We start from the raw sequence: 54,594 nt of genomic DNA on the forward strand, positions 1-54,594 counted from the left end.
GGCGCTGGCGGGCAGCAGTTCGACCTCGTCGCCGGGGCCCACGCCCTCCCAGCTGCCATAGGGCAGAAGATGCGCGCCGCGCTGGTCGGCACCGACGACCTCGCCGGCCACCTCGCCATGGGCGCCGCGCACCGCGCAGATCGCGCCCACTCCCAGCGCCCGGTCAAGCCCGGCCACCGTCAGCCGCAGCCCGATGACCTCGCGGACCCGCCCCACGCGGCGCGCGGCGGGCATCTCCCGGACCTGACAGGCAAGATTAGAAAGCAGCATCTCACAAGAATAGATACAGTAGACGCAAGGTTAAGTCCATGTTAAAACTTGGCCAAGATGTGGGGACAGTCATGAGTTCAGATTCGCTTTCGTTCTTCGATCTCGCCTCCCAGCGGATGAACTGGCTGGCGGCGCGCCAGCATGTGATCTCGGAAAACATCGCCAATGCGGACACGCCCGATTACCGGGCGCGCGACCTGCGACCCTTCGAGGAGCTGCTGGAGGGCGGCTCCCTCGGCGGCTCGGTCTCGGGCGCGGTGGCCACCACCCAGGCGGGGCACCTGTCCAGCTCCTTCGGCTCCGGCCCCGAGGGCTTCGCCTCCGAGGTCGACGAGGTGGCCTGGGAACAGAGCATCGACGGCAACTCCGTGGTGCTCGAACAGCAGGTCATCCGCGCCACCGACACCGAGGACAGCTACCGCCTGGCGGCCGACCTCTACCGCAAGGCGCACGAGCTGATCTCGCTCGCCGCGACCGGCGGACGGTAAGGGGAGGACCGGCACATGGACCCGCTCAAATCCATCACCGCCATCGCCGCCAGCGGCATGCGCGCCCAGGGCACCCGGATCAAGGTGGTCGCCGAGAACGTCGCCAACGCCGACACCCGCGGCACCACCCCCGGCGCCGATCCCTACCGCCGCAAGACCGTCTCCTTCTCCGAGATGGTCGACCGGCCGAGCGGCAGCTCCATGGTCGAGGTCTCCAACGTCGGCCGCGCCGAGGGCGACTTCAACATGGTGCACGACCCCTCGCATCCGGCCGCCGACGGCGACGGTTTCGTCAAGGTGCCCAACGTCAACACCTTCATCGAGATGGCCGACCTGCGCGAGGCCTCGCGCAGCTACGAGGCCAACATGAACATGTTCGAGGCCGGGCGGCGGATGCGCAACCGCGTGCTCGACCTGCTGAAGTGAGCTGAGCCATGACCGACAGCATCTATTCCGCCAATGCCGCCCTCGGGGCCTACCGGTCGACCCAGACCATGCCCGCCGAGGCCGATGGCGGCGAGGCGGTCGCCGGCCACTCGGGGGATTTCGCGAGCCTGCTTTCCGAGGCCTCGACCTCGGCGATCGACCAGGTGCGCGAGGTCGAACAGGTCATGGCGGAGGGCCTCCTGGGCGAGCGCACCACCCAGGAGGTCGTGCAGGCCACGCTGGAGCTCGAACAGACGGTGAAGCTGACCGTCTCGATCCGCGACAAGCTGGTGGAAGCCTACCAGGACATCATGCGGATGCCGATCTGACCGGGGGGCAGGATGACCGAGGCCGAGGTCTATGAATTCACGTCCGGGATGTTCATGGCGGTGCTCATCGCCTCGACCCCGGTCCTGATCATCGCGCTGGTCACCGGCCTCGTGATCGCCTTCGTGCAGGCGCTGACACAGATCCAGGAAATGACCCTGACCTTCGTGCCGAAGATCCTGGTGATCTTCGTGGCGCTGCTGGCGACGACGCCCTTCATCTACGCCACGCTCGAACGGCTTTCGACGCGGGGCTTCGACGCCATCGCGAGCGGCGGGCTGTGAGGGCCTCCGCCCCCTTCCTCGCGGCCTGCCTCCTGGCGCTTGCCCCCGCCCCACCCTTGCCCGCGGCGGGCTGGGGCGATTTCTACCGCTCGACCCGCCCTGCCCCGGCGCCCGCCGCCCCGCGCCGCGGCGCGAGCGGCCCGGCGGAAAGCCTGTGCGTCGCCGAGATCCTCGCCGCGCAGGATCGCTACGGCATCCCCGACAACATCCTTCTGGGGCTGGGCCTGCAGGAGGCCGGCACCACCCGCAACGGCGCGCTGACGGTCTGGCCCTATGCGGTCAACTCCGAAGGCCAGGGCCGGATCTTCCAGACCAAGGAGGCGGCCCTGCGCTTCGTCACCGCCGAGCGCGCGCGCGGCGCCCGGTCGATCGACGTGGGCTGCATGCAGGTCAACCTGCGCTGGCACCCCGAGGCCTTCCCCTCGGTCGAGGCGGGCTTCGACCCGGCGCGCAACGTCGATTACGCGGCGCGCTTCCTGGTGCGGCTCTACCAGGAGACCGGCCACTGGCACCGGGCGCTCGGCAATTACCATTCACGCACGCCCGACAAGCACGACAGCTACACCCGCGCGGCACTGCGCAACATCGGCGTGGCCAACGAGCGCATCGCCGCCTTCCGGGCGCTGGCCCGGGGCCATGTGCCGGGCCGCACCCCGCCGCCCGAGGCCCGCCCCGCCCCCGAGGTGCCCCGCGGCGCGGCGCTCTGGTCGACCGGCGGCGAGGCCGGCGAGGCGCGCCACACGCCTTATGGCGTCTACCGGCTGGCGCCGATCCTGCCGACGCTGACGCGGGGGGATTGAGCCATGGCCGACACCACCAGCCAGAGCCGCGCCGCAAGCGCCCTCGAACGCGGGCTCGCCAACCGCGACGTGGCCTTCGCCATCGGCATCACGCTGGTCCTGGCGGTGCTTTTCGTGCCGCTGCCGCCGATGCTGCTCGACTTCGGGCTGGCGGTCTCGCTCTCGCTTTCGGTCCTGATCCTGATGGTCGCGCTCTGGATCCGCAAGCCGCTGGAATTCAACGCCTTCCCGACGCTTCTGCTGGTCGTGACCATGCTGCGGCTGTCGCTGAACGTGGCCTCGACCCGGCTGATCCTGTCCGAGGGGCACACCGGCGCGGGCGCCGCCGGCGGGGTGATCGAGGGCTTCTCGCGCTTCATCGTCGCGGGCTCCTACGCCATCGGGATCGTGATCTTCACCATCCTCGTGGTGATCAACTTCATCGTCATCACCAAGGGCTCGACCCGGATCGCCGAGGTCTCGGCGCGCTTCTCGCTCGACGCCATGCCGGGCAAGCAGATGGCCATCGACGCCGACCTCGGCGCCGGTCTGATCGACGAGAAGGAAGCGCAAGAACGCCGCCGCAAGCTCGAGGACGAAAGCAGCTTCTTCGGCGCCATGGACGGTGCCTCCAAGTTCGTGCGCGGCGACGCGGTGGCGGGCATCATCATCACGCTGATCAACGTGATCGGCGGCATCCTGATCGGCATCCTGCAGCACGGCATGTCGATCGGGGCGGCGGCCAATGCCTATACCACGCTGACCATCGGCGACGGGCTGGTGACCCAGATCCCGGCGCTGATCGTCTCCATGGCCGCGGGCCTGATCGTGACCAAGGGCGGCACCGTCGGCGCGGCCAACGAGGTGGTCCTGTCGCAGCTCGGCCGCTTCCCCAAGGCGCTGATGATGGCCGCCGCGCTGCTTCTCCTGATGGGCCTCCTGCCCGGCTTCCCGATCCCGATCTTCGCGCTTCTGGCCGCCGGCATGGCGACCCTCGGCGTGGTCATGCAGCGTAACGCCCAGGCCGCCGAGCGCCGCGCCGCCGAGGAGGCCCGCCGCGCCAAGGTGGCCCAGCCCGAGACCGAGGAGGACAGCCTCAAGGAGACCATGAAGCTCGACGCGCTCTGCCTCGAGCTCGGCCAGGCGCTGGTGCCGCTTTCCGACACCGGCGAGGCGGCGCTGCCCGGCAAGATCAAGAGCCTGCGCGCCTTCTTCGCCCGCGACTACGGCTTCGTCCTGCCGACGGTGCGGATCCGCGACGACGCGAGCCTGCCGCTCAACGACTACCGGATCCTGGTGCATGGCGTCTCGGCGGTGCGCGGCGAGGTGCGCCCCACGGGCCGCATGGTGCTGACCCCGGAGGGCCCGCCGACCCATATCCTGGGCACCCCCGCCAAGGACCCCGCCTTCGGGCTCGACGCGCTCTGGGTCGACATGGAGAACGCCCGCCGCGCCGAGGAGATGGGCCTGACCGTGGTCGACCCCGAAAGCGTGCTGACCACCCATCTGACCGAGGTCGTGAAGGAGCATATGCCCGACCTCCTGACCTTCGCCGACACCAAGGAGGCGGTGGAGCGGCTCGACCGCGACTACCAGAAGCTGATCACCGACCTCTCGGTGCCGAGCCCGGTGATCATGCTGCAGCGGGTGTTGCAGAGCCTCCTTTCCGAGCGGGTCTCGATCCGCAACCTGCCGCTGATCGCCGAGGCCATGGCCGAGGCCTGCCGCTCGAGCCAGAACGAGCGCAAGATCGTCGAGCACGTGCGCCAGCGGCTCTCCAAGCAGATCTGCGCCGGGCTGACCGACGCCGAGGGCTACGTGCCGGTCATCGCGCTTGGCCCGAGCTGGGAGCGCGAGCTGATCGAGGCGCTCTCGACCCGCGGCGACGAGACCAGCTTCACCATGTCGCCGAAGCGCGTGCAGGACTTCGTGCTCGACGCCCGCCGCGAGATCCAGACCCACGCCCAGTCGAACAAATGGCCGGCGATCCTGGTCGCCGCCGAAGTGCGCGGCTACGTCCGCTCGATGCTCGACCGGGTCAGCCCGGGCACGCCGATCCTGTCGCATGCCGAGATCCACCGGAAGGTCTCGCTGCGCACGGTCGGGCAGATCGGGGGCTAGGCCCCATGGAGCTCTCCACCTTCCTCACCTCGCAGATCCTCGGCAGTTTCGCGGTCTTCGCGCGGATCGGCGGGATCTTCCTCTTCATGCCGGGCTTCGGCGAAAGCGCGATCCCGGTGCGCCACCGGCTGGCGCTGGCGCTGGTCCTCTCGATCGCTCTGGCCCCCGCCCTGCCGGTGGGCCCGCTCGACATCGCCGCCCCCGGGGCGCTCCTGCCGGTCTTGGCGCTGGAGCTGACGCTGGGCCTCTGGTTCGGGCTGACCGGCCGCATCGTGATGAGCGCGCTCGATTTCGCGGGCTACCAGATCGGCATGATCTCGGGGCTCGCCAACGCGCTTTCGCCCAATGTCGGCGCCTTCGAGGGCGCGACGCTCCTGGCCTCGGCCCTGATGCTGGCGGGCACGGCACTGATCTTCGCCATCGACCTGCATCACGTCATCATCGGCGCCATGGTGATGTCCTACGAGGTCTTCCCCCTCGGCCGGCTGATGCCCGGCGACATGGCCGAACAGATGATCGGCGCGGCCAAGGCCAGCTTCTACGTGGGCCTCTCGGTCGTGGCCCCCTTCTACGTGCTCTCGGTGGTGCTGCAGGTGGGCCTGGGGCTCGCCAACCGGCTGATGCCGACGCTGCCGGTGTTCTTCGTGGGCATGCCGGTGCTCCTGGGCGCGGGCCTCCTGGTCACCGCGGTCGCGGTGCCCTCGCTGCTCTCGGGCGTGGTCGGCGCGCTGGCCGACTGGCTCGGCATGCTCAGGTTCTGAAGGGGCGGGGATGGCCGAGAACACCGAGGACCGCGACAGCCGCACCGAGGAGCCGACAGAGCGAAAACTCGCCAAGGCCCGCGAGAAAGGCGATGTGCCGAGCTCCAAGGAGCCCGGCAACATGATGGTGGCGCTCTCGCTCTTCGTGCTGGCGGTGCTGATCCTGCCGCTGACCGGCCCGCAGCTGACCGCGACGCTGACCAAGATCCTCTCGCTCGCGGGCACGGTGGAGGTCGGCGGCAGCGCCGCGGGTCTGCGCGACGTCGGCGCGCTCACCAGCCGGCTCTTCTGGGCGGCGGCGGTGACGCTGGTGCCGGTCTTCGGCACGATGATGGCGCTGGCGGTCTTCGCGGTGCTGATCCAGGGCGAGGTGGTGGTCTCGGCCGAGCGCATCCGCCCGAAGCTCTCGAAGATCTCGCCCGCCGAGGGGCTGAAGCGGCTCTTCTCCAAGGACACGCTCGTCGAGTTCGGCAAGAACCTCGCCAAGATCGGCGCGGTGGCGATGATCGGCCTCTTCGTGACCCAGGGCGCGGTAACGCGGATCTGGCAGGGCACCGGCTTCTCCCCCGAGGCGCTGCCGCCGCTCCTGTTGCGCGAGACCGCGAAGGTCTTTCTCTGGACCTCGGCGCTCCTGGTGCCGCTGGCGATCCTCGACATCATCTGGAAGCGCTTCCAGTGGCGCGAGAAGCAGCGCATGACCATCAAGGAACTGCGCGACGAGATGAAGGAAAGCGAGGGCGACCCGATGATCAGGCGCCGCCGCGAAGAGCTGCGCCGCAAGCGGCTACGCCAGCAGATCGCCACCACCGTGCCCGAGGCGACGGTGGTGCTGACCAACCCCACGCATTTCGCCGTGGCGCTGCGCTACGAACAGGGCCGCGACGCCGCCCCGGTCTGCGTGGCCAAGGGCGCCGACCTGATGGCCGCGCAGATCCGCAAGCTCGCGCATGAACACGGGGTGCCGGTCCTCGAGAACAAGCCCCTGACCCGCGCGCTCTACGAGGTGGTCGAGGTCGACGCCCAGATCCCCGGCGACCACTGGCGCGCCGTGGCCGAGATCATCCGCTACGTATTGGAGCTGAAGAAGAACGCCCGCCGCGCCCCGCCGCCCGGCACCACCCCGCGCGAGGATTGAGGGGCGCTGGGGGCTGCGGGCGCTGGCGCGCCGGGCTCCCGTTGCCGGGTACAACGCGGCGCGCCTCCTACCCTGGCAATCGAGTGCCCCGGGGCCGCGTGCTGAAAGACAGTTGCCCCGCACCGCCGCCAAACAGTCTGCCAGCCGGGCGACGCGCCAACTCCGCTCCCCCCAGCCAAGCCCAAACCACTCGCGGAAGAGCGCGCGCCACCTCAGCCCCAATCACGCCCGCACAGCCCCCCAACACCCCAACCCACAAGCAAAACCGCCCAACCAAGCGCCTCTTCCTTGCGCATGACCGGGCTGAAAATACCTCCGGGGGTGAATGCGGGCCGCAAGGCCCGCAGAGGGGGCAGAGCCCCCTGCCCGGGTCCGGGGCGCCGCAGGCGGCCCGGACCCCAACAAAAAACCTACAAAAAGATCACTTCAGCCGGATCCCGGTCAGATCCTGATCCCCCGGCAGCTGCGCGCGTTCGAGCAGGATCTTCGAGATCGCCCGCGCCCGGACCGGGCTCAGCCCGGCCATGACCGGGGCCGCGTCGCGTTCTCGCATGGCGCCCAGGACCATGACGGTCACCTCCAGGTCCATGTCGTCCATGATCCGCGCCGCGTCGTCGGGTTTCATCGCGGAATAAAGCGAGACCAGCCGGTCGACGTCCTCGGTGTGGCGCGCCTCGGCGCGTTCGAGCAGGCCCGAGAGCTCGCTGCGCAGGGTCTCGAGCCGCGCGCTGCGCAGCTCCATGTCCTCGACCGCGAGCGCGACCTCGGAGGCGCGGGCCTCGAGCCGGTCCTTCTCGGCGCGCAGCAGCGCCCGCTCCTCCTTGATGGTGTCGAGCAGCACCTCGGGCATCTCGCAGCCCTCCGCGAGGATGCGGTCGGCGGCGCTGCCGACCTCCATCTCCGCGGGCGCGGCGTCAGGGGCGGTCTCGGCGGCCTCGGCGGCGCTCACGAAGCCGCGCGGGCGCTCTTCGGAGGCGGGCGGCGGGGCGGCGGGAAAGGCCAAGACGCCGAGGCGCAGGACCGCCGCGGTGCCGAGCACCGCGAGCAGCCATTGGGTGCGGCTGAGGGTCATGCCTCGCGGCTCCTTGCGGTCTCGAAGAAGGAGCGCACCAGCGCGGACTTGCCGTCGATCTGGGCGACGCCATTGGCCCCGGCGGGGGCGGGCTCGGGCTCCGAGCGGCGCGAGCGGAAGGTGAAGGGCGAGGAACTCGCCGGCTTCTCCACCCGGGGCTCGGCGCGGTCACGCTCGCGCCCGAGGCTCGGATGCGGCCCGGCGGCGGAGCGCAGCTTGACCACCGTGTCCTCGGAGCGGTCGACGGCGATGGAATAGTCGTCGATGGCGGGTCTGAGCTCGGCCAGCACCCGGGTCAGCCGCCGCACGCGGCGGTCGAGCACCACGCCGAAGCCGATGGCGACGACCAGGAGCACGCCGATGGCGATATCGATGAATTGACCGATCATGGGATGAACCCCTCCTCTTCGAAAGTCGTGCGGCTGATGCGCACCGCGGCCGCGCCCGAGCGCCGCCGCCCCATCGAGCCATGGGCGACCACCTGGCCGCTGGTGGCCAGCGCCACCTCGTCCTCGGGCCCGACGCCGAGGTCGATCACCGTGCCCGGCTTCCAGCCGAGCGCCTCGATCAGCGGCACGCGCAGCTGCCGCAGGATCGCGTGCAGTTCCACACTGGTGCCGGAGACCGCGGTCTCCATGCCGTGTTCCCAGGCCACGTCGTGGCCGATGGATTCCCCCATGAAAAGCTCCGAGAGCTTGGCCCGGGTCTCGTCCAGCGCGATATGCGGGATCACCAGCACCAGGCCGCCGCCGCGGCCCTCGAGGTCGATGGTGCAGGCAAAACGCGTGGCGGGACTGGTGGAGGCCGCGACCATGGCCGACTGCGGGCTGGTCTCGAAATGGCTGAGCTTGAACTTCACCGCCTCGACCGGGGCGAAGGCCTGTTCGAACTCGCGCAGCACGGTGTCGGTGATCTGCTGGGCGAGCCGCTTCTCGATCGAGGTGAAGCTGCGCGGCGTCCAGTCCGAAGGCGCCGCCGTCCGCCCGCCGAGCAGGATTTCCAGGAGCGAGAACAGGAGCTTCGGCTCCAGCGCCAGGACAAAGCGGCTGTCCCAGGGATGGGCGTCGCAGATCGCGGTCAGCCAGCTCGGGTCGATGCCGTTCAGCGCCGGCCCCATGTTGAGGTAGCGCACATCCTCGAAGGTCGGCTCGGCCTGCACGCCCGAGAAGCTGCGCAGGGCCCCCGAGAGTCCCTGCAGGAGCCGCTCGAAGATCTTCTCGAGCATCGGCAGGCGCTCGACGTTCTCGACCGAGGCGCGGATGATCTCTTCCTCGAGGTATTCGCGGGTCTGGGTGGCGTCGGTCATTGGATCACCAGGTCGGAAAGCAGCACTTCGCGGGGCGCCTCGCTGTCGGTGACCTCGCGGGCGCGGCGCAGGATCTCGGTCTTCAGGAGCGCCAGCCCGGCGCTGCCTTGCAGGTCGTCCTCGGTCAGGTGGCGCAGGAAGTCCTGCACGCTGTCGCGCAGGTAGGGCTCACGGTCGGCGACCCGCTCGGCGCCTTCGGCCTCGGGGTCGACGGCCAGCGCGACGTTGAGCTTCAGGAAGCGCGAGGTGCGCCGCCCGGTGGCGGTGATCGCGGTGATGTTCACGATCATCTCGTCGAGCGGCATGACCTCGACCAGCGCCTGTTTGGCCTTGCGCGCGGCGATGTCCTCGGGCGAGCCGGGCTCGGGCGGGGTGGCCTCTTCCTCGGCGGCCTCGCCGCCGGTCAGCAGCGCCATGACCCGGTCGGGCCCCAGAGCCAGCACCGCGCCGCCCGCCCCGGCCAGCGCAAAGAGCAGCACGCCCAGCACCGCAAAGAGCGCGAGACGCTTCTTCCGCTTGGGTGGCTGATCTGAGGAGCTGTCGCTCTCCGCCATGGGTCGCCTCAATCTATTCTTGGCTATTCTTGAACAAAATTGGATTGACCTTCAAGATTAAAGATGCACAGATACGATTAATAGAAGATTAAAGAAACCATCCGGGCAACTACGGGCAATCTCCTCCGAGGGACGTGTGGAAGAGTTGAAGAATAACCTCCTGTCGCTGGGAACGACGCGCCTTGCAGCGCTCGCGGCGACCGGGCTGGGCCTGGTGCTGGTGGTCTTCCTGGGGCTCGGCACGGTCTTCGCCCCCTCCTTCCGTCCGCTCTACGGCGACCTGGAACCGGCGGCGGCCAGCCGCATCGTCTCTTCCCTGGAACAGGCCGGCTTCAAGGTCGAGCTCGACAGCACCGGCCGCGTCGTGCGGGTCCCCGAAGAGGATCTCGCGCGGGCGCGCATGGCGCTGGCCGACCAGGGGCTGCCGGCCCAGGGCTCGCCTGGCTGGGAGCTTTTCGACGAGGCCAGCGGGCTCGGCATGAACAGCTTCATGCAGCGGGTGAACCGGCTGCGCGCGCTCGAGGGCGAGCTGACCCGCTCGATCCGCACCATCGAGGGCGTCGAGGCGGCGCGGGTGCACCTGGTCCTGCCCGAGCGCGAGGCCTTCTCGAGCACCAGGCCCGAGGCCAGCGCCTCGGTCATCATCCAGAGCCGCGCGGGCTACGAGGTCTCGCGCCGCCAGGCGCTGGCGATCCGGGCGCTGGTGGCCTCGGCGGTGCCGGACATGGCGGCGGGCAAGGTCACGGTGCTGTCGTCGAGCGGCGAGACCATCCTTTCGGAGGACGGCGAGACCCCGGGTGACGTCTCGCTCGCCGGGCAGCAGGCGACGCTGGAGGACCGTTTCTCCAACCGCGTCAGCCAGATGCTCGCCGCGCGGCTCGGCGCCGAGAACGTCCGCGTCCAGACCAATGTCGCGCTGACCACCGAACGCCAGGTGATCCGCGAGCAGAGCTTCGATCCCGACCAGCAGGTCGTGCGCTCGACCGAAAGCCGCGAGGAGCAGCGCGAGGGCAGCGAGGCCGCCGACGGTGAGGTCGGCGTGGCCAACGACCTGCCGCCCGAGCTGGGCGGCAACCCCGCCAATGCGCCGCGCTCGACCAACCGCAGCGAGCAGACCAACGAGGTGGTCAACTACGAGATCGGCAGCACCACCTCGGAGACCGTGCGCGAGCCCGGCGACATCGAGCGGGTCTCGGTCGCGGTGCTGGTCAACGGGCTCTACGAGGCCGATGGCACCGGCGCCCCGGTCTACCGCGAGCGCACCGAGGACGAGCTCGAACAGATCCAGCGGCTGGTGCAATCGGCGATCGGCTTCGACGCCGCGCGCGGCGACACCGTCTCGGTCGAGAGCATGCAGTTCATGGCGCTCGAGAACGACCCACTGGTCTCGGGGGGCTCGCCGCTCGGCGACTTCCTGGCGCGGAACGGCATGACCATCCTGCGCGGCCTCATGGCGCTGGGGATCGTCGTCGCGGTCCTGGCCTTCGCGGTGCGCCCGGCCCTGCGCCAGGCCCTGAGCGCCCAGAAGTCCAAGGACAGCGAGACGCCCGCGCTCGACACCAGCGGCCCGGCGCCGCAGCTTCCCGCGGGCCAGCAGCCGCGCGCGCGGCTTGCGCCCGCCGGGGCCGAACGCGCCCAGGCCGGCCCGGGCGAAGTGGCGCGGATCGAGCCCGCGATCGACAACATCCTTTACGACGACGGGCAGGACGACCTGGTGACCCTGGCCTCGGTCCGCGGCGGCGTGCGCAAGCGGCGGGTGCAATCCGTCGGCGACCTGGTGGATGCGGAGCCCGACGAGTCGCTGCGCGTCCTGAGACACTGGCTGGCGGAGGGATGAGATGATGCGGTTCGTCTTCGACCGGGATTTCGACAGGGAACTGGACATGGAGCGCGGCGACGCGCCCCCGCCCGAACGCATCTACACCACCGCCGAGGTGCAGGAGGAACTGGCCGCCGCCCGCGCCCAGGCCTTCGCCGAGGGCGAGGAAGCGGGCTGGAAGAAGGCCCAGGACGAGGTCCTGAGCACCGCCGACCGCAACCGCCTGAGCGCGCTGATGACCATCGCCGAGCGGATGGACAGCCTGCTGGCGGGTGACGCCGAGCATCGCGCCAAGCTCGAACAAGAGATCCTGGGCTTCATCCAGGCGGTCTTCGAGAAGGTCACCCCGCATGCGCTGGCGGCCTTCGGCGAGGCGCGGCTGCGCGAAGAGATCATGGCGACGCTGAAGCTGGCGCTCGGCAGCGCGGTCCTGCGGGTGCGGCTCAGCGCCGAGGAGATCGAGCGGCTCGACCCCGAGATCCGCCGCCAGGCCGACAAGCTGGGGCTGACCGCCCGGCTCGACATCGCCGCCGACGCCGAGCTTGCCGCGGGCGATGGCCGCGTCGAATGGGACGACGGCTTCATGGAATACAGCTACGCCGCGGTCTGCGAGCGGGTCCTGCACCTGATCCGCACCGCGCCGCCCGCCTCCGAGGGCAGCGCCGCCTCCTCCTCCTCTGCTGCCGCAACCACCCGGAAAGAAAGCCATGTCTGACAGCGACACGCCCGAACCCGCCCCCGCCTCCGGCCCGGCCGGCCGCGCGGGCCAGACCGCCAAGCCCGCCGAGGGTGAGGCCGGCGCCAAGACCGGACAGGGCGCCTCCGCCGCGCTGACCGGCGACAGCCTGCCCGAGCTCGAGGACACCCCCACCGGCGAGGGCGAGGCCGCCCCCCGGCGCGGCAAGGGCCCGGCCAGCATCGAGGCCATGCTGAACGTCGACCTCGACGTGCGGGTGGTGCTGGGCGACTGCAAGATGCCGATCTCGACGCTGTTGAAGCTCAACCGGGGCTCGGTGGTCGAACTCGACCAGCGCATCGGCGACCCGGTGCGGATCGTGGTCAACGACAAGACCGTGGCGCGCGGCGAGCTGGTCAAGCTGGCCGGAGAACGCATCGGCGTCTCGCTGACGGAGATCGTCCGCGAGCACATCGGCGAGGGCTGAGGAGGATGCGCGCCCGCCGCCTCCTGGTCCCGGCGCTTCTGGCCGGGCTGGCGCTCTGGGCGCTGCCGGCCGCCGCGCAGGAAGGCGGCGGGCTTCTCGACTCCATCTCCGACGCGCTGAGCGACGCCGCCCCCGGCTCGGACGAACAGGCCCAGCTCTCGGGCCGGATCGTCCAGCTCATCGCGCTGATGACCGTCCTGAGCGTCGCGCCGGGCATCCTGGTGGTGATGACCAGCTTCACCCGCTTCGTGATCGTCTTCTCGATCCTGCGCTCGGCGCTCGGGCTGAACCAGACCCCGCCCAACATGGTGCTTTCGGCCATGGCGCTTTTCATGACCTTCTTCGTCATGCAGCCGGTGCTGGTCGACAGCTGGGAGGACGGGCTCGAGCCGCTCCTGAATAATTCCATCACCGAGGAACAGGCGGTGCCGCGCATCGCCGGGCCCTTCAAGAGCTTCATGTTCGCCAATACCCGGCCCAAGGACCTGGAGCTCTTCGAGGACATCGCCGCGCGCTCCGAGGGCAGCGAGGTCGGCCCCGCGCCGCAAAGCGCCGAGGAAGCGAGCTGGCGCTCTCTGGTGCCGGCCTTCATGATCTCGGAGCTGCGACGGGCCTTCACCATCGGCTTCCTGATCTACCTGCCCTTCGTGGCCATCGACCTGATCGTCGCCTCGATCCTGATGAGCGCGGGCATGATGATGCTGCCGCCGGTGCTGGTCTCCCTGCCCTTCAAGGTGATCTTCTTCGTCTTGATCGACGGCTGGTACATGGTCGCGGGCAGCATGATGGAAAGCTATTTGCCGCCGGTCGGCGGATGACGAGAGGAGCGCGCCGATGAACGCCGCCATCGAGCACACCAGCTACGACACCAGCGCCCGCGCCGCGCCGCCGCGCTCGGCCTCGGGGCAGATGCTGAAGGGCGCCGAGAAGGCGGCGGTCCTGTTCCTCTGCCTGGGCGAGGATCGGGGCACGGCCTTGATGAAGCGGCTCTCGGACACCGAGATCCGCAACCTGACGCATTCCATGGCGGGCCTCGGTGTGATCCCGGCGGCGGCGGTGGAAGCGGTCATGCGCGAGTTCGGCGAGTCGGTGGCCAACGGCGGCAGCGTGGTCGGCTCCTTCTCCATGGCCGAGGCGATGCTGCGCAAGGTCCTGCCCGAGGACCAGGTCGGCTCGATCCTGCGCGAGATCCGCGGCCCCCTGCAGGAGCGCGACCTCTGGGCGCGGTTCAGCGCGCTGAACGAGACCTCGATCGCCAATTACCTGCGCTCCGAGCATGATCAGACCGCCGCGGCGATCCTCAGCAACCTCGAGGCCAATGTCGCCGCCAACGTGCTGCCGCTTCTGGGCGAGGAGCGGATGATCTCGATCATCGAGCGCATGGTGCGCATGGACGCGGTGCCGAGCCACATGATGCGGCAGATCGAGGAGACGCTGCAGAAGGACATCGCCAGCGTCGCCGCCCAGCCCACCGTGGCCGAGCGCCACAAGCGGCTGGCGGATCTGTTCAACCGGCTCGACAACCAGCTTTTCGAGAAGCTCTCGCCGACGCTCGAGGACCGGATGCCCGAGGCCTTCCCCGAGATCCGCCAGCGGATGTTCACCTTCGACGACCTGATCCGGCTCGACGCCACGAGCCTGGTGCGGGTGATGCGCACGGTCGAGGGCAACACGCTGCCGATCGCGCTCAAGGGCGCGAAGGACCACGTGCGGGATCACTTCCTGTCCTGCCTGCCGACGCGCTCGCGCGACATGCTGGACGAGGAGCTGCAGACCATGGAGCAGCCGAAGCGGAAGGACACAAAGAACGCGCAACGGGCGCTGCTGGACTGCGCCCGGCAGCTCGCCGCCGAGGACGTGATCGAGCTGCCCTCGCCGGACGACGAGGCGGAGTGAGGCGGCTGAAGGTGGGGCGCGGGGTGGTGCGCGGGTGAGTGCCGCTGTTCGGTTGGCGATGTTTGGGGCTTCAGTGACCTATCGCCTTGCTTGAAGCCAGAGCCGCCTCCCGCCCCTTTTCAGCGTCTAGTCACCTCCCAAACACTCCTGTCGAAGCACCGCCCCCATCCCCCGCGCCCTTCTTGCGCCCGATTAGCACCGAAGGTGCCGGGCGCGCGCCGGACCGGCCCCTTGGGCCGGCGCTCTTGTGAGTGGCGCGCATAGCTCACAGCCAGTCCTGACCTTGCTGGGATAAAGCGCTCAGCTCACATTTCAGCAGCGCCGGCCCCCGGTCCGGCGCGCGCCCTCTGGTGGGATGTGTTGAGAGGGGGATGGGCTTCGGCGTTGTGCGAAGGGCCCAGCACGCTCGCAGCCCGCCAGCCGCCACAAAGCCCCCAACCTCACCGATAAGGGTTCTGCGGCACCGCCGAGAGCATCTCGAAATCGAAGGTCACCGGCGCGAAGCTGCCGCGGGGTTGCAGGAGCTGCACGGCGGTGTTCTGGGCCGCACCGGCGCCGCTCAGGGCATCGGCGATGGCCACGTAGCGCTGCATGATCTTGGTCACCTCGTCCGGGTCCGACAGCGTCTCGAGGTCGATCTTCTCCAGAAGCAGCTCGGCCTGCTTGTCGATATCGAGCCCCACCGTCGCCTCGGGGATGCCGAAGGCGGTGCGCAGGACCTTGGCGACGTCCTTGTCCTTGAGGATGTCGAAGGCGGTCTCGATCCCGCCGGCCTGTTCGCGGAAATAGAGCGCCCGGCCGACCGTCTCGTTCTCGCTCTCGCGGGCGTCGAGGAACTGCCGGGTCACGTAGCGGTCGACCATCCAGTCCTGCCAGGACTGGCTCAGCGTGTTGGTCGTGCCGACCCCGTCGGGGCCGAAGTCCAGCGCCTTGTAGATCTCGCGGAAGCGCGGATCGGTGAGGCGGTTCACCAGCGCGCTGGTATCGCTGATGTCGCTTTCGAACATCTTCTTCATCAGCGCCTTGCCGGGGATCTGCGCCTCGAGGTCGAAGGCCCGCATGACGAAGCCGTAAAGCTCGGGATCCCCCATCAGGTCGTCGACCGTCTCGACCGCGGCGATGTTCTCGCGGAAATGCTCGATGGCGCGGGCGTGCTGGGCGGAGGAGCGGATGATCTCGCGCGAATTGGCTTCGGTCGCCTGGGCGACCTGCAGCCCGGCGATCGAATTGAGCCCGGTGATCACGGCGTGTCGGCCGCGCTGCGCCGCTCCGGCGCGGCGGCCTCGGGAGAGGTCTCGGGCGCGGCATCCGGGGTCGCCCCGGCCTCGGGCGCCTGCCCCTCGGGCGCATCCACGTCCGGCGCGCTGACCATGGCCAGAAGCTTGGCCTCGTGCTCAAGCACCGGCCGCAGCGCCACCAGCGCGCGGTAATAGTCGCTCTGGCTGACGTGGTTGGCGGCCTCGAAGAAATGCGAGCGCACCTTCACGCCGAAAAGCGAGGCCAGGTTGGCCAGCCCCGCCTGGATCTTGGGCGCCACGCGGGTCCGCTGGTCGGCGTGCACCAGGGCGATCTGGATCAGCAGGCAGATGCGCTTCGTGGGCGTATCCGCCTGGCTCTCGGTCAGAAGATCGCTGCCGCGGATGATGTCCGCGCGGTTCTCGATATGGATGGTTTGCCGCTTGTTGGCGTTGCGAATGACGCAGCCATTCACGACAACCCGTTCGTTCGGTTTCAGCGTGATGGCCAGCGGCATTGCTCAGAGCTCCTGCGGTTGCGGCGCGACGCCGTTCAAACCCGCGACGATCTGGCGGTTCACGCCGACAAGATCGCCCAGCCCCGCCTCGCCCGAAAGGACCGCGGTGGTCTGACGGTCGACCCAGAGGCCAATCGAAATGAGCTGCGCGCGCAGGCCGGCGGGCAGCTGGTTGCCCTCGGAGGCCAGGTCGTAGCGCAGCTCCCGCCAGAGCGTCTGGTTGTCGATCAGCGCGCGGCGCAGCCCGCCCGCCAGAAGCCCCATTCGGTCGAAGCGCGAGCCGGCCTCGTAGTCCTGAAGATAGCCGTCGAGCTCGGCGGTGACGCGCGACATGACGCGCCGCTCGATGCTGCGGGGCGATTCACTCTCGCGGATGTTCTGCTTGTAGGCTGCGATGCTCATGGGTCCTGTCCTGCCCTAACGTCCCTGAAGGATCTCACGTCTTTTTCTGAGGGGAAGCGGCCCCCGGGAAGGGGCCGCTCCAAGCTCGTGACCTTACTCCGCGATCAGCGGAACAGGCTCAGGATGTTCTGCGGCGCCTGGTTGGCGATCGACAGCGACTGGGTGGCCAGCTGCTGCTGCACCTGCAGGGACTGCAGACGCGCGGCTTCGGATTCCATGTCGGCATCGATCATCGAGCCCACGCCGGAGTCGAGACGATCGCCCAGCTGGCTCAGGAATTCCTGCTGCGTCTCGATGGCCTTTTCGCCGATACCGAGGTCGGTGGCCGCGTTGGTCACGGTGGCCAGGTAGCCCTCGGCGTTGGTCAGAGCGGTCTCGAGGTCCGCCGCGGTCGTGGTGTTGTCGATCGCGATGGCATCGAAGAGCGCCTGCTGGGCCTCGAGGTCGACCGCCGTGAAGGAGATCGTCGAGGTCTGCAGCGCACCGGCGTTGTCACGGCTGACACCCGAGACAACGGTCTTGGCACCTGCACCGGCGGTGGAGATCAGGTTCTCGCCGTTGAAGGAGGACTGTTCGATGGCGGTGGTCATCTGGGCCGCCAGGGCATCCAGTTCCTTTTGCACATCGTCCTGGTCCACGCCTTCGGTCTGGGCAAAGGCCAGACGGTCGACGAACTGCTGCGCGAGATCCACCATGGTCTCGGCCCCAAGACGCGCGGTCGACACCGAGTTCTTGGACAGGGTCAGGCCTTCGTTGATGGCCTTGTTCATCCCGCTTTCCGAGCTCATCGTCGTCGAGATGGTGTAGTAGGATGCGTTGTCCTTGGCCGACTGCACCTTGAGACCGGTCGAGATCCGGCCCTGGGTTTCGTCGAGCGACCCCGAGATGGTGCGAAGGGTCGAGAGGGCGTTCATCGCCGCGCTGTTGGTAAGAATGGAAGACACGTTCTTCTCCTGCTCTTGCTATGTACAGACCGTCCTTCTGACGGTCCTGCGGATTGGTCCGCTATGTGGGAGATTACCGGCGGCGGTTACTGCCGAGTTAATCTCAGGCCTCCCGGTTGAGGCGTTGCGGGTTGGCCACACCAGCCTCGCGGGTGCTGCCGTCGGCCCCGTAGAGACCGCCCAATCCCTGCCGCTCCTGGAGCGACGCAAGATCGCGGGCGAGCCCGCCCATGGTGTCGCGCAGATGCGCGATGCGGGCCCCGTTCGCGGAGAGCATCTCCTTAAGCGCGGCAAGCCGCGCGCGCAGTTTCTCGTCGCGCTCGGCGCGTTCGGCCAGAGCCCCCTGCCCGGCCTCGAGTTCGGTGAGAAGCCGCGACTTCTCCTCGAGCTCGGCGCCGACCGCCGCGCCCTCGCCGCGGGCCAGCGCCCCGGCCTCGCGCTTCAGCAGTTTCTCGAGCGCCGTCAGCGGCGCCAGCGTGCTGTCGCTCATCCCGTCTCTCCTCGTCCCTGGTAGGCGCGGATCGCCGTTTCCACCTGGCTCGCCAGCCCGACCGAGCCGTCCTCGGCCAGGGCTTCGGCCATGGCCTTCGACAGGAAAGAGCGCCACATCTCCTCGGCATGGCCGCCGCCGAAGCTGCCGACATCGGCGGTCTTCAGCATCTGGTCGACGGTCTGCGACAGGAAGGCGGCCTCGAACTCCTTGGCGATCTCGGCGGCATCGCCCTGCGCCTCGGCCCCGCGCGGCGAAGCACCGGAGCCGGCGGCGGCGCGCAGCATGCCGAGGTTCAGCCCCAGCGGGCCTTCGGGGCCCATCTCAGATGATCTCCAGATCGGCGTGCAGCGCGCCGGCGGCCTTGATGGCCTGCAGGATCGAGATGGTCTGCGAGGCGGTGATGCCGATGGCATTGAGCCCGTCGACCAGCCGCCGCAGGCTCACGTCGCCCTCGAGGATGGTGAAGCGGCCAAGGGATTCCTCGACCCGCACCTCAGTCTGGGGCACGACCACCGTCTCGCCGATGGAGATCGGCTCGGGCTGGCTCACCTCGATGTTCTCCTTGACCATGACGGTCAGCCCGCCCTGGCTCACCGCGACCTCGGAGATCCGCACGTTGGCGCCCATGACGATGGTGCCGGAGCGGGCGTCGATCACCACCTTGGCGCGGCTGTCCGGGGTCACCAGCAGCCGTTCGATATGGGCCATGGTGCCCATGATGTCGCCCTTGCCGGCGCTGGCGCGGACCTCGACGGTCGAGGGATCGAGCGCCCGGGCCGCATTGCCGCCGATGGCGTCGTTAACCGCATCCGCCACCCGCATCGCGGTGGTGAAATCCGGGTCGCGCAGGGTGATCCTCAGGCTGTCGAGGCTCGCGAGCTCGAAGCCGATCTCGTTCTCGACCGTGGCGCCGTTCTCGATCCGCGCGACGGTGGGCACGCCTTCGACGATGGAGGCATTGGCGCCCTGCGCGGCATAGCCCGCCACGGCGATCGGCCCCTGGGCCACGGCGTAGACCTCGCCGTCGGCACCGGAGAGCGGCGTGACGATCAGCGTGCCGCCCCGCAGCGAGGTGGCATCCCCCAGCGAGGAGACCACAACGTCGATGGTCGAGCCGCGCCGCGCGAAGGGCGGCAGCATGGAGGTCACCATGACCGCGGCGGTGTTGTTGGTGTTGATGCTGTCCTCGGAGAGGTTGCCGACGCCGAGACGCTCCAGCATCCCCTCGATGCTCTTCTCGGTGAAGGGCGAGTTGCGCAGGCTGTCGCCGGTGCCGTTCAGGCCCACGACCAGGCCGTAGCCGACCAGCTGGTTCTCGCGGACGCCCTCGAAGGTGGCGATGTCCTTGATCCGCACGTCCGCCGCGGCCCCGCCCGCTGCGACCAGCGTGGCAAGAAGAAAGGTCCGGGCCGCAAGGCGGCACGCGCGAAAGACTGCCCACATGAGCCAACCCCCAAGGGTTTGATCCGGCTTTTACCTTACAGCTCCCGCCCAATTAGACAAGAATAAATATGTGAATATAACTTTTATTCTTGTTAATTCTTGGGCGCGATGTCATGGTTTTGAAAAGGAACGAAGTGGAGGCGTCCCCTCGGACCGCGCAGCCGATGCACATTTTTCTATTCGAGCCACGCACCGAGCGGGTCGCGGGCCTTGAGGCAGAGCTGACCAAGGGCGGGTTCACCGTGGTCCCCGTCGGCGCGCATTTCTTCGCCACCGATCAGACCACCCTGCGGGCGCGCAGCCATGACCGCACCGCCTTCCTGTTGGCCGATACGCCCGAGGTCCTGGCCCAGGTGCGCCAGCTGCGCGCGGCGGGCTGCGACGCGCCGATCCTGGTGATGCGCGACATGCGCAACGCCCGCGCGACAGCCGAGACGCTGGACGCAGGCGCCGACGACGACCTGGTGATCCCGGTGAAATCCATCGAGCTGAAAAGCCGGATCAACTCCATCGCGCGCCGCGCCGCGGGCCATGCGGCCGAAAGCGTGACGCTGGGCGAGGCGGTGATCTATTTCGACGGCCGCAACCCGGAAATCTCGGGCCAGCCGGTGCCGCTCTCGCGCCGCGAATATGCGATCTTCCACGAGCTGGCGCTCGGGGCGGGCCGCGTGGTCTCGAAAAGCGCGCTTTACGACGCGGTCTACGGGATGCTCGAGGACCGGCCCTTCGACAAGGTGATCGACGTCTACATCTGCAAGATCCGCAAGAAGTTCTCGCAGGCCTCGGACCTCGCCCATCCCTATATCGAGACGGTGCACGGGCGCGGCTACAAGCTGACCGAACCGGGCCTCACCGAGGCCGGCGCGGCGGAATGGAGCCTCAGAGGTAGTTCAGAAAACTCAGCTGTCCGAGCCGCGCGGTGACCGTATAGGTCGCCTGCAGCCGCGACTCGAGCTCGGTCAGCCGCATCGCCGCGTCATAGGCGTCGACGCCCTCCAGCTCGGAGCGCTCCGAGGTCAGCACGTTGCGCCGCTCCGACAGCCGTTCGGTCGCCAGCTCCAGCCGGTTCTGCGAAAAGCCCAGCCGGGCTTCCATGTCGAGCACGCCGCCCACCCCTTCGCTGACCTTGTCGACCGCGCGGCCCACCCATTCGCTGTAAGCGCCTTCGTCGCCGATCTGGCTGGCGTCGGTCCCGGCCAGCATGGCGAGCCCCTGCATCAGGTCGCGGAAGCCCTGGTCGTCGGCCTGCAGCCCGTAGCTCAGCCGCGTGTCGGCGTCGATCTGCGCCGCGACCCGCGGGCCGGTGCCGTCGGCGCCGTAATAAAAGACCTCCTCGAAGCGCAGCCCCGCCGGGGCGGTCGGGTCGCTCGCGAACATGGCGTCCACGGTGTCGGCCTTGGCCGCGGCATCGGCGGCAGTCGTCAGCCCGCCGCCCAGGACCGCCGCCATGGCGTCCTCGGGGCTGAGCCCCGCCCCGCCGTCGCGGCTCCATTCGGTCAGCGCCGGCTGGTCCGCCGCCACCCCCGAGAAGAGCTTCTTGCCGGCATAGGTGGTGTTCGAGAGGTTGGCGATCTGGGTGAAGGCCGCCTTGGCCGCGGCCTGCAGCTCGCTGGTGGTGGCGCCCTCGCTGTCGCGGCTGCCGACGCTGAAGGCCAGGAACTCCTCGGCGATGGTGCGCAGGTCCTGCAGCACCGTCGCGGTGGTGTCGAACTGGCTTTCCAGAAGCTTGTTCGAGGTCAGGAAGGACTCGGTGCGCTGCAGCTCGGCGCCGACGTTGAAGGCCCGCGCCGCCTTGGAGCCGAGGGCCCCGTAGGGATCGGCGTGCCGCCCGGTCGACAGCTCGGTCGAGGCGCGGTTCACCTCGGCGTTGAGCTGGCCGATGATGTCGCGCCGCGTGGTGAAGGCCTGGAAGGTGGATTTCGGAAGGATGCCGTAGGTCATGGGCGCGCCGGTCCTCAGAAGGCTTCGAGCAGGTCGTCCATCATCCGGTTCAACGCGGCGATGACCTGCGAATTGGCCGCGAAGGCCTGTTCGATTTGCAGAAGGGTCTGGATTTCGGTGTCGACGTTCACGCCCTCGGTGGCGGAGCGCTGGTTGGCGATGGCCCGGGCGGCGGTATCGGCCGCCGCGCCCTTGCGTTCGGCGGCGCTGACCTCGGCGTTCTGGCCCGACAGGAGGTTCGCGGCATATTCCGAGACCGTCATGCTGTCGCCCAGCCCGCGCGCCGGGTCGAAGCCCTGCCGCGCGCCAAGCGCCGCGACGAAGTCGAGCACCTGCGTGCCGTCGGCGCTGTCGCCCGGGACCGCCGCCCCGACGCCGTCGCGCAGCCGCCAGAGGTCGCCGCCCTGTTCGGGGTCGACCGCGGTATTGACCGCGATGCGCCCGGCGAGCCCTTCCTGCGCGGTCGGATCGAAGGCGGAGCCGGCATCGGTGAAGAGCCCCGCCTGCCCCGGTCCGAGGCTCGCGTCGGCATCCTCGAAGGTGGTGACCATGGCGCGGGCCAGCTCGTCGAGCTGGTCGCCCATCTGCGGCAGCCGGTCGGTCAGAAGGGTGATCTCGGCGGCCAGCGCGCCGCTGGTCAGCCCGCGCCCGCCGGGGCGGCCCGGGGTGATGTCGACGCCGCCCGCGGTCAGCGTGCCGCTGGCGCGGTCGTAGTCTAAGGGATGCGCGCGGCTGCCCTCGATCAGGCTCGCGCCATTGCCGGTCATCACGTCGACCGTGCCCTCGCCGCGGCTGATGACCCGCAGGTCGACATGCTGCGAGAGCTTGTCGATCGCCATGTCGCGCTGGTCCATGAGGTCGGCGCGCTCCACCGATCCCGCGCTCGCCGAGGCGATATAGGTGTTCAGCTCGGCGATCTCGGCGGTCAGCGCGTTGACCGAGGCGACCTCGGAGCCGATCGCGGCCTCGGCCCGCGCGGTGGCGTCGCCGAGCGCCCGATGCGCGCTGTTCAGCCCCGCGACCAGGTCCTGCGCGCGGCGCAGCACGCCCGCCTGGACGTTGCGCGCGCCGGGATCGACCGTCAGCAGGTCGAGCTCGGTCTGCAGCGCCGCCACCCGGTCGGGCAGCGTGCCCGGCTCGCCCGGCGCGCCAAGCTGCGCGGTGTAGATCGATAGCCCCGAGGCCATGCGCTCGTGGTAGCTGCCCGCCGAGGTCTCGGAGCGCTGGCGCCCCTGCAGCACGCTGTCGACCTGCCGGGTGACGCCGGTGGCCCGGACGCCGTTGCCATTGGTGCCGCTGGTCAGATCGACGCCGCGGCGCACATAGCCGGGGCGGTCGGCGTTGGAGATATTGTTCGAGGTCACCTCGGCGCGGACCCCGATCGAATCGAGGCCCATCCGGCTGGCGGTCAAAGCGGAGGTAATCGTCATGTCTCAGCGCCCCTTCAGCGCGCGGCCCGTGATTAGCGTTTGATCTGCAGCGTTTCCTCGAGCATCTGGTCGGTGGTGGTCACGATCTTGGCGTTGGAGGAATAGGCCCGCTGCACCTGGATCAGGTCGGTCAGCTCCTGGGCCACGTTCACGTTGGAGGATTCCAGCGCGAAGGCCGAGATCGGCCCGACCGCTCCGCCGCCCGAGAAGAGCAGGTTCAGAGGCCCGCTCGAGAGCGAGATCTTGTAGGTATTGCCGTCCCCGGGCGCGAGCCCGTCGGGATTGGCCACATCGGCCAGCGGGATCTGGTAGAGCGCCTTGCGCGCGCCGTTGTCGAAGACCCCGTAGACCATGCCGTCGGCATCTATGTCGGCCGAGACCAGCGTCCCGGCGCTGGCGCCGTCCGAGCTGATCGTCAGGCCGGAGTAGTCACCCGCGAACTGGGTCAGCCCGCCGTAGGCATCGGGCGCGCCGAGCGTGATCTCGACGTCCTGGGGTGTCGCCCCGGTGTCGAGCGTCACCGTCGCCGTCCCGGTGGCGGCATCGAAGGCGAAGGCGGCGGGCGCGGTCGCGAGGTTCTGCACGTTGGTGTAGCTCGCCGGCGAGCCGGCATTGGCGCCGCTGTCGTTGAAGGTCACATCCGCGCTGCCGAGGACTGCGCCCTCGTTGTCGCTGAAGGTCATGGTCCAGAGGTTCTCGGTGCCCGAGGGCGCGAAGGCGACGCTCATGCGCTCGGCCTCGCCCAAGGGCGTGAAATACTCCACCGAGGAGATGAAGGGATCGCCGGGCGTCGCGAGGCCGGTGGCCTGCGAGGGCAGGTTGGCGCGCACGTCGATGGCGCTGGTGGCCTGGCCCGCGATGGTCTGGTCGCCGATGTTCACCGTCTCGAGGTCGGAGTAGGAATTGGTGTCCACCGCGCCGATGGCGCCGCTCTCGTCGACCGGGAAGCCGGCGAGGTAGTAGCCCGCGGCGTTGACAAGGTTGCCCTCGTCGTCGGGCGAGAAGCTGCCCGCGCGGGTCAGCGCGTAGTTGGCCTGGTTGGCCTCGTCGGCGTTCTCGGAGACCACAAAGAAGCCCGAGCCCTCGATCGCGAGGTCGGTGGCGCTGGTGGTGCCGCGCACCGCGCCGGTGGTCGAGATGTCGTGCCGCTGCTCGGCCCGGACGCCCGCGCCCTCGGCGGTCTGGTCCGAGCCCACCGTCTCGGAGACCATGGAGGAGAAGCTGCGCTTGTAGCCGTCGGTGCTGGCGTTGGCGATGTTGTTCGAGATGTCGCCGACGCGCTCGGCATTGGCATTCAGCCCGCTCACGCCGATCTGCATGGATTGCGAAATGCTCATCTGTCTGTCCCTTCTGCTTGTGCGGCCTTGCCCGGCAAACAAGCTTTTGCGGCATATTCCATGATATTGTCCGGCACAGTTTCGGGCGGGTTAAAGAAAACGGGATTTATTCTTCTTATCCTTGGAAGGACTCACCCGCCGGTGTCGCCCTCGTCCCGGCCCTCGCCGATGGCGGCCTCGATCACGCCCCGGCGCAGCGGGAAGATGTCGGGCCGTTGGCGCCCGAGCCGCGCGGCGATGGCGGCCCAGCCCGGCGCCTCGTCGAGCCGCGGCAGCGCCTCGGCCAGCTCGCGCACCCGCTCGGCCTGGCCCGCGCGATGGGCGGCCAGCAGCATATGCGCGGCCAGCGCGGGCGGCATGGCAGCCCCCTCCCCGGCCCAGACGTCCTCATAGGCGGCGAGCGCGGCGGTCCAGTCACCTTGGGCAAAGAGCGCCTCGGCGCGCTGGCGCAGGTAGTCGCGGGCGGGATCCTCGGGCGCCTCGTCCAGAAGCTCCCGGTCGCGGCCGGTGGCGGCATAGACATCGGTGCGCAGGGCGGCGAGCCGTGTCGCGATCTCGGGATCGGGCACCAGCAGCGGGCCGCGCGTCACCTCGACCGCAAGCGCGTATTGCCCCCCGGCAAAAAGCGCCTCGGCGCGCTTCAGCCGCAGCCGGTCGCGCATGGCCTCGGTCTCGGAGAAAAGCCCCAGGTCCTGGCCCACCGCCAGGAACTCGGCGGTCTCGAGGTATTCCCGCGCCGCGAGCCCGGTGATGCCATTGGCGAGCATGTGGTCGGCGAAGGCTTCGGCGCGCTCGGCAAAGCCGGGCTCCATGCGGTAGTCGGCGGCGATGCGCGCGTGGCCCCGGACGAAATCGGCGATGGCCAGGTCGCCCGCCAGCCCGTGGGCGTAGAAGGCATCCATCTGCGCCTCCGCCAGCGTCGCGGCCTTCTGGGCATAAAGCGTCTCGGGATAGCTGTGGCCGATGGCGTTCAGCACCTCGAGTGCCGCGATCCGGTGGCTGAGGGCGATCTCGGCCTCGGCCAGCGCCATGAGCGTGCGCGCGCCAAGGGGCCCGCGGGTCCAGCGCCAGCGCGCCTGGCGCAGGAGCGTCAGCCGCTCGCGCGGGGCCAGCGCCTCGGTGCGGACCGCCAGCGAGATGATCGCCAGCCGGCCCTTGTGCGCCCAGGCATCCGAGCCGCGCGCGGCGCGCAGGTAGCTGTCGAAGGCGGCGACCTCCTCGCCCCCGCGCTCGGCCGCCCGGCCCAGCAGGTAGTGGAAGGCGGCGCTGTCGCCAAGCGCGGAATGCGCCAGCATGCGCGCGGCCAGCGCATGGCCGATCTCCCAGTAGTCGGATTCCACCGCCGCTTCGAGCAGCACCGGCAGGGTGACCTCGAGGATGCGGTCGGGCAGCGCCCCGGCGGCCTCCTCGGCCTCGAGCATGGCCAGCTCGCTGAGCCGCGCCCCGCCCGAGACGGCGACCATGGCGCGCAGATGCGGCGCGGCGGGCCAGTCGGGATGCGACAGGAGCGGATCGCTCTGGCCGAGGCTGTCGGCCCGGCCGGTGAGGATGCGCTGCAGAAGCGCCAGCGCGGCGACGCGGGGCGCCTCCTCGGCGGGCAGCCCCTCGGCCTGGGCGCGGGCCAGGAAGGAGCCCGCCTCGTAGCCCAGGCCGCGGGCGACGTGGAACTCGGCCAGGTCGAGAAGCGGCGGCCCCAGCGCGTCGGGCGCGGCGGTCCCTAGCGCGTCGAGCAGGGCCAGCCGGCGCGCGACGAAATCACCCCGCGCCTGGGCCTTCAGACGCAGCTCGGGCGCCGCCAGGGGCGCGGCCTCGCGGGGCGGCACGCCGCCGCCCTCGGGCACATCGGCCAGGGCCGCGCCGGGCGCCCCGAGGGCCAGCGCCGTCACAAGCACCGGGATGCAAGGTTTGAATGCCAAGCGCATAATCTCTTCTTGCTTTTGCAGCTAAAATCACCTTATTTCTTGACTTGAGCAAGAATAAAATCACCAAACCGGTGTTATTACATGGATAGTGCGTCCTATATCCCGATCTCCCTGGTCTCCGCCCTGCAGCGGGATCTGGACGTGACCGCCAACAATATCGCCAATGCCGATACCGTCGGGTTCAAGCGCGAGCGGGTGGCCTTCGAGAGCTACCTGCACGAGGACACCGGCGACATGGAAGACGTGCATTTCGTCGTCGACGGCGGCTCCTACCTCGACAACAGCCAGGGCCGGCTGCAGGCCACCGGCAACCCGCTCGACATCGCGCTCGAGGGCGAGGGCTGGTTCGCCTTCGAGACCCGCGAGGGCGGCGTAGCCTACGGCCGCGACGGGCGGCTCACGCTCGACAACCAGGGCACGCTGGTCACCATCGACGGGGCGCAGATCCTCGACGTGGGCGGCGCGGCGATCAACCTCGCGCCCGAGGCCGTGGCCGGGCTGCAGATCGCCGAGGACGGCACCATGTCCGGCCCCGACGGCGCGGCGCTCGGCCAGATCGGCGTCTTCCGCATCGACGACCTGCAGGCCTACGAGCGCGCCGGGTCGGGGCTGTTCCGTGCCCCGCCGGGCGGCGGCGTGGCGCCTGAGCTCGATGACAGCAGCGTCCTGATCCAGGGCGCGGTCGAGGGCAGCAACGTGCAGGCCATCACCGAGATCACCCGGCTGATGGAAATCCAGAAAGCCTATGAACGCGCGCAGACGGTCAGTCAAAGCGCCGACGATCTGCGGCAGGACGCGCTGAGCCGCCTGTCGCGGCCAGCCTGAAGGGGGACGGCATGAAGGCACTCGGTATCGCAGCGACGGGGATGCTGGCACAGCAGACCAATGTGGACGTGATCTCCAACAATATCGCCAACGCCAATACCACCGGCTACAAGACCCGCCGCGCGGCGTTCCAGGACCTGATCTACGAGAACCGCCAGCGCGAGGGCACCCAGACCTCGGAAGAGGGCACCGCCCGGCCGACCGGCGTCGACATCGGCCTGGGCGTGCGCACCGCGGGTGTGGCCCGGCTGACCACCCAGGGCGGGCTCGCCCAGACCGAGAACCAGACCGACCTGGCGATCGACGGGCGCGGCTATTTCACCGTGCAGATGCCCAACGGCGAGCAGGCCTATACCCGCGACGGCTCCTTCCAGATCTCGCCCGAGGGGCAGCTGGTGACCCTGCAAGGCTTCGAGGTCGACCCCGGCGTGGTCCTGCCCGAGAACACCGTGCAGCTCGACATCGCCGAGGACGGCACCGTGCGCGCCTTCGTCGAGAACGACCCGGTGCCGGTCGAGCTCGGCCAGCTCACCCTGACGACCTTCGTCAACGAAAGCGGCCTCAGGGCCTTGGGGAACAACCTCCTGCAGGCGACCGAGGCCTCGGGCGATCCGCTGCCCGCCAACCCCGGCGACCCGGGGCTCGGGGTGGTGCGCCAGGGCTACCTGGAGAACTCCAACGTCAACATCATCAAGGAGATCACCGACCTGATCTCGGCCCAGCGGGCCTATGAGATGAACTCCAAGTCGATCGAGACGGCCGACCAGATGATGTCGACCGCGAACCAGGTCAAATGATCCCCCGCGCGCTCCTGACCCTGGCCGCGGCGGCGCTGACCGCCCTGCCCGGCGCGCTGCGCGCCGAGGCCGTGGCCGCCCTGGTCGAGGAACAGGCGCGCATCCACCTGGGCGAGGCGCTGCCCGCAGAGGCCGAGCTGACCGTCACCATGACCACCGCCCCCATCGAGGAGGCGATGCTGCTTTCGGCCTTCTGGATCGACCGCAAGTCGGGCCAGTTCCTGGCCAATGCGCTGACCGAGGGCGGCGAGGAGGTGCGGCTGGGCGGCTATGCCATCGCCACCGTGCCCGTGGCCGTGCCGGTGCGGCAGATCCTGCCCGGCGAGATCCTGACCGAGGCCGACCTGCGGGTCATCTCCCTGCCCCGCGCGCGGGTCGGCAGCTTCGCCCTGACCGACCGCGACAAGCTCATCGGCATGGAGGTGCGCAGCCTTCTGACCACCGGCCGCGCAGTCATGGCCCAGGCGGTGCAGGAGCCCCTGGTGATCCGCCGCGGCCAAAGCGTGGCGATCCGGCTCAACGACGGGCGGCTGGTGCTTTCCGCCCCCGGCCGCGCCCTGCGCGACGCCCATGCGGGCGAAGAGATCAAGGTGGTGAACACCGTGAGCAACACGACCGTCACCGGTTACGCCACCAAGAACGGCGATGTGGAGATCCTGAGATGACGTTTTCCCCGCGGCTGACCGCGCCTCTCGCGGCGCTGAGCCTGCTCTCCGCCTGCAGCGGCGGACCGCTCGACATGGACCCGCAGCCCTCGCAGGTGGGCACCGGGGCCCAGGGCGCCGAGACCGTGGCCGTGCCGATGCCCCCGCCCGAGATCCAGGCCCCGGCGCTGCGCGCCGAGCGGGCCTCGCTCTGGGAGGCCGGCAGCGGCGGCTTCTTCGCCGATCAGCGCGCCGAGAAGGTCGGCGACCTGCTGACCATCGTGATCGAGATCGACGACAACGCCCGGCTGAAGAACGAGACCAGCCGCAGCCGCGACGGCAAGACCAACTTCGGCACGCCCTCGCTCTTCGGCTTCGGCAAGCAGCTCGGCAGCCTTTTGGGCGACGAGGAAGCCGCCGAGGACCTCGAACAGGCCGATATCGTCGCTGTGAGCGGCGGGCAGGAGGTCTCCGGCTCGGGCGAGATCGACCGCAACGAGCGCATCAACCTGCGGGTCGCGGCGCTGGTGGTGCAGCAGCTGCCGAACGGCAACCTGGTGGTCGCCGGGCGCCAGGAGGTGAAGGTGAACCAGGAGCTGCGCGACCTGCGCGTCTCGGGCATCATCCGCCCCGCCGACATCCAGCGCGACAACTCCATCTCCTACGACAAGATCGCCGAGGCGCGGGTCACCTACGGGGGCCAGGGGCAGCTCTCGAAGCAGCAGCGCATCGGCTACGGCGAAGGGCTGATGGACGTAATATTGCCTTATTAAGCCTCAGGTCTTTCCCCGTTTTCGACACGGTTCGCTGACATCTCTTGGCTCTGAGTTGACCACCCGAGCCAAGAGAGCCCCATGCCCAGCCTGTCGAAAATCCTTACCGGACTGTCCGTCGCCGCGGTTACGGCCGGTTTCGGGGGCGGATTCGCGCTGGCCTCGCTCTCGGGCACCGAAGGCGCCGTCGCCGGCATGACCGAGGCCGCGCCCGAGACCCGCGCCGCGAAGGCGGTGACCCAGGCCAAGGCCGAGCCGGTCTCGATGCAGCAGGTGAAGATGGAGCGCGCCGCCAAGGAGGCCATGGCCGCCGGCGAGCTTGAACGCGAGGGCGAGCGCACGGTCGCCATCGACCGCATCGTCTTCCTGGGCCGGATGACCATTCCCGTCGATCTTGTGGATGCCACCGCCTATATCGTCACCGACCTCGGGCTGGCCATGCCCGACGCCGCCGCCGCCTCGGAGCTGCGCACCGTCGCCTCGGGCATCCGGCTGCGCGACACCGTGCTGGCCGAGCTGCGCACCGCCGCCACCGGCAAGGCGCTGCGCGACATGCCGGTCGACACCGAGGCGCTTTCGGCCCGGCTCAAGTCCGCGCTCGAGATGCAGGTCGGCACCATCGACGAGATGCTGCTTCTGTCCTTCTTCGTGACCGAGGTCCCGCGGGTCTGAGCCCTATTCGACCGCGCGCACGCTGCTGGCCGCCACCGTTTCCCCGTTATCGAGGCTCAAGAGGCTCTGGCCCTGCTCGAAGACCACCGAGTCGACGGTGGCCTGGGTGAAGGTCTCGTAGCTGACCGCCTTGCCGTCGGCGCCGGTGGCGCGGATCTCGACCTCGTAGCGGCCCGGCGGCAGCGGCAGGCCGGCGTAGTCATTGCCGTCCCAGGTGAAGCCATGGGCCTCTCCGGCCGAGGTCGGCAGCCCTTCGATGCGGCGCAGCTCGGTGCCGTCGGCGGCGAGGATCGTGGCCGAGACCGAGCTCGCGTTGTCGGCCAGCCGGTAGGACAGCTCCGCCCCGCCGCTCTCGCCCAGCTCGAAGGACGAGGAGGAGAGCGACACCGTCTTCCCGATCAGCGCCACATCGGCAAAGGAAGAGGCCGAGGCGAGCTGCGACGCGATGGTCTCCAGGTTGGAATTGGTCTGGATCGCCTGTTCCACCTGGCTGAGCTGCGCGAGCTGCGAGACGAAGGTGGTGCTGTCCATCGGCTCCAGCGGGTCCTGGTTGGCGACCTGCGCGGTCAGGAGCTGCAGGAAGGCTTCGTAATCGGCGCTGAGAGAGGCCGAGGCCGCGCTCGAGACCGAGGTGCCGCTGCCCGCGGCCGCCGCGCTGGCGGCGCTGAGGGCGGTGGGATCGGTGGTCATCGCGTGTCTCCCTTCAGGTCAGGATGTCGAGCCGCCCGTCGGTGCGCGGACCCGGGGCGGGCCGCGTCTCCGGGGTCTCGGGCGGGGTCTCGGATGTCTCGGTCACGGTGCGGGCGGAAGCCCCGGGCGCCTCGGGGGAGGCCTCCTCGCGGTCCTCGAAGCCCTCGAAGTCCAGGCTCTCGCCGCTCAGCTCGACGCCGCTTTCGGCGAGCATCGCCTCGAGCCCCTGCCGGTCGCCGCGCAGGGCGGCCAGCGTCGCGGGGTTCTCGGCGCGGATCACCACGCGCAGCTGCCCGGCCTCGTCGGTGGCCAGTTCGACCTCCAGCGCGCCGAGGCTCGCGGGCGAGAGCTCGATGCGGGTGCGGCCCTCGGTGATGCCGGCGCGGCGGATCTGGTCGAGCACCCCGCGCGGCATCTCCACGGCGGGCGCCATGGCCATCTCGGGCGCGGCGGAGGGCATGGGCGGCAAGGCAGCGGCCTGCGGGGCGGAGGTGACAGGCAGGACCGGCACCGGGGTCTCGAACCGCAGCGGCGCGGGCGCCTCGGTCGTGAGGATCGGCCCGGGCGTGGCGGCGGGGATCGCCGAATTGCTCGGGACCTGCGGACCCTTGGGGCTGCCGAAGAGGGCCTCGGCGGGGGTCGCCTGACCGGCGCTTTGCGCTGGCGTTGCGGTGATGCGGGCGGTCTCCAGCCCGGCAAGCGGCGCGCGGGGCTCCGGGCTCGGCTGCGCGGGGCTCTGCGGGACGTTGGGCGGGGCGGAGAGATTGGCGGCGACGGGCGCGCCGGGGGTCTCTGCTAGCCCGGCGGGTTGCGCCTTGGGCGCGGTGTCCGGCGTCGCACCCGGCGCCCCGAGCCCCAGCGCCTCGGAGAGCGCGGTGAGCACCGCCCCCAGCCGCTCCGGCGCTTTGGCGGGCAGGTCCGGCGCCAGCGCGTCGAGCGCCTCGGCCAGACCCTGCGGCAGCTCGGCCCCGGCTTCGGCAAAGACCGCGCTCAGTTCCTCCATGACGCGGGCGTCGAGGCGCGCCTGGCCCGCAGGGCTGAGCGGCGTCTCGGCGGGCAGCGCCTCTGCGAGCCGGGCGAAAGCGGCGTCGAGCTTCAGCAGAAGACCCTCGGGCAGTTCCTGGCCGGACGTCGCCTCACCCGCAGCGGCGCCCTGCCCCTGCGCGGGCCGTTCCTCGCCGCCCTCGAGCCCGCCCAGCACCCGGGCGAAGCCCGGCGCGTCGCCCGCGGCAGACGCCCCCGGACGCCCCGGCCGGGCCTCCTGCCCGGCGGGCAGTTGCGAGAGGATGCGCGCGAGATCCATGCCGGCGCTCAGTGCAGCACCGACAGGGTGAAGCCCTGCGCGATGAGTTTCTGCCGGAGCCGCGCCAGCGCCCGCGTCTCGATCTGGCGCAGCCGCGCCGGCGAGGTAGCGAGGTCGCTGGCGATCACGCTCATCGGCTCGGGATCGGGCATCAGGCGGCGGCGCTGGATCACCTCGGCCTCGACCTGGCTCAACTCGGACATGGCCTGGTGCAGCCGGGCCACCATCATCGCCTCGTCCGAGCGGCGCATGGCGTCCTCTTCGGGCGATGCCTCGTCCGAGGCGATAGCCTCCAGCTCGGCCTGCAGCGCGTCGGGCGAATGCGCCCCGCCGGCCGAGATCCCGGCCAGCCGCGCGTCGATCGGAGAGCTGCCCTCCATCCGCGAGATCAGCGCGCCGCGGATGCGTTTCACCGCGGCGGCCAGCTCGTTGCGGACCCACCAGGCGGCATAGGTGGAGAAGCGAACGTCGCGCGCGGTGTCGAAGTTCTCGGCGGCGCGGATCAGCCCGATCACGCCCTCGGCCACGAGATCCTCGAGATGCGCGGGGTTGTCGGTCCAGCGGCGCGCCAGCGACCAGACCTGCCGGGCGTGCGAACGCACCAGAAGCTCGAGCGCGGCGCTGTCCTTGTCGCGTTGCCAGCGCAGGATCGCCTCGCGCTCTTCGTCGACCTCCAAAAGCGGTTCCCGCAGCGCATGGCTGAAAGACGTGAGCATCCCTGCCTCTTGGATTATCGTTATCAAGGACAGGTAAGCACAGATTCAAGGACTTAAAAAGGAATTCCCGGTTTACGCCGGGTTAAACGCGGCTCCCGATCATGCTGTCGGGGGCGAGGCTGCGGAAGGTGATCGCCTCTTCCGGCTGCCGCGTCAGGGTGCGGAACAGCTCGAAGCTCAGGGGGTGACCGCCGAGGATCACCGCCTTGAGGATCATCGCGGTCTGCACGATGTGATGGTCGGGCAGGAAGGTGCCGCTGAGAATGCCGCCCGAGGCCGCCTCTGCGCCCGACATCTGCCGCAGCTCGCGGGTGAATCCGCGGGTGAAATGCACCAGGTCGAGATTGGCGATCGAGGCATAGCCCATGTCGATCAGCGTCTCGTAGCAATGCCAGAGCGCACAGAGCCCATGGGTGCCGCGGGCATCCTCCGGGCCGGTGCCGCTGAGCACGGTCGCGGCGCGCGCGGCGATCCGGCCCGAAAGCTCGGCGCTGCGGCCCGCGCAAAGCGCCGTCCGGGCCTGCGGCGCGGGCAGGATGACCACCAGCGCCTCGGCGGGCAGGCGCAGGTCGAACTCCTCGACCAGCACGTCCCCCAGCGCCAGGTCGGGGTCGAGCATCACGTCGTCCCGGATCACGGTGATCTGGGCCACGTCCTTGTCGGCAAACAGAAATTCCGCGTGCGACACCGGCAGGAGCCGCCGCAGGAGATGCGCGATCTGCTGGGTCTGCGAGCGCGGCGCGGGGCGCAGACGCCCATCCCAGATCATATCGAGCAGATGTTCGGTCACCATAACGGTCTCTGATGTCCTTGCAGCTTGTCCCCGATTAAAGGCTAGTAAAGGCCTTCCCCCATGGGAAGGAAAAACACCCCGGAGCCCGCTATATCGTGGAAGTTTTTTGGGGATAACGCCCAGATTTAGTGGCGCCGCATATCGCCAAAACAAGCCAACACATTCCAGATCGGCGATTTTTTGCGTCTATACAAGGCTCAGGCGCAAATCTCGCGCCGCAGCGCGGAAAAAGCCGCGCCGCGCCGTCGCAAGACCTTGTGGCCCCAAGACAGCAGCGGCGCGATTCCCTCAGATCGGCGACTCGACTCCGCTGGGATAGAGCAGCTTGATGCTGACCCGCCGATTCTCGGGCGAGTCCGGCGCCTCGGGCAGGAGCGGCACGGTATCGGCCAGCCCCGCCACCCGGGCGATGCGCGCGGGCTGCACGCCGCCCGCAAGAAGCACGCGCCGCGTGGCATTGGCGCGTTCGGCGGAGAGATCCCAGTTGTCGTAGCCCTCGGTGGTGAAGGGCACGGCGTCGGTATGGCCCGAGATCAGGATCTTGTTCGGCAGTTCGGTCAGCACCGCCGAGACCGACTCGATCAGCATCCGCGTCTCCGCCGAGATCCGCGCGCTGCCCGAGGCGAACATCGACCGGCCCGGCTGGTCGACGATATGCACGTCGACCCCGTCGGCGGACTGGCTGAAGCGGATGTTGCCCAGGAATTCCTCGGGCAGGCCGCTGGCGCGGAGCTGCTCGGAAATCTGCGCCTGCAGCGCCTCGAACTCGGCGGCGCGCTCTTCCTCGGGGGTCGGCGTGACGGCGATGGCCTCGTCGTCCATGCCCTCGGCGCTGGCGCTTTGGGTGCCGGTCTCCCCGGCGCCGGGCGCGGTCTCGCTGCCCTCGGCGGCGGGGCCTTCGGCGCTGGCCTCGCCTGTGCTGTCACCCGGGCCGCCCGCCGCGGTGGCGTCGTCGTAGCGCAGCCGGCTGTCGAAGACCATCAGCGGGTTTTCCTGCCCGAAGGCCGGTATCGGGGGCATCTCCTCGCTCGAGGGCACGCCGCCGACGCGCAGCTGGTCGTTCGAGACGATCTGCCCGTCGAGAAGCTCGGGCCCGCCGCCGTTCGACTGGGCCATGACCGGCGTGAAATATTCCGCCAGCCCCTTGAGCTTGTCCGCATCCGCCGCGCTGACGATCCAGAGCAGCAGGAAAAAGGCCATCATCGCCGTCATGAAGTCGGCATAGGCCACCTTCCACGAGCCGCCGTGGTGGGCGTCGTGGTCATCGCTTTCCACGCGCTTGATGATGACGGGTTTCTCGGCCATCGACGTTCCCCTGCCCTGTCAGCGCGATCTCAGGACGAGACGCTCTCTGTCCCGGTGCGGGCCGCGGACTTGCCGCGGGCATAGGTGCCGAGGCCGCGTTCCTTGGCGTAGCGGGCCTTGCGCTCGGAATAGCTGGGCGCGACCAGAGGCGTGTCCTCGGTCAGACCGAACATCCGGCGATACTGCTCTTCGGTGAGGCCGTGCTCGGAGCCGATGTGCCGCTTGAGCATCTTGAAGCCCTTGCCGCAGCACAGGCAGTAGACCTTGTCCTGGGTCACCGCCTCGGCGATCGGCAGCGCCGGGACCGCCTGGGGTCCGGGCTGGCCCGCCTGGGCCGTCGCGGGCTCCGGGGCCTCGCCCATCTCGTGGCGCAGCTTGCGCACCAGTTCGACGATCTCGTCGGGTCCGACCTCGGGACGCGCCGCATAGGCAGCCACGATCGAGGAAATGAAGGCGTCGTTCTTGTCTTCTGCAGTCATGGTCATTTCTCTCTTCTGAGACTGACGGCGGGCCCTGCCCTGCCGTCTTGACGATGCACACTCGTGATGCACACACCCTCGGCCGCCTTCTGCATGCCGGTTTCGGTCCCAAAGGCGCCCCGCAGGACACCCCCGACCAGGTTCAAAATCACCGCGCGGCCCCCTGCCGCAAGCACCCGGTTCTGGGCCCCGCGACCGCTTACCCGCGTCCACAAATCCCGCCGGCTATCCTTCAATCTTGCAAGACCGTTCTTGCAGTTCTCCGGGGCCCGCGTTCAATATTCAGGATATTGCTTTCGAAGTTTAAGAAAAGGTCAAAGAATCGGTAAATTTGTGGCCGATATCTTGTGCAGGCATGAATAGGCAAAAATTGGCGAAGGCGGAGAGGCCGTTTGAGCGGGCTATTGCCCGTCGCGCGCGTCCCAGATCGCGAAGCTCTGCAGCACGTTCATCGCCGCGTTGCCCTCGGCCGGGCGATAGGCCAGCAGGTTGCGCCCGCCGGGATCGGCCGATTGCAGCGCGGTGACCACGCTACCCGAGACGAGCCCCACCGCCACCAGCGCGAAAAGTGCAGCGCGCAGGCCCAGCATCCGCCCGCGCGGCTTCTTCGGCGCGGGCGCCGCGCGGCCGCGGGCCGGGTCGCCCTCGCGCGCCGGCGCCTCGGCCAGAAGCGGCGAGATCGGGGTGACGAAGATGCCCTCGGGGCTCATCACCACGTCGGCGAGGTAGCTTGCCTTGGTGAACAGATCGACGATCGCGCGCGGGAAAGCCGCCTGCGGCACGTCGATCATCACCCCCTGCCCCGGCGTCCAGTCGCCCAGGCACTCGGGGTCGATGACGAAGCAGCGCAGGTCGTCGCGGTGGCCCACCCGCTCGGCGCGCAGCGGCAGGCTGCGCTCGGGGATGGTCTCGGGGTCGATCAGCACCCGGATGCGCGCGCCGGTGGTGCGGATCTCGCCGGGCAGCACGGAGGTGCGGGTGTCCTCGATCTCGGAGATGGCGCGGAAGCCCGCGGGCAGCGGGTTGCGCGGCTCGGAAAAGGAGATGCGCGGCCGCCAGGCCGGTTTGGGCTTGGGCGCGGGCGGCGGGGCCTTGGGCGCCGGCGCGGGTTTCCGTGCGGCGCTGGCCGGTGTCGCCGTGGTGCCCACCGTGTCGACGTCGAAGCTCTGCGCCATGCGGGCGAGCCCCTCGGTCGTCTCGATAATACGGAAGAGCGCCTGGGCGTCGGAATAGAGCACCTTCATGGTCGGTGCGCCGGGCATCCGGGGCGAGACCGCGAAACTGCCCGCGGCCCAGCCGGTCGCCGCGCCGATCCGCGCCAGCACTGCCTCGGGCGCCTCGGTGCGAAAAAGCACCGCCTGGGTGCCGCCGTCCTCGGAGAGGCACAGCGCCAGCCCGACCCCCTGCGGCCAGTCGTGCATGACCGGGGTCAGTTCGTCCTCTTCGTAAAGATAGGCCAGGCGGTCCATCGCGGCGGTCTCGATCCCTATCGTTAACCTGCCACTAATCTTGCCTATTCTTGAATAGCAGTCAAATACTATGGCGAAATCGGCTTTACTATCCTATGATCACCAAAGACTTCCTTGTTCGGAGCAAGACATGACGTTGTTCATCGGGATCGCCATGGTCTTCGGGCTGCTCTTCGGCGGGTTCATCCTGTCCGGCGGCAAGCTCGACATCGTGCTGCACGCCATGCCCTACGAAGGCATGATGATCGTCGGCGCGGCGCTGGGGGCCTTCGTGATCGCCAACTCGATGCACGGGGTGAAGAAGGCCGGGAAGGGCTTTCTCAAGGTGATCAAGGGCCCGAAGTGGAAGGCCAAGGATTACATCGACCTGCTCACCCTGATGTACGAGCTGTCGCGGATCTACCGCACCAAGGGCATCCTGGCGCTCGACGACCACATCGAACGGCCCAAGGAAAGCGAGATCTTCCAGCGCTACCCGCGGGTCCTGGCCGATCACTTCGCGATCGACCTGATCACCGATTCGTTCCGCATGCTCGCCATGCAGTTCGACGACCGCTTCGACACCGAAGAGGTGATCAACCGCAAGATCCAGAAGCACCACAAGGAAGCCATGACGCCCGCCGATGCGATCCAGGTCATGGCCGACGGTCTGCCCGCCATCGGCATCGTCGCGGCGGTCCTGGGGATCATCAAGACCATGTCCTCGATCGACCAGCCGCCCGAGGTCCTGGGCGGGATGATCGGCGGGGCGCTGGTCGGCACCTTCCTGGGCGTCTTCCTGTCCTACTGCATCGTGCAGCCCATCGCCGGGCGGCTGAAGCACATCGAGCACGAGGACGTGGCCTTCTACCACATCATCCGCGACGTCTTCGTCGCCATGATCGCCGACCATCCGCCGAACGTCTGCGTCGAGATCGCCCGCGGCGTCATGCCCTCGGGCGTGCAGCCGGACTTCGAGACGATGGAGACCGCGCAGAAGCAGCTCGCCGCCGCATGAGCGCGCGGGGCCTCTCGACGCTTGCTGCCCTGGCGCTGGCGGGGGCGCTGGCCCTGCCGGTTGGCGCCTGGGCCGCCGGGCCGGGCCCCGAAGAGGACAGCGCCGAGGGCGAGGATGCGGCCGAGGAAGAGGCCCCCGGCCCGATGTCGCATTTCGAGCGTCCCACCGGCTTTTCGCCCGACCTCATGGAGAAGATGCGCGCCGCGCTGATCCGCCGGGCCGAGACCCGCGAGAGCGGGGAATGAGCGCCGGGCGGGCCCGCACCTTCGAGGTCCTGACCCGCCTGCGCGAGGCCGAGCTGGAAGAGGCCGCCCGCGAGCTGGCCGAGCTGCGCCGCCGCGAAAGCGCCGCGCGCAGCCGGGCCGAAAGCCTCGTCGCCCGGATCACCGAGGAAGGCAGCAGCCCTGACAATCCCGCCGCCACCGCCTATCGCGGCCAGTGGCTCTCGGCGATCAGCGCCGAGCTCGAGGCCGCCTGGGCCGAGGTCGACACGCTGACCCGTCAGATCGAGGGCGCCGCCGCGGCGGTCCGGGGCCGCTTCGCCCGCGCCAAGCAGATCGAGACCCTGGGCGAGCGCGCCGCCGAGGCCCGGAGCGACGAGGCCAACCGCCGCGCGCGCCGCGCCGCCGAAGAGGATCTGTCGCGCCCGCGCGCGCCCTTCCTCTGAGCCCCGCCAGCTGACCCCAGACAGCCCTTTGCCCCGTCTCCGCCGCCCGTAAGCGGTTTGTTAGGCTTGATCGTGTTAGGCCCTTGCCCCGACAGGCCCGCCACCGAAGACGGATAGCGCATGACGCCCCCTTCCCGCCCCGGCTCCCGCCGCAAGACGCCCTGGTCCGCGATCTGGATGTTCGCCGCCGCCGGGCTTGCCGTCCTGGCGCTTTCCGGCGGGGTGGGCACCACCGCGCGCAGCCTCTTCCTGGCCGGCGCCGACGAGGTCGATCCGATCATCGCGGGCAGCAACCTCGACGACCTGCCGCAGCTCATGCGCGGCAATATCCCCGTGGTCACCTCGAGCCGCTTCTACGATCTGCCGCGCCGCGAGAAGCCGCCGCGCATGTGCGAAATGCCCGAGGATTACTTCGACAAGCTCGACCTCGGGCGCGACGAATCCCCCGGCTACACAAGGCGCAACGAATACGTGCGCCGCTTCCAGCCGCGCCGGGGCTTTCTGAACGAACGCGAGCTGCGCGCCGCCAAGGTCGCCTGGCTCTACTTCGAGAAGTTCACCCAGGAGGGAACGGGGCTCGCCAATTCGGTCGGCAACTACCCCTCGACCACGCTTTGGGACACGGCTTCTTACGTGGCGGGCGCCGTTGCCGCCTACGAGTTCTGCCTGATCGAGAAGCCCGAGTTCGACCGCCGCATGACGCAGCTCTTCACCACGCTGAAGACGCTGGACCTCTTCCGCAACGAGATGCCGAACAAGGTTTATCACACCCGCACCGGCGAGAAGGTGGACTACACCAACAAACCCGGCGAGATCGGCTTTTCCGCGCTCGACATCGGGCGGATGATGGTCTGGATGCGGATCGTGAAGAACCGCTACCCGCATCTCGGCAACACCATCGACGCGGTGCTGCTGAAATGGGATTTCTCCAACATCATCACCGAGGAGGGCCTGCTGTTCGGCGCCTATGTCGACGAGGATACCGGAGAGACGCGTTATGCCCAGGAGGGGCGGCTCGGCTACGAGGAATACGCCGCGAAAGGTTTCGCCCTCTGGGGCTTCCGCCCGATCCTGGCGCATCGTGCCGAGCCTTTCCTGACCGCCACGATCTACGGCGTGCAGGTGCCCTACGACGGGCGCGACCCGCGGATCTTCCACTCCCAGAACTACGTGGTGACCGAATCCTACCTGCAGGACGGGCTCGAGCTCGGCTTCGACCTGCCGCATGACGACCACACGCCCGACTGGCTCAGCTCCGACGGCTGGCGGGCCGAGTTCGCCGACCGCATCTACGAGGTGCAGGAGCAGCGCTGGCGCCACACCGGCTTCATGACCGCCCGGTCCGAGCACAACGTGAAGGGCCCGCCCTATTTCACCTACGACACGATCTTCTCGGACGGCTATCCCTGGAACACCGTCACCCCCCGGGGCGATTACACGCCCGACCATGCGGCGGTGGCGGCCAAGGCGGCGCTGGGGCTCTGGGCGCTCTGGGACACCGATTACACCGACGTCCTCTACGACGCGATCATCGAGCTCTATGACCCCGAGACCGGCATGTACGAGGGTCTCTACGAACGCGGCCAGGGCCGGGTCGAGATCTTCACCGCCAACAACAACGGGATCATCCTGACCGCGCTGCTCTACAAGCTGCAGGGCAAGATCCTGACGCCCTACACCGGCGAGACCGAGGTCTGGTACACCGCCTTCCGCGACCAGGACATCCGCGTGCGCCGCAATTATCCCGATCCGCCCCAGCGCGAGGACTGGCTGCCGGCCCTGCGCCATTCAACCCAGCAGAAGGTGGAATTCTGATGCCCCTGTCATCCCTGACGCGCGCGCTCGCCGCGCTGGCGCTCGCGGTCTGCGCCGCCGGCCCCGCCCCGGCGCAGGAGGCCGGCGCGCCCGACCCGACCTTCGCCTCGGAAAACGCCATCCTCGACACTTCGATCCTCTTTGCCATCGGCGCCCGCGAGGCCCGGCAGGAGCTGCGCGGCGCCTTCGGCTGGCCGACCTTCCAGGAGGGCCTGGTCGAGGGCGTCTACTTCCGCTTCGACCCCGATGGCTATGCCCGCTTCGCCCCCTCGCCCCGGCTCGACGCCGATGTCTTCGAGGTCATCTGCCGCCCGCGCACCTATACCTGCATGGGCCGCAAGGGCGCGATGCAGGTGGGGCTGACGCCTGCCGGGCAGCTGCAGCTCGACATCGAGAACGCCAGCGAGGGCGACGATTTCGTCCTGGCCGAGAACATCGACGAGCTGGCTCTGCCGAAGACGCTCCTGCAGCCGCTCGACCGGCGGCTCGAGGCGCTTCTCTCCTCGGGCGGGGAGCTGGTGATCCGCCGCAACGGCGCCGAGGTGGTGCGGATCTCGCTCTCGGGCTTCTACGCCGCCACGACCTACCTGCGCTGGGTCGCGGCCCGGCAGGACTACGCCGTGCTGCCGCGCAGCTGGCCGGTGCCGAACTCGGTCCAGGACGGCCCCGGAGCGCTGACCCGGACCGAGACCTGGGCCTCGCCCATGCCGCGCCCGCTCACAGCCCCCGGGGCCCCGGCCCAAGCGCCCGCGCCGGCCCTGCCCGGCACGACCCAGCCCCCGCGCATGGCCGAGGATGTGGCCGAGGTCCGCGGCGAGCTGCGCATCCTGCGCGAGATGATGATGGGCCAGCCCGTGGTCCCCGCCCCCGGCGCGGGCGCGCCCCTGCCGACCGCCGCGCCTCAGGCCCCCGGGGCCATGGCCGATCGGCTGACCGCGCTCGAGGCCCAGGCCGAGGCGCTCCTCTCCGAGATCGCCCACCTTCGCGACGTGATGGCCCCCGCCGCCCATGGCGTGCCACAGGCGGCCCTTGCGCCCCAGGGTCTGCCCCCCGCGCCCGCCGCCCTCAGCAACGGTCCGGGCAGCGAGGCCGAGCGCATCTCCCGCCAGCTCGACTACCTGATGACCGAGATCGGCCTCGCCCCCGACGTGGCGCTGACGGTGATCCAGCACCAGCGGCTCGAGGCCGACCCCGAGGCCCAGGCCAGCCGCGCCGCCGAGGACGCGCTGATCGACAGCATCCTGGCCGAGATCGGCCCGGCCCCCGCGCCGCCTCAGCCGCCCGCCCCCGAGATCCCGCCCGAGGACTACCAGCTTCTCAGCGACTACGTCCGCTCCGTCATGGAGGAGATCGACCGCTAAGCCCGGGGCATTTGTCTCAAATCCCGCGCATCTGCCCTCGCCGCGCCACAGTCCCGCTCTGCCGCCGCCCCGCCGATCCCGCTACCCTTGCGCCATGCAACAGGGAGCGCGCGGATGGTCCGGGCCCACAAATTGTCACTCTGGGCGCTCGGCGGCGCGCTGATCCTCTGCGCCCTTCTGCTGCGCCCAGGCAGCGCCGCGCCCGCGGAGCTGCGATCCGAGATCTCCGTCGACGGGCCCGCGCTGTTCTACGCGGTCTCGGGCGAGGCGCGCCGCCCGCTTTGGGCGGTGCACTGCCGGCTGCGCCTGCGCGGCTGCATCGCCCGCGCGCCCGGCCTGGTCCTGCGCCTCGACGAAGCGGGCGCCCCCTGGCTCCTCGCCGCGGTCCCACCCGGCGCGCGGATCTCGCTTGCCCGGCGCAACACCAGCCAGCCGCTGCCCGGCCTGCTGACCGCGCCCCTCGAGCCGGAGGTGCTGGCGCGCCTCTCCGCCCCCGGAGCCGCGCTGATCGTCGAGGACGCCGGCCAGGTGATCCTGCAGAGCCCCACCGAAGGGCTCACCGAGGTCGCCGCCTACCTCGCCTGGCTCGCCAGCGACAACGCCCGGACGCTGGGCGACGCGCGCCTCTGGCCGAAAGGCGGCCCGCTTCAACCCGAAGCGATGACGCCCGAGGTCCTCGAACGCTTTGCCGTCCAGGACCGCCGCGCCCGCGAGGCCGCCCGCCAGCTCATCCCGGTGACCAAGCCGCAAAGCGAGTTCGCCCTGCGCGCCCAGGCCCCCGACCGCGCCCAGCTGCCCGCCCGCTAGGCCGCGCGCCGCGCCTCTCGCAAGGCTTTCTTAAGGGAGATCGGCTAGCAAGGGCGCGCCCCCTCGCGGCCAGGACCCCAGGATGCTGCATCTCACCGATCTCGCCACCCGCCCCTCCGACGACGACAGCGCCGCGCTGCCTCCCGCGACCCCGCCGCGCCTGCGCGACCGGGCCCAGGAACGCTGGAGCCTGACGATCGGCGCGATTTTCGCGGGCGCCGAGGCGCTCTGCCTCTGCGCCGCGGGCTTCCTGACGGTGCTCTTTGCCACGCTCGTCGGCGAACAGGGGGAGCTCTCCATGGTCGGCCCGCTCCTGGCGCTCGGCGCCAGTTTTGTCCTGGCCATGCTGGTCCTGAGCTACACGCAGGCCCGCGCGCTTTCCGGCCAACGCGCGCTCCGCCGCCGTGCCAGCCTGGCCGGCCGCGCCTTTGCGGCGGGTTTCCTCTGCCTCGCGCTGGCCCTGCTGCATCCCCTTTTGGGCGCCGCGCCCCTTGCAGCCACCTTGCTCGGCGCCGGCGCCCTGGCGCTGGTGGCCCGCCGCGCCCCGCACGAACCGCTCTGGGATTTCCTCCCGCAAGAGGCCGTGGCGCTCCTCTCCGGCCGCGATGCCCGGGGCCTCGAGCTGGCGCTCGCCCCGCCACCCGGCCCGGTCCTCGCCACGGCCACGATCCGCGCCGCCCAGGCGCTGGCGCTGGTCCTCGCCGCGGGCGCCGCGGCTTACCTGACCGGCCAGAGCACGCTCGCGCTCGCGGGCTACGCGCCGCCGGTGCTGGCCGCCCCTTGGGCGACCGGCGCGCTGCTGGCCTGGCTCGCCGAGGTGCTCTCCGACCGCGCCGCGCGCCTCCCCGCCACAACCGCGCTCCGCCCCGATCCCCCGCCCGAAGGCGAGGCCGAGGAGGTCGGCCTGCATGTCACCCATCTGACCCTGCGCGACGCCAGCGGCACGCCGCGCCTCTCTGACGTCAACCTGGAATGCGAGCCGGGCATGGTCACCGGCCTTCTCGGCGACAGCGGATCGGGGAAAAGCCTTCTTCTGCAAGCCCTTGCCGACCCCCATGCGCTCGAGGGCATGCAGGTCACCGGCCGCGCCAGCCTCAGCGGCCGCGATCTCTGGCAGCGCGCCGCCGCCGAACAGGCGGTGATGCTCGCCCATCTGCCCGAGGCCCCGATCCTCCTCGCCGCAAGCGGCGCCGACAACCTCACCTGCTTTCACCCCGGCGATCTGCTCGCGCGCGGCAAATGGTTCCTCGAACAGCTGGTCTTCGCCACCGACATGGTCGAGGAAATCTGCGCCACCGGCGACGCCCGCCGCCTGCCCTACATGCAGCGCAAGGCCCTGGCGCTGGCCCGCGCTTTCCTGCTCGGGCCCGAGCTCTACCTGCTCGACCGCCCCGAAGATGGTCTGCCGCCCAAGCTCATCCCCGCCCTCGAACGCCGCATCACCCACGAGGTCCGCCTGGGCCGCAGCATCCTCATGGTGACCGACAACCGCGCGCTTCTGGCGCTCTGCGACCGCATGGTGGTGCTGCAGAACGGACGCGTCGTGGACTACGGCACCGCCGAGGGCATCCGCGACCGCCAGGACACCGGCTGGGCCCGCTTCCGCGGCCGCCGCGAACTGGCCAGCGACGACAGCCTCCGCTTCTGGGTGCGCTCGCATTTCTACCGCGCCGGCGACGAGGCCAACCGCCGCAAGCTCGCCGCCGTCGCCTCGCAGCTCCTGGCGCTCTCCTGTCAGAGCCGCGACCGCCAGGCGCCGGGCCATGTGAGCTTCACCTTCAAGCATTTCCAGGGTCATTGCCTCCTGCGCATGCAGGATAGCGAGGCCCCGATCGGCCAGGCGCATCTTGACCGCGCGCGGGAAGAGGCAGCCTCCGACAAGCCCGAGGCCCGGTTGTCGCCGCTTGCCGCCCTGATGCGCCTTTGCCTCGCGGTTGAGCCCGGCAGCCATCTCGACGACCGCATGATCGAGACCCGGATCGAGACCTATGATCCGCGCAAGACCCGCCCGCCGCCTTTGCCCGGGGACACCGATGCCCCGGCCTGACCCCGCGCGCCGCACCCTGCCCCGCCGCGCGTCGCCAATGTCACGCATCGGCTGGCTGGGCCTCGGCCTGACGCTGGTCGCGCTCCTGCTTTTCGCGGTCGCCAATTGGCTCGCGGGCCAGGAGCTGACCCCGCGCCACAGCTACTACGGCAGCCTGCGCCCCACCGGAGAGCCGCATCCCGTGGCCCTGCCCCCCCATGCCCTGCTGAAAGAGGTGGTCGTGACCGAAGGCGCTCAAGTCGCCCGCGGCGAAACCGTCGCCATCTACGACCTGCCCGCCCTCCGCGCCGAGGCCGAAGCACTGGAGCTCGAACGGCTGCACGACAGCGTCTTGCAGCAATGCCTGCTCGCCGACCAAAAGCCCCGCATGCCCGGCGCCTTCGCCCCCGAAGACGCCAAAGCCGCTGCCATGGCCCGCGCCGTCCGAAGCTGCCGCGAGTTGCGCCAGGCCGAAGAGGACATCCGCGCCCACCACGCCGCTCGCCGCCGAGCGGTCGAAGCCGAACGCGCCGTCCTCGCCCGCTACCTCGACAGTCTCACCGGAGCACCGCGGACCTTGGGTCCAGACACCGTTTCACCCGCCGCAGGCACCGCGACCACCGAGCCACGCCGAGCCCTCGCCCTGGCCCTCGCCGCCCAGCGCCTCGCGGCCCGCCTGACCGAAATCACCGCCGAAGAATCCACCGCCCTCCGCACCCATCACGCCCAGATCACAGCCCGCCTCGCCTTCCTCGCGGAATCCACCCAGGCCAACATGCTCCGCGCCAAAGCCCTGGCCCGACACATCAAGACCCCTCGCCTTCAGGCCCCCGTCACCGGCCGCATCGCCCGCATCCGCCCACTGGCCCAATCCGCACCAACGGCGAGCTCGCTTCCCCTGCTCGACATGACCACCGATGCAACGCCCGGCTTCACCGTCACCATTGATCTACCCGCGTCGCGGCTCCCGAACATTTCCCGCGGTCAATCCGTCGAAGTTCAGCTCGTGAACCTGCCGCGCCAATGGCCCGAACTGACAGGCCAGATCTCCCGAATCGAAGCGCAGAAAAATGGGCGCCTGCAGGCCCGCATTGCACTGTCCAAGGAAGACACCGACCTTCTCGCGCACCCTGAGAACGGCATCGGCCTGATCTCGACCTACACAGCCGCAGAGGTGCGGCTAGTCCATGCGGCTCGCCCACTCGAGCAAGCAGCTACTCGCGCAATCCTAAACATTCTGCCGCCAGCGACTGCGTGGTTCGGCTCACGGCTTGGGGCTTTAAGGCTCCAATCTCAGGAGATGCCAGCCTTATTTTAAGGTCCGGACCAGATCCCCCAAACCCTCTAGAGCCCCGCCGTCTCCGCGCTGCATCGCCGCACATAGACAGTCACGCGCCGCTGCCAGGCACTGGCCGCAGCAAGCTCCTGCATCGGCTCCGCAGCCCCCAGCCCCTCAACACGCTGGATCCGAGCGCGCCCGATCTGAGCCGCCAGCGCCTCTTCCACAACCCGAGCCCGTCGGGTCGAAAGCGGCAAGTTTACCGAGGGCGCACCGCTCGCATCCGAATGGCCGCTGAGTTTCAGACAGCTGCCTGCCAGAGCCTTCGTCCCAAGAATCTCGGCGATCTTCGAAATCTGCCGCTCCGCCGCAGCATCGAGACGCGTGCCTCCGCCGCGAAAGAAAACACTGCTCTCACGAAAACGCGCTGGTGGGGCTCCTTCCGCATCGCGCGCTGCACAGCCCGGTGCCTCCATGTCGTAGAGCACACGGATCTGCCGGCAGTCCTCTGCCGTCAACCCCTGCGCCGGTGCCGTTTCGGGTACGCAAAGACACAGCGCTATTGCGCCGCAGATAGTTCTCAACATTGCGCACCTCCTTTGCGCGTCATTCTTACCCGCAACCGTAAAGAAATCCTTGAAGCGCATTGGGCGACCGCCCGAACAAAACCCGAAAATCCGCCGCGCAATAACCATTTCTTCGGACATTGCCCGCAGTCTGGCCGCGAGAGACGACAGACGGATGCCATGATCGACACGCAAAGATACCCCGCGATCGACTCCCTGCGCCTCATTGCCGGGCTGTCGATGGTGGCGCTGCACGCCACCGCGGACCCGCAGGGGCTGCCCTGGCCCGACCACCCGCCCGAAGCGCGCGCCGCGCCGCTCTACCTTCGTGCGGTGCTTTACACCGCGCGGACCGAGCTGTTCTTGATCATCGCGCTTTTCCTGCTGCTGCTCGCGGGCGAAAGGCGCCCCCGCAGTTATCGCGCCACCATTGCCGAACAGGCCAGACGCCTGCTTCTACCCTTCCTGGTCTGGACGGGATTCTACGCGCTCTACGGCCTGATCAAGGCCCAGGCCTTCGGCTACCTCGGTCCCGCCCTGGCCGAACTTGCCGACCCCGTCGCCTGGCTGCGCTACCTGCTGCTCGGCGGCGTGAAATACCACATGCATTTTCTGCCGACGCTCTTCGTGTTGATTCTCGCCTACCCTCTTTACCGCCTCGCCCAACGCCAGCCCGCGCTTGGACTGGCCATCGGACTATGCCTCGCCCTCCGCCATTGGCTCGATGCCCGGATCTACGCAAACTTCTGGGGCAGCGACGCACTGCCTTTCCTAATCCGTGCCGCGAAGCTTTTGACCTACACCGGCTACGGCATGCTCGCGGGCGCAGCGCTGGGCCTATGGCAACACGGCGCACTCACCGCCCGGCGTTGGCTTGCACCCATCATTTTGCTCGGTGTGCTTCTCTTCACCATAAAGCTCGACGCCACGCAGCAGAGCATCGCGACTGGCGCCTGGGCCTTCGACCATGCTCCCGGGTACTGGGCCGATTTCCTTTTCCCGGCACTCCTCTTCCTAGCTTGCATGTCCCTCGGACAAGGCCACTGGCCGAATGCCGTGGCCCGCCACACGCGCTATGCTTTCGGCATTTATCTCTGCCACCCGATCTTCCTGGACCTATGCGAAATCGCGCTTCGCGACAGTTCATTGACGCCCTTCGCGCAGGTCACAATGAAGATCCTTCCAACACTTGCCGGGACTTTGGTCCTTGTCCCACTCATGGCCAAACGTCCTGCGTTGGCGTGGACCATCGGGCTAGGCCCGCTGCCCCAGCTGCGCCCAAGTCGCGCGACGGCGGCCAAGGAGCAATCATGCTGATCGAGACCCGACCGATCGATGATGGTCTGGCCGTCCTGACCGTCTCCGGCCGTTTGGCTCGTGCATCCGATCTGCCCCGGCTGTTGGAAACCTGCGATGCGCTCACCGCACTGGGCCGTATCGGTCAAGTGCTTGACTTGTCCCTTTTGAAGCGCGTTTCTTTTGAGGGACTTGCGTCCCTAGTCGAACTAGCCGCCCGCAGACCGCAGATCATTTTATGCTACGCCGCTTTGCCCGACGGCCCGCTGCGCATGCTGCGCCGCTCCGGTCTGGATCGCGGGCTTCGCATTCTACCGTCTCTTGAAGCAGCGCTTGGCACGCCCGAATTGCGGCGGGTATCACTAAATGCCACTAGAACGGTGCTTTTCCCCCCGCCAGTGGCAGGAGGTGGCTCCGCGCTGCTCCTCGACCTATGTGGCACACCGGTCATCGACCACATGTTGGCAGCGCTCGGCAAATACGGCCTTAGCGATTTGGTTGTAGACGCAAAAGGCGAGGCAGAAGCCATTCGCAGCCGGCTTGGCCCGGGCTCGCCTCCGGGCATGCGACTGCAATTTTGTGGTGCGAGACCTAGAGAAGCAGAACGCTACCCTTCGACCGGAAATATACTTAAGAATCTCCAAGAAGACCAAGCGGCCTTTCAAAGCGATTTGCTCGTCTGCGAAGCTCCAATCGTCGGTGTTCCCGACATGCAAGCAATGATGCGGGCACATCGGACCTCTAGGGCGCTCGCCACCGCAGCCATCGTTTCCACCACGCCTCCGGACAAAGGGGACCAGCCCCTCGGGCTCACCATTTACTCGCCTGAAGCCATCGACCGCCTACCGGCCGATAGCGGATCCGTTACTTGGCATACCCCAATAAATGCACGCACGAGCCTCGACCAAAGCATCGCTACATTCCAAGTGCCGTCAAACGCAATCCGCATCGACAGTTGGCAGGCCCTCTTCCGGGCTACCGCGGAGTGCCTGGCTGGCTGCACGGAAGTTCCGCCAACAGGACGCCGCATCGGCCCAGGGCTCTGGCGTGAGGAAGATGCTGAGCAACACCGCCAAGCGCAAATCCACGGACCTTGCCACATCGGTGCAGGAGCAAGGATCGACGCCGGAGCCTGTCTGAAAGGAGTGACGGCCATCGGCGCCGGCGCGCGCATCGAAAGTGCGACATTGCTTCAGGATTGCTTGGTTCTACCGGGGGCAGAGGTCCGGCAAGGGACATGGGCCAAAGGCCAGGTTATCGGTCCGAACGGCTTTTGTGACCTTCACTTCGCAAATGACCTCGCCGTGCCCGATACCCTCAATGCCGCCTCACCGGTTCATGAAGATCCGCCGCAACCCATTCCTATCCGCAGGCGCGCATAAATGGCTTTTCGGACAGCCCAACGACCAATCGCCCTTGCACCGAGGTCGGATCCGACCCCGCCCTATTTCCATGCCTTCCGCGATCGCACCAGTCCACCGAGCACAACCTTCGAGGGCCTTCACCGCGAGCTCTGGCATATCTCCGCCGGTATAACGCTTGGTTTCGGCATTTGGTATCTGACTTGGCGCTGGGGGCATTCCCTCAATCCGAACGCCCTGACATTTTCCATCGCGATCGCTGCGGCAGAAACCTTAGCTCTCACCGGCAGCCTTCTGTTTTTCTTCGACATTTGGGATGAGGCGGACACGCCACACGCGCCGTCACCAAAACGTCGTGCCGAGGCCGGTCTGGAAGGTCGCGACCCAATCCACATTGATGTCTTCGTAACAACTCGCAATGAACCGACCGAGGTCGTCAGCCCTTCGCTCGCTGCTGCCCGATCTGTCATCGCGCCGCCCGGCACGAGAACAACCGTGCACCTGCTCGACGACGGCTCCCGCCTCGCCATGCGCCATTTGGCCCTTGCAATGGGTGTTCAGTACCACGCGCGCGAGACGCGCCGCGGCTTCAAGGCCGGAAACTTGACACAGGCTCTTTTTGCGAGCGAAGGCGATTTCGTCGTGATCTGCGACGCCGACACCCAGCTATTCCCAAGCTTTCTGACCAATACTCTAGGCTACTTCCGCGACCCAGGCGTGGCTTTCGTCCAAACCCCACATTGGTTCTACGACATCCCCGAAGGCATCCCCTGGGCAGACTGGCTTGAAGCGCGCTTTGGCCGGAAGGCACGGCGCTTCGCCTCATGCCTCAGCGCGCTGACCGGCCGCCCCCGCCAAGGGGCAGACCCCTTCCTTTCGGACCCAGGCCTGTTCTTCGACGTCATCCAGCGCCGTCGCAACCGCCACGGCGCCGCGTTTTGCTGCGGCGCCGGGTCCATCCATCGCCGCGAGGCCCTGTTCCAGAACGCCCTCCTGGAACAGGGGCGCCGCCTGACGCGCCTCGCATGCAAAGACGACCCGGACAGCGCGCGAGCGTTCCTACCCCGGCTCGACCTCATGCCCTTCCGCTACCACGTCTCCGAAGACCTTTTCACCGCGTTCGAACAACACGCCAACGGCTGGCGCTCGGTGTACCACCCGGGGGTCGAGGCCCGTATGCTTTCGCCCTGGACCATGGACGCCTGGGCCACCCAGAAACTGAAATACGCCGGAGGCACCTTCGACATCTTCCTGCGCAGCGGGTTGATCTTTCGACGCGGCCTGCCCTGGGCCACGCGGCTGCACTACCTCGCGACCTTCTGGTCCTACCTCTCCGCGCTCTGGCTACCGGTTCTGCTGCTGGCCCCGGTGATCTCGCTTTTCACCGGTCTCGCCCCGGTCGAGGCATATTCGCTCGAGTTCTTCCAACACCTCCTGCCGCTTTTAATCATGAACGAACTGGCGATGACCCTCGCGGCGAAGGGCCACAACATCCACTCTGGCCGCATCCTCGCCATCGCCACCCTTGGCCTGCAATGGCGCGCGCTCTGTCAGGTCCTGCGCGGGCAGCCACCGCATTTTCCAACGACACCAAAACTGCCAAGCTTGGCCCCGCGCCTGCGCCATATGGCCCCAAACCTCGCGCTCCTCGCTCTGATGGGCCTTGTCGCAATCCACGGCACTTGGGCCTATCTCACTGGGATCGAGGGATTTTCCGCCAGCTTCCTGGCCGTCAACCTCTTCTGGCTTAGCCTGAATGCCGCCGCATTGATGCGCGCCGTCTCCGCCGGTTTCTGGCGCCCACCGGCGCCGCAAACCGCGCAACCGTCAGACGCCAAGGCCGCTTGATTCCGCCACAACACAGTTAGGGAGAGCACGCCCATGCCCGCGCTTCGGCCCGCCCATCGCAGCAGCCTCCTCTTCATCTTGGGTCTTTGCCTCGCAGCTGCTTTCGCCGTGCTGTCCGACGGCGCCAGACATCACGCGGCGCGCGCCGATGCGGCCTCGCTTGCCCCCAATGCGGCCACGCTGCCGCTCACCGCACCACGCGCCCTTACCCCCGAGGACCGCGCCGCCGCGCGCAGGGCCTGGCGCTATTTCGACACACAGACCCGCTCCCAGACCGGCCTCGTCGATTCCGTCGCCGGCTTCCCCTCAACCACGCTTTGGGACCAGGGTTCCTACCTCCTCGCGCTTGTCTCCGCCCGCCGCCTCGGTCTCCTCCCTGAAAGCGAATTCGCTCAACGCATCCAGTCGCTTCTCACAAGCCTCGAGGACCTGCCGCTCTTCGAAGGCAAATTGCCAAACAAGGTTTACGACACCCGCAGCCTCGTCATGGTCGATTACGACAACACTCCGCAACCCGAGGGCATCGGCTGGTCCGCGCTCGACATGGGCCGGATGCTCATGGCGCTGCGCGTCCTCGAGTCGGCCGAACCAAAGCTGTCACCGCGGATCCGCGCCTTGCTCGCAAGCTGGGATCTGACCGCCATGACCAAGAACGGCGAGCTCTGGGGCGCGATCCGCGAAGATGGCGTCACACGCCTCCGGCAAGAGGGCCGCCTCGGCTACGAACAATACGCCGCCCGCGCCGCCACGCTCTGGGGTCTCGACGTCATCCCCGCCGCCTCGGTCCGCCGCGTCCTCGACTGGCGCGAAGTGCAGGGGATCGAGGTGCCCGTCGACACCCGCCGCGCCAGCGCCTTCCGCGCGATCACCCCGATCCTGAGCGAACCCTTCCTGCTGCAAGCGCTTGAACTCGGCCTCGACAGCGAAACGCGCCTTCTGGCCGAGGCCGTCTACCGCGCCCAGGAAGCCCGCTACCACGCCACCGGCCATCTGACCGCGGTCTCCGAAGATCACCTCGACCGCCCACCGCATTTCCTCTACGCCACTGTCTTCTCCAACGGCCGGCCCTGGGCCGTGGTCGACGAAGACGGCGGCTTCCACCCCGCTTTGCGCAGTCAAAGCGTCAAGGCCAGTTTCGGCTGGGACGCGCTCTACGACACGGACTATACGGGTCGCCTGCGCGACAAAATCCACACCATCGGTGCACCCGAGCGCGGCTGGCCCGCGGGCATCTACGAGGCCGACGGTGGCGTGAACGCCGCGTATACCTTGAACACCAACGCGGTCGTGCTCGAAGCGGTACATTACATGGCATATGGCCCGCTATGGAGCTTGCAATGACCGCGCAGGTCGCAATGTCCGTGGCCAAAGCACGTGTGCTGTCTCGAGCGCGCCCTAGGAAACCTCGAAATTCGAGCCAACGGCGACTGAACGTTGGGTCACACAAGCCGCTACCGAGACGCGCCAGGGCGCTCGCCCTTGCAACGACTTTGGCACTTCAGCCTCCCAGCATTCTTCAGGCCGAAACCGCGCCAACGAACTGGCTTCTGATTGAAGCCCGGAGCCTGCCCATCACTTGTCACCAACCTCTGGAATGCCTGCCAGACAGCACATTGATCTTGCGGAATCTCGTGCAGACCGCACCGGAGGAGCGTGAAGCCCTGACCCTTTTTCTAAACCGCATTGCGGCCATCCGCAGCGTGCCGCCGATGTCGCAGCCTTTAGAACCGGCGACTCTTCAGTTCACACAAATCAACCAGTTCTTGCATGACCTGCCCCAGGCTGAGCGCATAGATCTGTTGAAAGCACACCCAGGCGTCTTCCTTGACGAAGAGGCGCTCTTGGCCAACTCCGGCACAGCTCTTCACGCGAACCAACTTCGCGAAGCCCTACTGGCAGGCGGGGTACCCCTGCTAACCAAATCGCAATGGCAGGCCCTACCCGGCCGTCCAAAACTCACGTTACGCTTTGCCCCACGCAGCGAATCCGCGGGGTGCATCATCCCGTTTTCGATGACGCTGTCGCTTATAGAGGAAGCCGCTCTCTTGCGAAATCCGAAATTGAAGGTCTCGGCCACAGTTTGGTCAAAGACCTCGCGGCAAAACCTTGCGAACCTCAACCACACGCCGGAGCATGCGCTCTCTGATGTCATTTCCGCTTTCATCTCGGATTGGCAGAACGCGAAGGTGGCAAGAGACTAACCTCCGGAAGCTTTAGAGGTCCTTAAGAAAATACCCGATATCGCGATACCCTTCGGGCGGTTCGATTGCTTCGCCGACATTTCTGGTAGACTCACTCGTTACCACCTTGAGTCTTGCCCCAGAGTTCGTCGGAACCGGTTTAACCGGTGTGTGGGCGCGCGCATTTCTTTTTGCAACGGCAACTCGCAGCGCCTGAAGTGTATCGAAGTCCGGCTCACCGCTCGCGATAAGCCCTACCTCTGCCTGGAACTTTGCGATGGCCCGGCTCACAGCAACCCGGTCCCGATTGGCGCTCACATTTCTCGCACTTGGAGCTCCGGGTAATCGGTCCAGCTGAGCCAAGTGCTTCGCCGCTTCACGGCGCTGAGCCGTTCCCGGTCGCGCATGGTGTGCTTGTTCTGCCCGTGCAGCACGCCGCGCGTCCGTTTCAGGTCGAGCCAGGCACTCCCAATAGGGCACCTCTGCGAAGCGCCCCAAAAGTTCCAGAACCCCCAGTTCGATCAAATTGCGCGCGGCTTGGCCATTGCTCTCCAGACGATCGACCTGAAGCGCAAGACCCAATGTGCCTTCGGTCACAAGGCCGGTCAGGCCTGTCCCAAACCCACGCCGCGTCACCACCATGGAGTTGCTGACCGAAGCACCCGGAAGCACTTCGCGCGAGGGATAGCGGACAAGATGCAAATCCACCGTCACGACGGATTTCGACCGGCTGACACTTCCTCCAAGCTCTGCGAGCCCGCGCTCGGGCTTGTCGAACGGCGTGTAGTCGAGATTCACCCGGCCGCTTTGCACACCGTTGTCCAATTGGCTGATCGCCCCACGGATGTAGTAGTCAGGTGTTGGAGGGCGGTGTTTCAGCTTCGGGTCGATTGTCTGCAGTTCGAATAGCGATCCTTCCCGGATCAATGGTTGATCCAAGAAAACAAAGGCTTGGCTGCGCCGGTTCATCTGATTCACGGCATTGATCAGCATGTCGTCAGCCGCCACCGGCACCTGCTTGGTCCGGTCATAAATCGGTGTGGACGACAGCCGAACGGCGGGACGACCGCGAGCGGTCAAAAGTCCGTCCATGCACTGCAGTGATGGCGTGAACGACGTGAAATTCCGTGCCACCGGCGTTTTCGGCTGCGCGGCCACGGGCGCGAGACGATCGACGCGCCCGCAGGCCGCGAGAGCCGCGCAGAGGAAAAAGCCCACGTTCAGCAGGCGCAAGATGACGCGCAATCGCTCCATGGGAAAGAAGCCTAGAGACAAAGACTTAAGTCGGGATGAATCGCTACGGCAGCTTCTCGGAAACGAAGGCTTAAGACATCGGCCCTAGGCTCATCCTCCAAGATGAGTCGGTTTGCCCTCTCCCTAGCCCTGCTCTGGCTGAGTATGACGCCTGCCTTTGCCGAGTTGCCGCAGTTACCGGTTGCCGCGGATCGTTGTGCGATCGGCTTCGCCTTGACTGGCCGACCAATAGAAGGCTGTGCCCCGCCGGAGCCGCGCGAAGCCATTCCGCGAAGCCTCCCTTCTCCAGGGGGCTACGCGGTGCAGTTCGGCTTCGACCAGCATCAGCTGTCCGATGCCTCCCGCGCGCATCTCGATCGCTTGGCCTCAATTCTGCAGGGTCAACTGACCGAGCTCTGCATCCTTTTGCGTGGCCACGCCGATACGACCGGGCCCGCGCAATACAATATGCAGCTGTCTAGGGCGCGCGCGCAGAGAGTGCGCCTATATCTCTCCGGCCCCAGGCAAATCCCGGACTGGCGATTACGCAGCGAGGGCCTGGGGGAAACCGCGACGCTTCCTGGCCTATCCGGGCGTGACCCGCGCAACCGCCGCGTCGAAATCCT

Annotated in this window: 58 protein-coding genes (2 of these 58 cut by a window edge); 33 read left to right on the forward strand and 25 right to left on the reverse strand. The window is 68.5% G+C overall.

All coding sequences use genetic code 11. The features are described from left to right. Positions 1–270: the 5' end (the start) of a FliI/YscN family ATPase gene (locus tag LR948_RS00700; RefSeq protein WP_255702728.1), read on the reverse strand. 1,077 nt of this gene lie to the left of the window's left edge; the window shows 270 of its 1,347 coding nt (coding positions 1–270); it begins with the start codon at positions 268–270; the stop codon falls past the left edge of the window. 71 nt (positions 271–341) lie between these two features. On the opposite strand from LR948_RS00700, the gene LR948_RS00705 reads away from it, so the two are divergent. The 8 genes from LR948_RS00705 to LR948_RS00740 are packed head-to-tail and all read left to right on the forward strand — an operon-like array spanning position 342 to position 6,591. Then, positions 342–758, forward strand: a complete 417-nt coding sequence (locus LR948_RS00705) for a flagellar basal body protein (protein WP_232751993.1) — start codon at positions 342–344, stop codon at positions 756–758. A 15-nt stretch (positions 759–773) separates the two neighbouring features. Then, the gene (gene flgC / locus LR948_RS00710) at positions 774–1,184 is read left to right on the forward strand and encodes a flagellar basal body rod protein FlgC (protein ID WP_232751994.1); all 411 of its coding nucleotides are present in this window, start codon (positions 774–776) and stop codon (positions 1,182–1,184) included. Between the two features lie 8 nt (positions 1,185–1,192). Continuing rightward, on the forward strand, positions 1,193–1,513 hold the full coding sequence (locus LR948_RS00715; RefSeq protein WP_232751995.1) for a flagellar hook-basal body complex protein FliE: 321 nt from the start codon (positions 1,193–1,195) through the stop codon (positions 1,511–1,513). 12 nt (positions 1,514–1,525) lie between these two features. Next, entirely contained in the window at positions 1,526–1,795 is a 270-nt protein-coding gene (locus LR948_RS00720; RefSeq protein ID WP_232751996.1) for a flagellar biosynthetic protein FliQ, read from the forward strand. Next, entirely contained in the window at positions 1,792–2,595 is an 804-nt protein-coding gene (locus LR948_RS00725) for a transglycosylase SLT domain-containing protein (RefSeq protein ID WP_232751997.1), read from the forward strand. Before LR948_RS00720 ends, LR948_RS00725 begins: the two co-directional genes overlap by 4 nt. A gap of 3 nt (positions 2,596–2,598) precedes the next feature. Continuing rightward, positions 2,599–4,695 carry a flagellar biosynthesis protein FlhA gene (gene flhA / locus LR948_RS00730; protein ID WP_232751998.1) on the forward strand — a complete coding sequence of 699 codons (2,097 nt, stop codon included), beginning with the start codon at positions 2,599–2,601 and terminating at the stop codon, positions 4,693–4,695. Positions 4,696–4,700: 5 nt separating this feature from the next. Continuing rightward, complete coding sequence (locus tag LR948_RS00735; protein ID WP_232751999.1) at positions 4,701–5,456, forward strand: flagellar biosynthetic protein FliR; 756 nt, start codon at positions 4,701–4,703, stop codon at positions 5,454–5,456. 10 nt (positions 5,457–5,466) lie between these two features. Beyond that, positions 5,467–6,591 carry a flagellar biosynthesis protein FlhB gene (locus tag LR948_RS00740; RefSeq protein ID WP_232752000.1) on the forward strand — a complete coding sequence of 375 codons (1,125 nt, stop codon included), beginning with the start codon at positions 5,467–5,469 and terminating at the stop codon, positions 6,589–6,591. Between the two features lie 421 nt (positions 6,592–7,012). Here LR948_RS00740 and LR948_RS00745 read toward each other — a convergent pair whose 3' ends face one another. From LR948_RS00745 to fliL, 4 genes are read right to left on the reverse strand one after another with little or no spacing between them, the layout of a single operon-like run. After that, entirely contained in the window at positions 7,013–7,663 is a 651-nt protein-coding gene (locus LR948_RS00745) for a MotE family protein (protein ID WP_232752001.1), read from the reverse strand. Beyond that, positions 7,660–8,052, reverse strand: coding sequence for a flagellar motor switch protein (locus tag LR948_RS00750; RefSeq protein ID WP_232752002.1), 393 nt, complete (start codon positions 8,050–8,052; stop codon positions 7,660–7,662). The genes LR948_RS00745 and LR948_RS00750 overlap by 4 nt, the downstream gene beginning before the upstream one ends. Beyond that, positions 8,049–8,969: a FliM/FliN family flagellar motor switch protein gene (locus LR948_RS00755; protein WP_232752003.1), complete on the reverse strand. Its 921-nt coding sequence runs from the start codon at positions 8,967–8,969 to the stop codon at positions 8,049–8,051. Before LR948_RS00755 ends, LR948_RS00750 begins: the two co-directional genes overlap by 4 nt. Next, the gene (gene fliL / locus LR948_RS00760; RefSeq protein WP_232752004.1) at positions 8,966–9,523 is read right to left on the reverse strand and encodes a flagellar basal body-associated protein FliL; all 558 of its coding nucleotides are present in this window, start codon (positions 9,521–9,523) and stop codon (positions 8,966–8,968) included. Before fliL ends, LR948_RS00755 begins: the two co-directional genes overlap by 4 nt. Before the next feature lie 136 nt (positions 9,524–9,659). On the opposite strand from fliL, the gene fliF reads away from it, so the two are divergent. Genes fliF through LR948_RS00785 form a run of 5 tightly spaced genes read left to right on the forward strand, consistent with a single transcriptional unit; the run spans position 9,660 to position 14,401 of the window. Next, the gene (fliF, locus tag LR948_RS00765) at positions 9,660–11,360 is read left to right on the forward strand and encodes a flagellar basal-body MS-ring/collar protein FliF (protein WP_232752005.1); all 1,701 of its coding nucleotides are present in this window, start codon (positions 9,660–9,662) and stop codon (positions 11,358–11,360) included. Position 11,361: 1 nt separating this feature from the next. Beyond that, positions 11,362–12,057, forward strand: coding sequence for a FliH/SctL family protein (locus LR948_RS00770; protein ID WP_232752006.1), 696 nt, complete (start codon positions 11,362–11,364; stop codon positions 12,055–12,057). Beyond that, positions 12,050–12,505, forward strand: a complete 456-nt coding sequence (locus LR948_RS00775; protein WP_232752007.1) for a FliM/FliN family flagellar motor switch protein — start codon at positions 12,050–12,052, stop codon at positions 12,503–12,505. Before LR948_RS00770 ends, LR948_RS00775 begins: the two co-directional genes overlap by 8 nt. A gap of 5 nt (positions 12,506–12,510) precedes the next feature. Beyond that, positions 12,511–13,323, forward strand: a complete 813-nt coding sequence (gene fliP, locus LR948_RS00780) for a flagellar type III secretion system pore protein FliP (RefSeq protein WP_232752008.1) — start codon at positions 12,511–12,513, stop codon at positions 13,321–13,323. 16 nt (positions 13,324–13,339) lie between these two features. Continuing rightward, positions 13,340–14,401 (forward strand): flagellar motor switch protein FliG, encoded by a 1,062-nt coding sequence (locus LR948_RS00785; RefSeq protein ID WP_232752009.1) that lies wholly within the window; start codon positions 13,340–13,342, stop codon positions 14,399–14,401. Between the two features lie 440 nt (positions 14,402–14,841). On the opposite strand, the gene LR948_RS00790 is transcribed toward LR948_RS00785, so the two are convergent. The 7 genes from LR948_RS00790 to LR948_RS00820 all read right to left on the reverse strand — a co-directional run bounded on the left by LR948_RS00790 (position 14,842) and on the right by LR948_RS00820 (position 19,436). Beyond that, a complete protein-coding gene (locus tag LR948_RS00790) occupies positions 14,842–15,645 on the reverse strand; it encodes a DUF1217 domain-containing protein (RefSeq protein WP_232752010.1) in 804 nt (267 codons plus the stop codon). After that, positions 15,642–16,154 carry a flagellar biosynthesis repressor FlbT gene (locus tag LR948_RS00795; RefSeq protein ID WP_232752011.1) on the reverse strand — a complete coding sequence of 171 codons (513 nt, stop codon included), beginning with the start codon at positions 16,152–16,154 and terminating at the stop codon, positions 15,642–15,644. Before LR948_RS00795 ends, LR948_RS00790 begins: the two co-directional genes overlap by 4 nt. A gap of 3 nt (positions 16,155–16,157) precedes the next feature. Next, on the reverse strand, positions 16,158–16,556 hold the full coding sequence (locus LR948_RS00800) for a flagellar biosynthesis regulator FlaF (protein WP_232752012.1): 399 nt from the start codon (positions 16,554–16,556) through the stop codon (positions 16,158–16,160). Positions 16,557–16,660: 104 nt separating this feature from the next. Further along, a complete protein-coding gene (locus LR948_RS00805; protein ID WP_232752013.1) occupies positions 16,661–17,500 on the reverse strand; it encodes a flagellin in 840 nt (279 codons plus the stop codon). 103 nt (positions 17,501–17,603) lie between these two features. Beyond that, positions 17,604–17,990, reverse strand: a complete 387-nt coding sequence (locus LR948_RS00810; protein WP_232752014.1) for a hypothetical protein — start codon at positions 17,988–17,990, stop codon at positions 17,604–17,606. After that, positions 17,987–18,313 carry a rod-binding protein gene (locus LR948_RS00815; RefSeq protein WP_232752015.1) on the reverse strand — a complete coding sequence of 109 codons (327 nt, stop codon included), beginning with the start codon at positions 18,311–18,313 and terminating at the stop codon, positions 17,987–17,989. The genes LR948_RS00810 and LR948_RS00815 overlap by 4 nt, the downstream gene beginning before the upstream one ends. A 1-nt stretch (position 18,314) precedes the next feature. Then, on the reverse strand, positions 18,315–19,436 hold the full coding sequence (locus LR948_RS00820) for a flagellar basal body P-ring protein FlgI (protein WP_232752016.1): 1,122 nt from the start codon (positions 19,434–19,436) through the stop codon (positions 18,315–18,317). A 164-nt stretch (positions 19,437–19,600) separates the two neighbouring features. On the opposite strand from LR948_RS00820, the gene LR948_RS00825 reads away from it, so the two are divergent. After that, entirely contained in the window at positions 19,601–20,359 is a 759-nt protein-coding gene (locus tag LR948_RS00825) for a response regulator transcription factor (protein WP_232752017.1), read from the forward strand. Here the strand turns inward: LR948_RS00825 and LR948_RS00830 are convergent. From LR948_RS00830 to LR948_RS00845, 4 genes are all read right to left on the reverse strand, one after another. Then, positions 20,316–21,377, reverse strand: a complete 1,062-nt coding sequence (locus LR948_RS00830; RefSeq protein ID WP_232752018.1) for a flagellin — start codon at positions 21,375–21,377, stop codon at positions 20,316–20,318. The two genes, LR948_RS00825 and LR948_RS00830, sit on opposite strands and share 44 nt — an antisense overlap. 14 nt (positions 21,378–21,391) lie before the next feature. Beyond that, complete coding sequence (gene flgK, locus LR948_RS00835) at positions 21,392–22,807, reverse strand: flagellar hook-associated protein FlgK (RefSeq protein ID WP_232752019.1); 1,416 nt, start codon at positions 22,805–22,807, stop codon at positions 21,392–21,394. A gap of 32 nt (positions 22,808–22,839) precedes the next feature. Then, a complete protein-coding gene (locus tag LR948_RS00840; protein ID WP_232752020.1) occupies positions 22,840–24,144 on the reverse strand; it encodes a flagellar hook protein FlgE in 1,305 nt (434 codons plus the stop codon). Between the two features lie 131 nt (positions 24,145–24,275). Then, entirely contained in the window at positions 24,276–26,060 is a 1,785-nt protein-coding gene (locus LR948_RS00845) for a hypothetical protein (RefSeq protein WP_232752021.1), read from the reverse strand. Positions 26,061–26,147: 87 nt separating this feature from the next. On the opposite strand from LR948_RS00845, the gene flgF reads away from it, so the two are divergent. The 5 genes from flgF (at position 26,148) to LR948_RS00870 (ending at position 29,777) form a co-directional block, all read left to right on the forward strand. Next, on the forward strand, positions 26,148–26,891 hold the full coding sequence (gene flgF / locus LR948_RS00850) for a flagellar basal-body rod protein FlgF (RefSeq protein ID WP_232752022.1): 744 nt from the start codon (positions 26,148–26,150) through the stop codon (positions 26,889–26,891). An 11-nt stretch (positions 26,892–26,902) separates the two neighbouring features. After that, complete coding sequence (gene flgG / locus LR948_RS00855; RefSeq protein WP_232752023.1) at positions 26,903–27,688, forward strand: flagellar basal-body rod protein FlgG; 786 nt, start codon at positions 26,903–26,905, stop codon at positions 27,686–27,688. After that, positions 27,685–28,353 (forward strand): flagellar basal body P-ring formation chaperone FlgA, encoded by a 669-nt coding sequence (flgA, locus tag LR948_RS00860; RefSeq protein ID WP_232752024.1) that lies wholly within the window; start codon positions 27,685–27,687, stop codon positions 28,351–28,353. The genes flgG and flgA overlap by 4 nt, the downstream gene beginning before the upstream one ends. Beyond that, the gene (locus LR948_RS00865) at positions 28,350–29,105 is read left to right on the forward strand and encodes a flagellar basal body L-ring protein FlgH (RefSeq protein ID WP_232752025.1); all 756 of its coding nucleotides are present in this window, start codon (positions 28,350–28,352) and stop codon (positions 29,103–29,105) included. The genes flgA and LR948_RS00865 overlap by 4 nt, the downstream gene beginning before the upstream one ends. A gap of 81 nt (positions 29,106–29,186) precedes the next feature. Next, positions 29,187–29,777: a hypothetical protein gene (locus LR948_RS00870; protein ID WP_232752026.1), complete on the forward strand. Its 591-nt coding sequence runs from the start codon at positions 29,187–29,189 to the stop codon at positions 29,775–29,777. 3 nt (positions 29,778–29,780) lie between these two features. Here LR948_RS00870 and LR948_RS00875 read toward each other — a convergent pair whose 3' ends face one another. The 7 genes from LR948_RS00875 to LR948_RS00905 all read right to left on the reverse strand — a co-directional run bounded on the left by LR948_RS00875 (position 29,781) and on the right by LR948_RS00905 (position 36,532). Then, the gene (locus tag LR948_RS00875) at positions 29,781–30,467 is read right to left on the reverse strand and encodes a flagellar hook assembly protein FlgD (RefSeq protein ID WP_232752027.1); all 687 of its coding nucleotides are present in this window, start codon (positions 30,465–30,467) and stop codon (positions 29,781–29,783) included. Between the two features lie 13 nt (positions 30,468–30,480). Beyond that, the gene (locus LR948_RS00880) at positions 30,481–31,770 is read right to left on the reverse strand and encodes a flagellar hook-length control protein FliK (protein ID WP_232752028.1); all 1,290 of its coding nucleotides are present in this window, start codon (positions 31,768–31,770) and stop codon (positions 30,481–30,483) included. Between the two features lie 8 nt (positions 31,771–31,778). Continuing rightward, the gene (locus tag LR948_RS00885; protein WP_232752029.1) at positions 31,779–32,486 is read right to left on the reverse strand and encodes a sigma-70 family RNA polymerase sigma factor; all 708 of its coding nucleotides are present in this window, start codon (positions 32,484–32,486) and stop codon (positions 31,779–31,781) included. A gap of 82 nt (positions 32,487–32,568) precedes the next feature. Continuing rightward, on the reverse strand, positions 32,569–33,279 hold the full coding sequence (locus LR948_RS00890) for a hypothetical protein (RefSeq protein ID WP_232752030.1): 711 nt from the start codon (positions 33,277–33,279) through the stop codon (positions 32,569–32,571). A gap of 288 nt (positions 33,280–33,567) precedes the next feature. Beyond that, the gene (locus LR948_RS00895; RefSeq protein WP_232752031.1) at positions 33,568–34,584 is read right to left on the reverse strand and encodes a flagellar motor protein MotB; all 1,017 of its coding nucleotides are present in this window, start codon (positions 34,582–34,584) and stop codon (positions 33,568–33,570) included. 29 nt (positions 34,585–34,613) lie between these two features. Then, positions 34,614–35,063, reverse strand: a complete 450-nt coding sequence (locus LR948_RS00900; protein WP_232752032.1) for a MucR family transcriptional regulator — start codon at positions 35,061–35,063, stop codon at positions 34,614–34,616. A 401-nt stretch (positions 35,064–35,464) separates the two neighbouring features. Further along, entirely contained in the window at positions 35,465–36,532 is a 1,068-nt protein-coding gene (locus LR948_RS00905) for a hypothetical protein (protein WP_232752033.1), read from the reverse strand. Between the two features lie 130 nt (positions 36,533–36,662). Between LR948_RS00905 and motA the strand changes: the two genes are divergently transcribed. From motA to LR948_RS00945, 8 genes are all read left to right on the forward strand, one after another. After that, a complete protein-coding gene (gene motA / locus LR948_RS00910) occupies positions 36,663–37,529 on the forward strand; it encodes a flagellar motor stator protein MotA (RefSeq protein WP_232752034.1) in 867 nt (288 codons plus the stop codon). Beyond that, entirely contained in the window at positions 37,526–37,774 is a 249-nt protein-coding gene (locus LR948_RS00915; protein ID WP_232752035.1) for a hypothetical protein, read from the forward strand. Before motA ends, LR948_RS00915 begins: the two co-directional genes overlap by 4 nt. After that, positions 37,771–38,196: a hypothetical protein gene (locus LR948_RS00920; protein ID WP_232752036.1), complete on the forward strand. Its 426-nt coding sequence runs from the start codon at positions 37,771–37,773 to the stop codon at positions 38,194–38,196. Before LR948_RS00915 ends, LR948_RS00920 begins: the two co-directional genes overlap by 4 nt. A gap of 120 nt (positions 38,197–38,316) precedes the next feature. Then, the gene (locus tag LR948_RS00925; protein ID WP_232752037.1) at positions 38,317–40,011 is read left to right on the forward strand and encodes a DUF3131 domain-containing protein; all 1,695 of its coding nucleotides are present in this window, start codon (positions 38,317–38,319) and stop codon (positions 40,009–40,011) included. Further along, entirely contained in the window at positions 40,011–41,372 is a 1,362-nt protein-coding gene (locus LR948_RS00930; protein ID WP_232752038.1) for a hypothetical protein, read from the forward strand. Before LR948_RS00925 ends, LR948_RS00930 begins: the two co-directional genes overlap by 1 nt. Positions 41,373–41,486: 114 nt before the next feature. After that, positions 41,487–42,179 (forward strand): hypothetical protein, encoded by a 693-nt coding sequence (locus tag LR948_RS00935; protein WP_232752039.1) that lies wholly within the window; start codon positions 41,487–41,489, stop codon positions 42,177–42,179. 82 nt (positions 42,180–42,261) lie between these two features. Next, entirely contained in the window at positions 42,262–44,226 is a 1,965-nt protein-coding gene (locus LR948_RS00940; protein ID WP_232752040.1) for an ABC transporter ATP-binding protein, read from the forward strand. 37 nt (positions 44,227–44,263) lie between these two features. Beyond that, on the forward strand, positions 44,264–45,523 hold the full coding sequence (locus LR948_RS00945) for an HlyD family secretion protein (RefSeq protein ID WP_232752041.1): 1,260 nt from the start codon (positions 44,264–44,266) through the stop codon (positions 45,521–45,523). Positions 45,524–45,549: 26 nt separating this feature from the next. Here LR948_RS00945 and LR948_RS00950 read toward each other — a convergent pair whose 3' ends face one another. Then, positions 45,550–46,191, reverse strand: a complete 642-nt coding sequence (locus LR948_RS00950; protein WP_232752042.1) for an OmpA family protein — start codon at positions 46,189–46,191, stop codon at positions 45,550–45,552. Positions 46,192–46,230: 39 nt separating this feature from the next. Here LR948_RS00950 and LR948_RS00955 point away from each other — a divergent pair, with 39 nt between their 5' ends. The 5 genes from LR948_RS00955 to LR948_RS00975 are packed head-to-tail and all read left to right on the forward strand — an operon-like array spanning position 46,231 to position 52,756. Further along, positions 46,231–47,367 carry an acyltransferase gene (locus LR948_RS00955; RefSeq protein ID WP_232752043.1) on the forward strand — a complete coding sequence of 379 codons (1,137 nt, stop codon included), beginning with the start codon at positions 46,231–46,233 and terminating at the stop codon, positions 47,365–47,367. Further along, on the forward strand, positions 47,361–48,728 hold the full coding sequence (locus LR948_RS00960; RefSeq protein ID WP_232752044.1) for a hypothetical protein: 1,368 nt from the start codon (positions 47,361–47,363) through the stop codon (positions 48,726–48,728). Before LR948_RS00955 ends, LR948_RS00960 begins: the two co-directional genes overlap by 7 nt. After that, positions 48,729–50,555, forward strand: coding sequence for a glycosyltransferase family 2 protein (locus LR948_RS00965; RefSeq protein ID WP_232752045.1), 1,827 nt, complete (start codon positions 48,729–48,731; stop codon positions 50,553–50,555). A 33-nt stretch (positions 50,556–50,588) separates the two neighbouring features. Continuing rightward, positions 50,589–51,896 (forward strand): DUF3131 domain-containing protein, encoded by a 1,308-nt coding sequence (locus LR948_RS00970; RefSeq protein ID WP_232752046.1) that lies wholly within the window; start codon positions 50,589–50,591, stop codon positions 51,894–51,896. Then, a complete protein-coding gene (locus LR948_RS00975; RefSeq protein ID WP_232752047.1) occupies positions 51,893–52,756 on the forward strand; it encodes a hypothetical protein in 864 nt (287 codons plus the stop codon). Before LR948_RS00970 ends, LR948_RS00975 begins: the two co-directional genes overlap by 4 nt. Before the next feature lie 12 nt (positions 52,757–52,768). On the opposite strand, the gene LR948_RS00980 is transcribed toward LR948_RS00975, so the two are convergent. Next, positions 52,769–53,989 (reverse strand): CsgG/HfaB family protein, encoded by a 1,221-nt coding sequence (locus tag LR948_RS00980; RefSeq protein WP_232752048.1) that lies wholly within the window; start codon positions 53,987–53,989, stop codon positions 52,769–52,771. Between the two features lie 144 nt (positions 53,990–54,133). Here LR948_RS00980 and LR948_RS18965 point away from each other — a divergent pair, with 144 nt between their 5' ends. Further along, a protein-coding gene (locus LR948_RS18965) for an OmpA family protein (RefSeq protein ID WP_370634862.1) crosses the window boundary here: on the forward strand, positions 54,134–54,594 show its 5' portion. The gene runs 31 nt beyond the window's last position; only the first 461 of its 492 coding nucleotides appear in the window; the start codon lies at positions 54,134–54,136; its stop codon lies beyond the right edge, outside the window.

This window comes from Roseivivax sp. GX 12232 (genome assembly GCF_021272185.1).
Lineage (GTDB): Bacteria > Pseudomonadota > Alphaproteobacteria > Rhodobacterales > Rhodobacteraceae > Roseivivax.

Excerpts from the sequence above, each read along its gene's own strand:
- LR948_RS00705 (WP_232751993.1), top strand. The coding sequence starts at position 342 with ATGAGTTCAGATTCGCTTTCGTTCTTCGATCTCGCCTCCCAGCGGATG.
- flgC (WP_232751994.1), top strand. The coding sequence starts at position 774 with ATGGACCCGCTCAAATCCATCACCGCCATCGCCGCCAGCGGCATGCGC.
- LR948_RS00715 (WP_232751995.1), top strand. The coding sequence starts at position 1,193 with ATGACCGACAGCATCTATTCCGCCAATGCCGCCCTCGGGGCCTACCGG.
- LR948_RS00720 (WP_232751996.1), top strand. The coding sequence starts at position 1,526 with ATGACCGAGGCCGAGGTCTATGAATTCACGTCCGGGATGTTCATGGCG.
- flhA (WP_232751998.1), top strand. The coding sequence starts at position 2,599 with ATGGCCGACACCACCAGCCAGAGCCGCGCCGCAAGCGCCCTCGAACGC.
- LR948_RS00735 (WP_232751999.1), top strand. The coding sequence starts at position 4,701 with ATGGAGCTCTCCACCTTCCTCACCTCGCAGATCCTCGGCAGTTTCGCG.
- LR948_RS00740 (WP_232752000.1), top strand. The coding sequence starts at position 5,467 with ATGGCCGAGAACACCGAGGACCGCGACAGCCGCACCGAGGAGCCGACA.
- LR948_RS00745 (WP_232752001.1), bottom strand. The coding sequence starts at position 7,663 with ATGACCCTCAGCCGCACCCAATGGCTGCTCGCGGTGCTCGGCACCGCG.
- LR948_RS00750 (WP_232752002.1), bottom strand. The coding sequence starts at position 8,052 with ATGATCGGTCAATTCATCGATATCGCCATCGGCGTGCTCCTGGTCGTC.
- LR948_RS00755 (WP_232752003.1), bottom strand. The coding sequence starts at position 8,969 with ATGACCGACGCCACCCAGACCCGCGAATACCTCGAGGAAGAGATCATC.
- fliL (WP_232752004.1), bottom strand. The coding sequence starts at position 9,523 with ATGGCGGAGAGCGACAGCTCCTCAGATCAGCCACCCAAGCGGAAGAAG.
- LR948_RS00770 (WP_232752006.1), top strand. The coding sequence starts at position 11,362 with ATGATGCGGTTCGTCTTCGACCGGGATTTCGACAGGGAACTGGACATG.
- LR948_RS00775 (WP_232752007.1), top strand. The coding sequence starts at position 12,050 with ATGTCTGACAGCGACACGCCCGAACCCGCCCCCGCCTCCGGCCCGGCC.
- fliP (WP_232752008.1), top strand. The coding sequence starts at position 12,511 with ATGCGCGCCCGCCGCCTCCTGGTCCCGGCGCTTCTGGCCGGGCTGGCG.
- LR948_RS00785 (WP_232752009.1), top strand. The coding sequence starts at position 13,340 with ATGAACGCCGCCATCGAGCACACCAGCTACGACACCAGCGCCCGCGCC.
- LR948_RS00795 (WP_232752011.1), bottom strand. The coding sequence starts at position 16,154 with ATGCCGCTGGCCATCACGCTGAAACCGAACGAACGGGTTGTCGTGAAT.
- LR948_RS00800 (WP_232752012.1), bottom strand. The coding sequence starts at position 16,556 with ATGAGCATCGCAGCCTACAAGCAGAACATCCGCGAGAGTGAATCGCCC.
- LR948_RS00810 (WP_232752014.1), bottom strand. The coding sequence starts at position 17,990 with ATGAGCGACAGCACGCTGGCGCCGCTGACGGCGCTCGAGAAACTGCTG.
- LR948_RS00815 (WP_232752015.1), bottom strand. The coding sequence starts at position 18,313 with ATGGGCCCCGAAGGCCCGCTGGGGCTGAACCTCGGCATGCTGCGCGCC.
- LR948_RS00820 (WP_232752016.1), bottom strand. The coding sequence starts at position 19,436 with ATGTGGGCAGTCTTTCGCGCGTGCCGCCTTGCGGCCCGGACCTTTCTT.
- LR948_RS00825 (WP_232752017.1), top strand. The coding sequence starts at position 19,601 with ATGCACATTTTTCTATTCGAGCCACGCACCGAGCGGGTCGCGGGCCTT.
- LR948_RS00830 (WP_232752018.1), bottom strand. The coding sequence starts at position 21,377 with ATGACCTACGGCATCCTTCCGAAATCCACCTTCCAGGCCTTCACCACG.
- flgK (WP_232752019.1), bottom strand. The coding sequence starts at position 22,807 with ATGACGATTACCTCCGCTTTGACCGCCAGCCGGATGGGCCTCGATTCG.
- LR948_RS00840 (WP_232752020.1), bottom strand. The coding sequence starts at position 24,144 with ATGAGCATTTCGCAATCCATGCAGATCGGCGTGAGCGGGCTGAATGCC.
- flgF (WP_232752022.1), top strand. The coding sequence starts at position 26,148 with ATGGATAGTGCGTCCTATATCCCGATCTCCCTGGTCTCCGCCCTGCAG.
- flgG (WP_232752023.1), top strand. The coding sequence starts at position 26,903 with ATGAAGGCACTCGGTATCGCAGCGACGGGGATGCTGGCACAGCAGACC.
- flgA (WP_232752024.1), top strand. The coding sequence starts at position 27,685 with ATGATCCCCCGCGCGCTCCTGACCCTGGCCGCGGCGGCGCTGACCGCC.
- LR948_RS00865 (WP_232752025.1), top strand. The coding sequence starts at position 28,350 with ATGACGTTTTCCCCGCGGCTGACCGCGCCTCTCGCGGCGCTGAGCCTG.
- LR948_RS00870 (WP_232752026.1), top strand. The coding sequence starts at position 29,187 with ATGCCCAGCCTGTCGAAAATCCTTACCGGACTGTCCGTCGCCGCGGTT.
- LR948_RS00875 (WP_232752027.1), bottom strand. The coding sequence starts at position 30,467 with ATGACCACCGATCCCACCGCCCTCAGCGCCGCCAGCGCGGCGGCCGCG.
- LR948_RS00880 (WP_232752028.1), bottom strand. The coding sequence starts at position 31,770 with ATGGATCTCGCGCGCATCCTCTCGCAACTGCCCGCCGGGCAGGAGGCC.
- LR948_RS00885 (WP_232752029.1), bottom strand. The coding sequence starts at position 32,486 with ATGCTCACGTCTTTCAGCCATGCGCTGCGGGAACCGCTTTTGGAGGTC.
- LR948_RS00890 (WP_232752030.1), bottom strand. The coding sequence starts at position 33,279 with ATGGTGACCGAACATCTGCTCGATATGATCTGGGATGGGCGTCTGCGC.
- LR948_RS00895 (WP_232752031.1), bottom strand. The coding sequence starts at position 34,584 with ATGGCCGAGAAACCCGTCATCATCAAGCGCGTGGAAAGCGATGACCAC.
- LR948_RS00900 (WP_232752032.1), bottom strand. The coding sequence starts at position 35,063 with ATGACTGCAGAAGACAAGAACGACGCCTTCATTTCCTCGATCGTGGCT.
- LR948_RS00905 (WP_232752033.1), bottom strand. The coding sequence starts at position 36,532 with ATGGACCGCCTGGCCTATCTTTACGAAGAGGACGAACTGACCCCGGTC.
- motA (WP_232752034.1), top strand. The coding sequence starts at position 36,663 with ATGACGTTGTTCATCGGGATCGCCATGGTCTTCGGGCTGCTCTTCGGC.
- LR948_RS00915 (WP_232752035.1), top strand. The coding sequence starts at position 37,526 with ATGAGCGCGCGGGGCCTCTCGACGCTTGCTGCCCTGGCGCTGGCGGGG.
- LR948_RS00920 (WP_232752036.1), top strand. The coding sequence starts at position 37,771 with ATGAGCGCCGGGCGGGCCCGCACCTTCGAGGTCCTGACCCGCCTGCGC.
- LR948_RS00925 (WP_232752037.1), top strand. The coding sequence starts at position 38,317 with ATGACGCCCCCTTCCCGCCCCGGCTCCCGCCGCAAGACGCCCTGGTCC.
- LR948_RS00930 (WP_232752038.1), top strand. The coding sequence starts at position 40,011 with ATGCCCCTGTCATCCCTGACGCGCGCGCTCGCCGCGCTGGCGCTCGCG.
- LR948_RS00935 (WP_232752039.1), top strand. The coding sequence starts at position 41,487 with ATGGTCCGGGCCCACAAATTGTCACTCTGGGCGCTCGGCGGCGCGCTG.
- LR948_RS00940 (WP_232752040.1), top strand. The coding sequence starts at position 42,262 with ATGCTGCATCTCACCGATCTCGCCACCCGCCCCTCCGACGACGACAGC.
- LR948_RS00945 (WP_232752041.1), top strand. The coding sequence starts at position 44,264 with ATGTCACGCATCGGCTGGCTGGGCCTCGGCCTGACGCTGGTCGCGCTC.
- LR948_RS00950 (WP_232752042.1), bottom strand. The coding sequence starts at position 46,191 with ATGTCCGAAGAAATGGTTATTGCGCGGCGGATTTTCGGGTTTTGTTCG.
- LR948_RS00955 (WP_232752043.1), top strand. The coding sequence starts at position 46,231 with ATGATCGACACGCAAAGATACCCCGCGATCGACTCCCTGCGCCTCATT.
- LR948_RS00960 (WP_232752044.1), top strand. The coding sequence starts at position 47,361 with ATGCTGATCGAGACCCGACCGATCGATGATGGTCTGGCCGTCCTGACC.
- LR948_RS00965 (WP_232752045.1), top strand. The coding sequence starts at position 48,729 with ATGGCTTTTCGGACAGCCCAACGACCAATCGCCCTTGCACCGAGGTCG.
- LR948_RS00970 (WP_232752046.1), top strand. The coding sequence starts at position 50,589 with ATGCCCGCGCTTCGGCCCGCCCATCGCAGCAGCCTCCTCTTCATCTTG.
- LR948_RS00975 (WP_232752047.1), top strand. The coding sequence starts at position 51,893 with ATGACCGCGCAGGTCGCAATGTCCGTGGCCAAAGCACGTGTGCTGTCT.
- LR948_RS00980 (WP_232752048.1), bottom strand. The coding sequence starts at position 53,989 with ATGGAGCGATTGCGCGTCATCTTGCGCCTGCTGAACGTGGGCTTTTTC.